Origin of the sequence: Brevundimonas sp. (assembly GCF_030656255.1) — a bacterium.
Lineage (GTDB): Bacteria > Pseudomonadota > Alphaproteobacteria > Caulobacterales > Caulobacteraceae > Brevundimonas.
The window spans coordinates 1-48284 of sequence record NZ_JAUSOE010000019.1 but is presented as its reverse complement, the minus strand read 5'-3'; the positions used below and the strand labels follow the sequence as shown (position 1 = coordinate 48284).

The 48284-nt window shown below is 68.0% G+C and carries 49 protein-coding genes, 1 tRNA gene and 1 pseudogene; 26 read left to right on the top strand and 25 right to left on the bottom strand.

The window, feature by feature from the left end:
• Positions 1-641 (bottom strand): malate dehydrogenase (locus Q7J26_RS01665; protein WP_304934775.1); only part of this gene is annotated, 641 nt, incomplete at its 3' end.
• Positions 642-747: 106 nt separating this feature from the next.
• Here Q7J26_RS01665 and Q7J26_RS01660 point away from each other — a divergent pair.
• A complete protein-coding gene (locus Q7J26_RS01660) occupies positions 748-1170 on the top strand; it encodes an HIT domain-containing protein (protein WP_304934774.1) in 423 nt (140 codons plus the stop codon).
• On the opposite strand, the gene Q7J26_RS01655 is transcribed toward Q7J26_RS01660, so the two are convergent.
• Positions 1163-1999 carry an aldo/keto reductase gene (locus tag Q7J26_RS01655; protein WP_304934773.1) on the bottom strand — a complete coding sequence of 279 codons (837 nt, stop codon included), beginning with the start codon at positions 1997-1999 and terminating at the stop codon, positions 1163-1165. The two genes, Q7J26_RS01660 and Q7J26_RS01655, sit on opposite strands and share 8 nt — an antisense overlap.
• A 60-nt stretch (positions 2000-2059) precedes the next feature.
• Here Q7J26_RS01655 and Q7J26_RS01650 point away from each other — a divergent pair, with 60 nt between their 5' ends.
• On the top strand, positions 2060-3034 hold the full coding sequence (locus Q7J26_RS01650; protein ID WP_304934772.1) for an alpha/beta fold hydrolase: 975 nt from the start codon (positions 2060-2062) through the stop codon (positions 3032-3034).
• A 9-nt stretch (positions 3035-3043) separates the two neighbouring features.
• Here the strand turns inward: Q7J26_RS01650 and Q7J26_RS01645 are convergent, their stop codons facing one another.
• Entirely contained in the window at positions 3044-4048 is a 1005-nt protein-coding gene (locus Q7J26_RS01645; RefSeq protein ID WP_304934771.1) for an LLM class flavin-dependent oxidoreductase, read from the bottom strand.
• A 100-nt stretch (positions 4049-4148) separates the two neighbouring features.
• On the opposite strand from Q7J26_RS01645, the gene Q7J26_RS01640 reads away from it, so the two are divergent.
• The 6 genes from Q7J26_RS01640 (at position 4149) to recA (ending at position 9986) form a co-directional block, all read left to right on the top strand.
• Positions 4149-4427, top strand: coding sequence for a ribonuclease (locus Q7J26_RS01640; protein WP_304934770.1), 279 nt, complete (start codon positions 4149-4151; stop codon positions 4425-4427).
• 75 nt (positions 4428-4502) lie between these two features.
• Positions 4503-5012 (top strand): hypothetical protein, encoded by a 510-nt coding sequence (locus Q7J26_RS01635; RefSeq protein WP_304934769.1) that lies wholly within the window; start codon positions 4503-4505, stop codon positions 5010-5012.
• A complete protein-coding gene (locus Q7J26_RS01630) occupies positions 5009-5827 on the top strand; it encodes a PA-phosphatase (RefSeq protein ID WP_304934768.1) in 819 nt (272 codons plus the stop codon). The genes Q7J26_RS01635 and Q7J26_RS01630 overlap by 4 nt, the downstream gene beginning before the upstream one ends.
• Before the next feature lies 1 nt (position 5828).
• Positions 5829-6785 (top strand): right-handed parallel beta-helix repeat-containing protein, encoded by a 957-nt coding sequence (locus tag Q7J26_RS01625; protein WP_304934767.1) that lies wholly within the window; start codon positions 5829-5831, stop codon positions 6783-6785.
• A 68-nt stretch (positions 6786-6853) separates the two neighbouring features.
• Positions 6854-8737 (top strand): M20/M25/M40 family metallo-hydrolase, encoded by a 1884-nt coding sequence (locus Q7J26_RS01620; protein WP_304934766.1) that lies wholly within the window; start codon positions 6854-6856, stop codon positions 8735-8737.
• A gap of 169 nt (positions 8738-8906) precedes the next feature.
• Positions 8907-9986 carry a recombinase RecA gene (gene recA / locus Q7J26_RS01615; RefSeq protein ID WP_304934765.1) on the top strand — a complete coding sequence of 360 codons (1080 nt, stop codon included), beginning with the start codon at positions 8907-8909 and terminating at the stop codon, positions 9984-9986.
• Positions 9987-10338: 352 nt separating this feature from the next.
• On the opposite strand, the gene Q7J26_RS01610 is transcribed toward recA, so the two are convergent.
• The 4 genes from Q7J26_RS01610 to Q7J26_RS01595 form a co-directional block, all read right to left on the bottom strand.
• Positions 10339-12531, bottom strand: coding sequence for a 3-hydroxyacyl-CoA dehydrogenase NAD-binding domain-containing protein (locus Q7J26_RS01610; RefSeq protein ID WP_304934777.1), 2193 nt, complete (start codon positions 12529-12531; stop codon positions 10339-10341).
• 16 nt (positions 12532-12547) lie between these two features.
• Positions 12548-13753, bottom strand: coding sequence for an acetyl-CoA C-acetyltransferase (locus Q7J26_RS01605; protein WP_304934764.1), 1206 nt, complete (start codon positions 13751-13753; stop codon positions 12548-12550).
• A gap of 259 nt (positions 13754-14012) precedes the next feature.
• The gene (locus Q7J26_RS01600) at positions 14013-14234 is read right to left on the bottom strand and encodes a hypothetical protein (protein ID WP_304934763.1); all 222 of its coding nucleotides are present in this window, start codon (positions 14232-14234) and stop codon (positions 14013-14015) included.
• Positions 14235-14294: 60 nt separating this feature from the next.
• On the bottom strand, positions 14295-15530 hold the full coding sequence (locus Q7J26_RS01595; protein WP_304934762.1) for a PQQ-dependent sugar dehydrogenase: 1236 nt from the start codon (positions 15528-15530) through the stop codon (positions 14295-14297).
• Positions 15531-15752: 222 nt separating this feature from the next.
• On the opposite strand from Q7J26_RS01595, the gene Q7J26_RS01590 reads away from it, so the two are divergent.
• Both Q7J26_RS01590 and Q7J26_RS01585 read left to right on the top strand, forming a co-directional pair.
• A tRNA-Met gene (locus tag Q7J26_RS01590) sits at positions 15753-15829 on the top strand.
• A gap of 1198 nt (positions 15830-17027) precedes the next feature.
• The gene (locus tag Q7J26_RS01585) at positions 17028-17336 is read left to right on the top strand and encodes a hypothetical protein (protein ID WP_304934761.1); all 309 of its coding nucleotides are present in this window, start codon (positions 17028-17030) and stop codon (positions 17334-17336) included.
• A 7-nt stretch (positions 17337-17343) separates the two neighbouring features.
• On the opposite strand, the gene Q7J26_RS01580 is transcribed toward Q7J26_RS01585, so the two are convergent.
• Positions 17344-18009 carry a TlpA family protein disulfide reductase gene (locus Q7J26_RS01580; protein ID WP_304934760.1) on the bottom strand — a complete coding sequence of 222 codons (666 nt, stop codon included), beginning with the start codon at positions 18007-18009 and terminating at the stop codon, positions 17344-17346.
• A gap of 70 nt (positions 18010-18079) precedes the next feature.
• On the opposite strand from Q7J26_RS01580, the gene argH reads away from it, so the two are divergent.
• The 5 genes from argH to Q7J26_RS01555 all read left to right on the top strand — a co-directional run bounded on the left by argH (position 18080) and on the right by Q7J26_RS01555 (position 22709).
• A complete protein-coding gene (gene argH / locus Q7J26_RS01575; protein WP_370651891.1) occupies positions 18080-19444 on the top strand; it encodes an argininosuccinate lyase in 1365 nt (454 codons plus the stop codon).
• On the top strand, positions 19441-19671 hold the full coding sequence (locus Q7J26_RS01570; RefSeq protein WP_304934758.1) for a hypothetical protein: 231 nt from the start codon (positions 19441-19443) through the stop codon (positions 19669-19671). Before argH ends, Q7J26_RS01570 begins: the two co-directional genes overlap by 4 nt.
• 6 nt (positions 19672-19677) lie before the next feature.
• Complete coding sequence (gene lysA, locus Q7J26_RS01565) at positions 19678-20952, top strand: diaminopimelate decarboxylase (protein WP_304934757.1); 1275 nt, start codon at positions 19678-19680, stop codon at positions 20950-20952.
• Between the two features lie 49 nt (positions 20953-21001).
• On the top strand, positions 21002-21658 hold the full coding sequence (locus tag Q7J26_RS01560; RefSeq protein ID WP_304934756.1) for a hypothetical protein: 657 nt from the start codon (positions 21002-21004) through the stop codon (positions 21656-21658).
• 79 nt (positions 21659-21737) lie between these two features.
• Entirely contained in the window at positions 21738-22709 is a 972-nt protein-coding gene (locus Q7J26_RS01555) for a cation diffusion facilitator family transporter (protein WP_304934755.1), read from the top strand.
• 34 nt (positions 22710-22743) lie between these two features.
• Here Q7J26_RS01555 and Q7J26_RS01550 read toward each other — a convergent pair whose 3' ends face one another.
• A complete protein-coding gene (locus tag Q7J26_RS01550; RefSeq protein WP_304934754.1) occupies positions 22744-23601 on the bottom strand; it encodes a glutamate racemase in 858 nt (285 codons plus the stop codon).
• A gap of 128 nt (positions 23602-23729) precedes the next feature.
• On the opposite strand from Q7J26_RS01550, the gene Q7J26_RS01545 reads away from it, so the two are divergent.
• On the top strand, positions 23730-25913 hold the full coding sequence (locus Q7J26_RS01545) for a M3 family metallopeptidase (RefSeq protein ID WP_304934753.1): 2184 nt from the start codon (positions 23730-23732) through the stop codon (positions 25911-25913).
• Positions 25914-25984: 71 nt separating this feature from the next.
• Here the strand turns inward: Q7J26_RS01545 and Q7J26_RS01540 are convergent, their stop codons facing one another.
• Entirely contained in the window at positions 25985-26386 is a 402-nt protein-coding gene (locus tag Q7J26_RS01540; RefSeq protein ID WP_304934752.1) for a UrcA family protein, read from the bottom strand.
• 127 nt (positions 26387-26513) lie between these two features.
• Between Q7J26_RS01540 and Q7J26_RS01535 the strand changes: the two genes are divergently transcribed.
• Positions 26514-27479 (top strand): magnesium and cobalt transport protein CorA, encoded by a 966-nt coding sequence (locus Q7J26_RS01535; protein WP_304934751.1) that lies wholly within the window; start codon positions 26514-26516, stop codon positions 27477-27479.
• Positions 27480-27527: 48 nt separating this feature from the next.
• Here Q7J26_RS01535 and Q7J26_RS01530 read toward each other — a convergent pair whose 3' ends face one another.
• Together Q7J26_RS01530 and ppc are read right to left on the bottom strand one after the other, a co-directional pair.
• Positions 27528-27866, bottom strand: coding sequence for a UrcA family protein (locus Q7J26_RS01530; protein WP_304934750.1), 339 nt, complete (start codon positions 27864-27866; stop codon positions 27528-27530).
• 139 nt (positions 27867-28005) lie between these two features.
• Complete coding sequence (gene ppc / locus Q7J26_RS01525; RefSeq protein WP_370651890.1) at positions 28006-30705, bottom strand: phosphoenolpyruvate carboxylase; 2700 nt, start codon at positions 30703-30705, stop codon at positions 28006-28008.
• 170 nt (positions 30706-30875) lie between these two features.
• Between ppc and Q7J26_RS01520 the strand changes: the two genes are divergently transcribed.
• Both Q7J26_RS01520 and Q7J26_RS01515 read left to right on the top strand, forming a co-directional pair.
• Positions 30876-32066, top strand: coding sequence for a divergent polysaccharide deacetylase family protein (locus Q7J26_RS01520; RefSeq protein WP_304934776.1), 1191 nt, complete (start codon positions 30876-30878; stop codon positions 32064-32066).
• Positions 32066-32542 carry an RNA pyrophosphohydrolase gene (locus tag Q7J26_RS01515; protein ID WP_304934748.1) on the top strand — a complete coding sequence of 159 codons (477 nt, stop codon included), beginning with the start codon at positions 32066-32068 and terminating at the stop codon, positions 32540-32542. The genes Q7J26_RS01520 and Q7J26_RS01515 overlap by 1 nt, the downstream gene beginning before the upstream one ends.
• A 45-nt stretch (positions 32543-32587) precedes the next feature.
• Here Q7J26_RS01515 and Q7J26_RS01510 read toward each other — a convergent pair whose 3' ends face one another.
• The gene (locus Q7J26_RS01510) at positions 32588-33055 is read right to left on the bottom strand and encodes an Hsp20 family protein (RefSeq protein ID WP_304934747.1); all 468 of its coding nucleotides are present in this window, start codon (positions 33053-33055) and stop codon (positions 32588-32590) included.
• A 256-nt stretch (positions 33056-33311) separates the two neighbouring features.
• Here Q7J26_RS01510 and Q7J26_RS01505 point away from each other — a divergent pair, with 256 nt between their 5' ends.
• The 4 genes from Q7J26_RS01505 to Q7J26_RS01490 all read left to right on the top strand — a co-directional run bounded on the left by Q7J26_RS01505 (position 33312) and on the right by Q7J26_RS01490 (position 37226).
• Positions 33312-34124 carry a class I SAM-dependent methyltransferase gene (locus Q7J26_RS01505; RefSeq protein WP_304934746.1) on the top strand — a complete coding sequence of 271 codons (813 nt, stop codon included), beginning with the start codon at positions 33312-33314 and terminating at the stop codon, positions 34122-34124.
• A gap of 89 nt (positions 34125-34213) precedes the next feature.
• Positions 34214-35125, top strand: a complete 912-nt coding sequence (locus tag Q7J26_RS01500) for a class I SAM-dependent methyltransferase (RefSeq protein ID WP_304934745.1) — start codon at positions 34214-34216, stop codon at positions 35123-35125.
• Positions 35122-36174: an alpha/beta fold hydrolase gene (locus Q7J26_RS01495; protein WP_304934744.1), complete on the top strand. Its 1053-nt coding sequence runs from the start codon at positions 35122-35124 to the stop codon at positions 36172-36174. Before Q7J26_RS01500 ends, Q7J26_RS01495 begins: the two co-directional genes overlap by 4 nt.
• Positions 36175-36296: 122 nt before the next feature.
• Positions 36297-37226, top strand: coding sequence for a hypothetical protein (locus Q7J26_RS01490; protein ID WP_304934743.1), 930 nt, complete (start codon positions 36297-36299; stop codon positions 37224-37226).
• 66 nt (positions 37227-37292) lie between these two features.
• On the opposite strand, the gene hisN is transcribed toward Q7J26_RS01490, so the two are convergent.
• Entirely contained in the window at positions 37293-38078 is a 786-nt protein-coding gene (gene hisN / locus Q7J26_RS01485) for a histidinol-phosphatase (RefSeq protein WP_304934742.1), read from the bottom strand.
• Positions 38079-38144: 66 nt separating this feature from the next.
• Positions 38145-38525 carry a helix-turn-helix domain-containing protein gene (locus Q7J26_RS01480; protein WP_304934741.1) on the bottom strand — a complete coding sequence of 127 codons (381 nt, stop codon included), beginning with the start codon at positions 38523-38525 and terminating at the stop codon, positions 38145-38147.
• Between the two features lie 191 nt (positions 38526-38716).
• On the opposite strand from Q7J26_RS01480, the gene Q7J26_RS01475 reads away from it, so the two are divergent.
• Positions 38717-38959 (top strand): GlsB/YeaQ/YmgE family stress response membrane protein, encoded by a 243-nt coding sequence (locus Q7J26_RS01475; protein ID WP_008258823.1) that lies wholly within the window; start codon positions 38717-38719, stop codon positions 38957-38959.
• 221 nt (positions 38960-39180) lie between these two features.
• Here Q7J26_RS01475 and Q7J26_RS01470 read toward each other — a convergent pair whose 3' ends face one another.
• The 7 genes from Q7J26_RS01470 to Q7J26_RS01440 all read right to left on the bottom strand — a co-directional run bounded on the left by Q7J26_RS01470 (position 39181) and on the right by Q7J26_RS01440 (position 45008).
• Positions 39181-40551, bottom strand: a complete 1371-nt coding sequence (locus Q7J26_RS01470; RefSeq protein WP_304934740.1) for a S41 family peptidase — start codon at positions 40549-40551, stop codon at positions 39181-39183.
• A 205-nt stretch (positions 40552-40756) separates the two neighbouring features.
• Positions 40757-41836 carry a murein hydrolase activator EnvC gene (locus Q7J26_RS01465; RefSeq protein WP_304934739.1) on the bottom strand — a complete coding sequence of 360 codons (1080 nt, stop codon included), beginning with the start codon at positions 41834-41836 and terminating at the stop codon, positions 40757-40759.
• Position 41837: 1 nt separating this feature from the next.
• A complete protein-coding gene (rlmH, locus tag Q7J26_RS01460) occupies positions 41838-42302 on the bottom strand; it encodes a 23S rRNA (pseudouridine(1915)-N(3))-methyltransferase RlmH (RefSeq protein ID WP_135194509.1) in 465 nt (154 codons plus the stop codon).
• 4 nt (positions 42303-42306) lie between these two features.
• Positions 42307-42741 (bottom strand): ribosome silencing factor, encoded by a 435-nt coding sequence (gene rsfS / locus Q7J26_RS01455; protein WP_304934738.1) that lies wholly within the window; start codon positions 42739-42741, stop codon positions 42307-42309.
• 133 nt (positions 42742-42874) lie between these two features.
• Entirely contained in the window at positions 42875-43483 is a 609-nt protein-coding gene (locus Q7J26_RS01450; protein WP_268865004.1) for a nicotinate-nucleotide adenylyltransferase, read from the bottom strand.
• 137 nt (positions 43484-43620) lie between these two features.
• Positions 43621-44496, bottom strand: a complete 876-nt coding sequence (locus Q7J26_RS01445) for an alpha/beta fold hydrolase (protein WP_304934737.1) — start codon at positions 44494-44496, stop codon at positions 43621-43623.
• Positions 44497-44513: 17 nt separating this feature from the next.
• The gene (locus Q7J26_RS01440) at positions 44514-45008 is read right to left on the bottom strand and encodes a Fur family transcriptional regulator (protein ID WP_304934736.1); all 495 of its coding nucleotides are present in this window, start codon (positions 45006-45008) and stop codon (positions 44514-44516) included.
• Between the two features lie 130 nt (positions 45009-45138).
• Between Q7J26_RS01440 and Q7J26_RS01435 the strand changes: the two genes are divergently transcribed.
• A complete protein-coding gene (locus Q7J26_RS01435; RefSeq protein WP_304934735.1) occupies positions 45139-45915 on the top strand; it encodes a SapC family protein in 777 nt (258 codons plus the stop codon).
• A 60-nt stretch (positions 45916-45975) separates the two neighbouring features.
• Here the strand turns inward: Q7J26_RS01435 and Q7J26_RS01430 are convergent, their stop codons facing one another.
• Positions 45976-46383 (bottom strand): acyl dehydratase, encoded by a 408-nt coding sequence (locus tag Q7J26_RS01430; RefSeq protein ID WP_304934734.1) that lies wholly within the window; start codon positions 46381-46383, stop codon positions 45976-45978.
• A gap of 8 nt (positions 46384-46391) precedes the next feature.
• On the bottom strand, positions 46392-47420 hold the full coding sequence (locus Q7J26_RS01425) for an NADP-dependent oxidoreductase (protein WP_304934733.1): 1029 nt from the start codon (positions 47418-47420) through the stop codon (positions 46392-46394).
• Between the two features lie 339 nt (positions 47421-47759).
• On the opposite strand from Q7J26_RS01425, the gene Q7J26_RS01420 reads away from it, so the two are divergent.
• Complete coding sequence (locus Q7J26_RS01420) at positions 47760-48110, top strand: hypothetical protein (RefSeq protein WP_304934732.1); 351 nt, start codon at positions 47760-47762, stop codon at positions 48108-48110.
• A gap of 66 nt (positions 48111-48176) precedes the next feature.
• Here Q7J26_RS01420 and Q7J26_RS01415 read toward each other — a convergent pair.
• Positions 48177-48284, bottom strand: a pseudogene (locus tag Q7J26_RS01415) (response regulator); the annotation flags it as partial.

The window sequence follows — 48284 nt, the reverse complement described above, 5'->3', positions numbered from 1 at the left end:
CGCGTGACGATCTCGTCGATGCGGGCCTGCGTCGACCAGCCCATCTTGACCAGATCGGGCACCGGAATGCCGGCCACCGCCGAGTAACGGGTCAGCGGCACCATGGTGTCGCCGTGGCCGCCGAGCACAAAGGCGGTGACGTCTTCGACCGAGACATTGAATTCGTCGGCGAGGAAGTAGCGGAAGCGCGCCGAGTCGAGCACGCCGGCCATGCCGACGACCTTCTCCCTGGGCAGGCCCGAGAACTGCTGCAGGGCCCAGACCATGGCGTCGAGCGGGTTGGTGATGCAGATGACGAAGGCGTCGGGAGCGTGCGCCTTGATGCCCTCGCCGACGGCCTTCATGACCTTCAGGTTGATGCCGATCAGGTCGTCGCGGCTCATGCCCGGCTTGCGCGGCACGCCGGCGGTGACGATGCAGACGTCGGCGCCCGCGATGTCGGCGTACTCGTTCGCGCCCTTCAGGGCCACGTCCGAGCCGAAGACGGCGGTGGCCTCGGCGATGTCCAGCGCCTTGCCCTGGGGGGTGCCTTCAGCGATGTCGAACAGGATGACGTCGCCCAGCGCTTCGCGCGCGGCCACGTGGGCCAGGGTGCCGCCGATCATGCCGGCGCCGATGAGGGCGATCTTCGCGCGAGCCATGGATGTCTCCGTTTATTGCGTGTGCGAATGGGGATTAATCGTGCGGGCGGTCTAGACCCGCATCGGCCGCGCTGCAAGGCTGGCGGGGCTTTGTCGAGGAGCCGCAATGACCGACTTTCGTCCAGACCCCGCCTTCGAAGCCGGCTCCGTCGCCGCCGCCGAATGGCCGCTGTGCCAGGTGCGGCTTCAGGACGACGCCCGCTTCCCCTGGGTGATCCTGATCCCGCGCGTCGCGGGGGCGGTGGAGCTTGAGGACTTGAGCGTCGAACAGCGGGCCGTGCTGATCGAGGAGACGGTGCGGGCCGGGGCCTTGGTGCGGCGGCTGGGAACGGTCGAAAAGCTGAACGTGGGGGCCATCGGCAATGTGACGGCCCAGCTGCACGTCCATGTGGTCGGCCGCCGTCGCGACGACGGCCTGTGGCCCGATCCGGTCTGGGGGCGGGGGGCGGCGGTTCCCTATGCGGATGATGAGCGGGCGCGGCTTTTGGAGTTGATCGCGGGCGATGAGCCGCCGCGCGCCCTCAAATAATATCCAGCGGCGTCTCGCGCGTGGGCGGGGGGAAGGCTTCGTCGAGGCGTTCGATGTCCTCGAGGTCGAACTGGATCTCCAGGGCGTCGGCGTTGGCCTCGACGTGTTCGACCGAACTGGCCTTGGGAATGGCGATGACCCCGTCGTGGCGCAGGATGGCGGCGAGCGCCACCTGAGCCGGGTCGGCGCTGTGGCGGTTGGCGATGTCGCGGATCAGCGGCTGTTCCAGCAATTCGCCGCGCCCCAGGGGCGAATAGGCCATCATCGGCATGTCGCGGGCCTGCATCCAGGGCAGCAGGTCGAACTCCACCCCGCGCGAGCCCAGATTATAGAGCAGCTGGTTGACGGCGCAGTCCTCGGCCCCCTCGATCTCCATCAGCCGCTCCATGGTGCGCATATCCAGATTGGACACGCCCCAGCGGGCGATCATGCCCTCGTCGACCAGTTCGCGGAACGCCTCGACCGTCTCCTCCAGCGGCACATTGCCTTCCCAGTGCAGCAGGTAGAGGTCCAGCCGGTCGGTCCCCAGCCGTTCCAGCGACTTCTCGCAGGCCAGCATCATCTTCATTTCCGAGGCATTGTCGGGCCGGACCTTGGACACCAGAAAGACCTCGTCGCGGCGTCCGGCGATGACCTCGCCCACCAGGCGTTCGGAGCGGCCGTCGCCATAGAGCTCGGCCGTGTCGATTAGGGTCAGGCCCAGGTCAATGCCGCGCGCCAGGGCCTGCTGCTCCTCGTCGCGCCAGGCGGGGTCGTCGCCCATCTCCCAGGTGCCTTGGCCCAGGGCGGGAACGGTCGTACCGTCTGCAAAGGTGACGAGGCGGGTCATGTCCGTCCTGTTCGATGAGCGGCGGGAAACGCCGCCTTGGCAAGGGAGGGGGAGGTTGGAATGCGCACCCGGCTTATCAAGACCGACGGCCTTGTCCAACAGGTGCTGGAGGCGGGCTTCGAAGACCCCAACGCGCCATTGGTCCTGCTGATCCATGGTTTCCCCGAACTGGGGATCAGCTGGCGAGCCCAGGTCGAGGCCCTATCGGCGGCAGGATACCACGTCGCGGCCCCGGACATGCGCGGATACGGCGGTACGGACAAGCCCGAGGGCGTTGACGCCTGTTCGATCCTGCATCTGGTCGGGGACATGGTCGATCTGGTGCGGGCGCTGGGCAAGTCGAGCGTCGTCGTTGTGGGCCACGACTGGGGCGCGCCGGTCGCCTGGCACTGCGCCCTGCTGCGTCCCGATCTGTTCACGGCGGTGGCCGGCCTGTCCGTGCCCTTCCAGCCGCGTCGGCCCCAGGGCCCGCCGACGACCGTTATGGCCATCCTGTCCGAGCGTGCGGGGATGGGCGATCTCTATATCAGCCGGTTCCAGGCGGCGGACGCCCATCTGGCGCTGGAGGCCGATCCGGTCACGACGCTGAGGAAGCTGTTCTGGGCCTATGACGGCGCCACCCCGGCCTTGAAACGGGCCACCGGCTTCATGGCGCGGGGCGTCGGCCTGCTGGACAGCATCGATGACGGCGCGGACCTGCCGCCGTGGATGACCCCCGCCCATTTCGCCGAATATGTCGAAGCCTTCACGGCCGGCGGCTTCGACGCGCCGCTGAACTGGTACCGGGCCATCGACCTGAACTGGTCGCTGACGGCCTTCGTCCAGGATCAGCAGATCCTCCAGCCGGCCCTGTTCATCGTCGGCGAGGACGACCCGGTGCGGCATTACGCCGGCTCGGCCGAGGCGGGGCTGAAGGACTGGGTCCCGAACCTGACGCATTCGGTGGTCCTGCCCGGCGCCGGCCACTGGATCCAGCAGGAGCGGCCGGACGAGGTGAACGCGCTGTTGCTGGCGTTTCTGACCGGACGGGGCTGAATCGGCTCGTCAGGCCGCTTCCGCCGTCTCCATCCGTTCGCGAGCCTCCGCCACGATCTCCAGGCTGCGGATACGGGCGGCGTTGTCGAAGGCCATGCCGGTGACCATCAGTTCATCGACGCCGGTCAGGGCGATGAAGTCGGTCAGCTGTTTGCGCACCGTCTCCGGCCCGCCGACGGCGGAATAGAGCAGGCGGCCGCGCGCGCTTTCGATCTGTTGCGGGGTCAGGACCGAGGCGATGTCGTCGACGGGGGGCGGCAGCTTGCCGGGCTTGCCGGTCGACAGACGCGCGAAACTCTGTTGCATCGAGGTGGATAGTCGCACGCCCTCCGCGTCCGTCTCGGCGGCGAAGACGTTTATCGCGGCCATGGCGTAGGGTTGGGCCAGTCTGTCGGAGGGGGTGAAGCTGCGGCGATAAAGCGCCAGGGCCTCCAACAGCAGTTCGGGGGCGAAATGGCTGGCGAAGGCGTAGGGCAGGCCCAGCTGACCGGCCAACTGGGCGCTGAACAGGCTGGACCCCAGAAGCCAGATCGGCACGCGCAGGCCGGCGCCGGGGACGGCGCGGACGGGCTGGTTGTCCGAGGCGGGCTCGAACCACTGGATCAGTTCGACCACGTCGCGCGGGAATTGCTCGGCGCCCTCGAAATAGCGGCGCAGGGCGCGAACGGTGGCGCCGTCGCTGCCGGGCGCTCGGCCCAGGCCCAGGTCGATGCGGCCGGGGTGAAGGGTCTCCAGGGTGCCGAACTGTTCGGCCACCACCAGGGGGGCGTGGTTGGGCAGCATGACCCCGCCCGAGCCGACGCGGATCCGCTGCGTCCCCGCCGCCACATGGCCAATGACGAGGGCGGTCGCGGCGCTCGCGATGCCGGGCATGTTGTGGTGCTCGGCCAGCCAGAACCGCTCATAGCCAAGCCGGTCGGCGGCCTGGGCCAGGGCCAGGGTTTCATCCAGGGCGCGGCGGGCGTCGCCGCCTTCGACGATGGGGGAGAGGTCGAGAACTGAGAACGGGATCATGACGCCTAGATCGGGGCTGCGGCCCGGTGTTCAAGGGCAGGGGCCGGGAACCGCAACCGGGTCGGGCGCTTTACCTCCGGTGAAGCCGGAGACATGAGCCATGACGGACGTTGACGCCGAAAAGACCGAAGCCGAGTGCGAGGATGCGCGCGAAGCCGCCGATATGGGCGAAAAACCGGACCTGGGACACAAGGCCGACGCCTTGATCGAGGCGTTGGACGGCAGCGACTCGGGATCGGACACTCGCGCCGGCTCGCTGCGCGGCGGGTCGGCCAGCGGGTCGGACGATGACCCTGACTCGCTTGAAATCAACGAGACCTTGGCCGAAGAAGGACGGGCCTCGGCTGACGCCAAGAGCCGCACCGAACACGACGATTGACGCCGACGCCTTGCTGCGGCCGCATCCATGCGCCACGGTGGCGTCTTGACCATGGGTCCAAGGGACGATTCCCCGATGATACGCCGTCTGGCGGCCTCGGCCGCCTTAGTCTTGTTTTGCCTTGCGGGTTGCGACGACCGGTCCAAGATCGAAGACGCGCCGGCCCAGGCGGCCACCGCCGCGACTGAGGAAAAGACCGCCCCGGCTTCGCCGCCGGAGGGCGAGATTGCGCCTGCGCCCGAGGCGGTGACGGCCGCCGTTCCGGCCGCGCCCGGCGCGCCCGCCTATGCGGCCCTTTATCCCGGCGCCGCCCTGGATCAACCGGCGACCACCGCCGCCGGGCCGGACGGCGAGGGCGGTCTGGTGACCTTCACCACCGCCGCCACGCCCGACGAGGTGGTGGCCTTTTATCGCACCCGCGCCGAGGAGGCGGGTCTGACCTCGGTCATGGGCATGAACCAGGGCGACGCCCGCGCCTATGGCGCCGCAGGCGGCCAGGCTGGGGCGACCAATCTTCAGGTGGTGGCGGCGCCCGGCGACGGCGGCGAGACTTCGGTGCAACTGAGCTGGAGCGCGGGTCTGTGAGACCGGTCGCCGCCCTGATCGCGGCGACGGTGATCCTGCCTTCGCTGCCCCTGGCGGCCTGCGCCCCGGCCGAGCGGCCGTCGCCCCGTCCGATCTTCAGCACGACCGACGACGGCTATCTGTCGCCCGGCGTCGTCGCGCGCCTGGCCGAGGCCGTGCCGCCCGCGCCCGTGGCGGGGTCGGCCCAGGATGCGGCCGACCGGGCGGCGTCGGCGCGGTTTAAGGCCTTGGAGGATACGGATCGCTGGCTGATGGCGACCGCCCATGCCGAACTGCGGCCGCCGCTGGCGCTTCAACATTTCGACTGCGCCTTGGGGGTTCGGCTGGGCTCGGCCGAGACCCCGGCGCTGGACCGTATGATGGCCAAGGTCTTTCATGACGCCCAGGCGGCGGTTGTGATGGCCCAGGCGAAAGGCGTGCGCGCCCGGCCGGTCGCCGAGGATCCCGCGCGCCGGGCCTGCCAGACCCTGACGCCGGCGCTGCGGCGCAGCCCGTCCGCCCCATCGGCCGGCGCGGCGGTGGGAACCGCCTATGCCGAGGTCCTGGCCCTGATCGCGCCGGACCGGGCGGCGGAGGTGCGGCGCATCGGCCATGAGATCGCCCTCAGTCGCCAGATCTGCGCCATGGACTATCCCAGCGACGGAACGGCGGGCGAGGCCCTGGGGCGGGCCGTTACAGCCGAGATCGCCGCCACGCCGGACTTCCAAGTCCAGGTCGCAGCGGCGCGCGACGAACTGGCGGCGGCGCGGGCGACGGGGCGAACCAATCCCGGCTGTGCGGCCGAGCGTGCGGCCCTGGCCCTTCCCCTGCCCTGATATGTTGAGCGGCCTGATCCTGCTGGCGGTAGTTCAGGCGGGCGAGCCATCCGGCGCGCGCGCCTGCAATTCGGCCGAGGTGCGCGACCTGGCCACGCCGTCCGACCAGCCCTATCGCCTGCTGTGCCGCGCCGACCTGTCGGGCGTCGCCGTGCGGCGGCCGGTTCTGATCGAGGGGGCCGAAGCCTCCGGCGCCGGGATCGACTGCGGCGGCGGGGTGATCCGACCGGCGGCCGTGGCGACGTCTCAGGCGCCGACTGTGGCGATCTGGTCGCGGCGTCAGGGCGACGGCTGGAGCCGTCCGGTCCGGACCTATGTGCGCAACTGCACCGTCGTCGGCAATGTGCGGATCTGGGGCATGGGGGCGGGCGGATCGATGCGCGACCTGCTGGCCTCGTCACGGACGCCCGATCACACGACGGCGGCCCAGAGCGCGGCGCCCCTGGGCACAATGCTGGAGCGGGTGCGGTTCGAGGGCGTGGGGACCATCCCCCTGTATGTCGGGCCGGGGGTGACGCAGACCGTGGTGACGCGCTCGCGCTTTTCGGGCCGGTCGGTCTCGACCGCGGTCTATCTGGACGCCGAGAGCGCCGGGACGGTGATCCAGGACAATGACTTCGCCATCCGCACCGGGCGCGAACAGATCGCCGTGGACGGATCGGGCGCCAATCGCATCATCGGCAACCGTTTCGCCCTGGGCGGTCGGGGCGGCGTCTTCCTGTACCGCAACTGCGGCGAGGACGGGGTGATCCGGCACCAGACGCCGTCCTATAATCAGATCACGGACAATGTCTTTTCCGGCGCGGGCTGGCTGCGGCCCCGGAGGGTGGTGGTGGGCGCGCGCGAAGGGAACCGGTCCTATTGCGGCGAGGACGCCGGCTATCCGTTCGGGTCCAGCGCCGACGACGGCGACCGGGCGACCGGCAACCGGGTCGAGCGGAACCGCACGCGACCTTAAGACCCGCACTTGCGAAATGGCGCGCGCTCGGCCCTATTGGCGCGATGACGCCTCGGGGGATGCATCTAATGCGGCTGGTCTTGTTGTTGACGGCCCTGGCGGCGGCGCTGGGGTTGGCCGTGGTCACGACCCAGACTCCCCGGCCCGCGCCCGCCGGCGCCGCCGCGACCGTATTTTCGGCGGAACGCGCCATGGCGGACGTGCGGGTCATGGCGCGTTCGCCCCGTCCCGTCGGATCGACCGATCACGCCTTGGTTCAGGCCTATCTGTACGGCCGAATGGCGCAACTGGGCCTGTCGCCGACGCTTCAGGCCGGCGCCTTGTCGCCCGCCGCCGTGCGCCGGATCGAGGACCGGGGCGAGTCGATCGAAGGCCTGTCGGTGGTCAATCTGGTGGGCGTCCTGCCCGGCCGGAACCCCAGTCTGCCCCTCTTGGTGCTGATGGCCCATTACGACAGCGTGCCGGGTTCGCCGGGCGCCGCCGACGACGCCAGCGGCGTGGCGGCGGTGCTGGAGGCCGTGCGAGCGATCAAGGCGCGGGGACCGGCGGACCGGGGGCTGGTGGTGCTGCTGACCGACGGAGAGGAGCTGAACCTGGACGGGGCGCGGGCCTTCTTCAGCGAACATCCGCTGCGGGACCGGGTCGGGGCGGTGGTGAACCTGGAGGCGCGCGGCGGCGGCGGTCGGGCCATGATGTTCGAGACCGGCCCCGGCAACGCCCAGACCATCGACCTTTATGCGCGGGCGACCCGCCGCGCTCAGGGCGGGCCGTCCAGCAACGCCCTGGCCATCTTCGTCTATCGGCTGATGCCCAACGGCACCGACTTCACCCTGGCCGCCGACCGGGGTCTGGCGGGGATCAATCTGGCCTTCATAGGCCGCCCGGCCCAGTATCATTCTCCCAGTTCGACGCCGGACGCCCTGGACCAGGGCAGTCTGCAACATATCGGGTCCCAGGCGCTGGAAATGACCGACGCCCTGGTGCGGGCCCCGGTCCTGCCGAAGGCGACGCAGAACGCCGTCTATGCCGATATCTTCGGCCTGGGGGTGTTGCGGCACGGGCCGGGGACGGGATGGGGGCTGCTGGGGCTGGCCTTCCTGTTGACCGGGTTCGCCGCCTGGGGCGCGCGCCACGCCGCCGGCCTGACCCTGCGGCAGTTCGGCAAGGGGGTGAGCGGGAGCGTCTGGCTGCTGACCGCCGGGATCGTCGTGGCCCAGGCGGTGCGGGTTCTGGCCGGGCCGGTCGGCGGTCGGATCGATTCGGCCGAGACCTATTATGTCCTGCTGCGCCGCCTGCCGTGGATGGAGGCGGGCGTGGGTCTGGCCGTGCTGGGGGTGATGTTCGCCCTGCTGGCGGGGCGGGCCCTGGTCGGGCGTCGGCTGCTGGCGGGGGTGATCGCGGCGGCGGCGGTCCTGGCCATGGGTCTGGGCGGGTTCAATCCTGTGGTGCTGGGCGCGGCCGTGGTGGCCGTGGTCCTGAGCCTGTGGCCCGACGGCGAGGACGAGACGGTCTGGGGCGGCTGGCTGGGGGCCGTCGTCCTGGTTCTGATCCTGGGCGTCGGGGTTCAGGCCGCAGCGCCCGAGGCGGCCTTGCTGTTCGTCTGGACCGGACTGGCGGCGGCGGTCGCAGCGGCCCTGGCGGCGGGGATCGGGGCGCGGCTGGAGCCGTGGGCGGCCCTGGCGCCCGCGGCGGTCGCCACTGTGGTCGTCGGCGGCTGGCTGGCCGGGCTGGGCCATTTCGTCTTCCTGGGCGTGGGGATGGATCAGCCGGGGGCGCTGGGCCTGATCGCAGTGCTGATCGTCGCTCTGGCCCGGCCCTTGGCGCCGACCGGAAGCGCGGCGCGCCACACCCTGGCCGGGCTGGCGGCGGCCGCGCTGATCCTCGGATGCGGCCTGTCGCTGGCGGCACGCCATGCCGAGCCGGCGGCTGAGGCGCCGGTCGCCGTTCCGTGATGCGTCAAAAACGGACGTAGGGTTCGAATGTTCTCATCTGTTCTCGATGAGAACATCTTGTGAACTAGAACAAACCGTGCACATAGTCGGCCTCACAAAAACGGGGGCGGGTCCATGGCGGGTCTCTCCCAAGCTTCTGACGGGAATCATGGCAAGGGAGACGAAGGCAATGGCACAGGCGGCTTTGAAACTGGTGGGCAAGGAAGACGGCGACAAGCAACGGGCCCTGGAGGCGGCGATCGCTCAGATCGATCGCGCCTTCGGCAAGGGTTCGGTGATGAAACTGGGCAAGGGCGGGGTCGCCGACGTGATCCCTTCGGTGTCCACCGGATCCCTGGGCCTGGATATGGCCCTGGGCATCGGCGGCCTGCCGCGCGGGCGGGTGATCGAGGTGTTCGGCCCTGAATCCTCGGGCAAGACGACCCTGGCCCTGCATACGGTGGCCGAGGTTCAGAAGGCCGGCGGCACCGCCGCCTTCGTCGACGCCGAACACGCGCTGGACCCCGGCTATGCTCAGAAGCTGGGCGTCAATCTGGACGACCTGCTGGTGTCCCAGCCGGACACCGGCGAACAGGCGCTCGAGATCGTCGACACCCTGGTGCGCTCCGGCGCCGTGGACATCGTGGTGATCGACTCCGTCGCTGCGCTTACGCCGCGCGCCGAGATCGAGGGCGAGATGGGCGACAGCCTGCCGGGCCTTCAGGCGCGTCTGATGAGCCAGGCGCTGCGCAAGCTGACCGCCTCCATCTCCAAGTCGAACTGCATCGTCCTGTTCATCAACCAGATCCGCCACAAGATCGGCGTCATGTACGGCAGCCCCGAGACGACGACGGGCGGCAATGCGCTGAAGTTCTACGCCTCGGTGCGCCTGGACATCCGCCGCACCGGCGCGATCAAGAACCGCGACGAGGTGGTCGGCAACACCACCCGGGTCAAGGTGGTCAAGAACAAGGTCGCTCCGCCGTTCCGCGAGGTCATCTTCGACATCATGTACGGCGAGGGCATCTCCAAACTGGGCGAGATCATCGACCTGGGCGTCAAGGCCGGGGTGATCGAGAAGTCGGGCAGCTGGTTCAGCTATGACTCCACCCGGATCGGTCAGGGCCGCGAGAATGTGCGCGAATTCCTGAAACAGAACCCCGACATCGCCATCTCGATCGAGAAGGCGGTGCGCGCCTCGACCAGCAAGATCGCCGACGAACTACTGGGCACGCCCGAGCCGGACGAAGGCCAGGATCTCGAAGGCTGACGACCGTCTCGCCTTCCTAGACACTCCGTCGCCCCAAGCGACCCGCCACCGACCCCGCGAGGGGCGGCGGAGCGACCCGCCCGACCTCGTGTCGGGCGGGTCTTTTTTGCTTTCGTCATTCCGGGCGCAGCGCAGCGCAGACCCGGAACCCAGCGGCGCCGAAGGCGAAATCTATCCGCCCCATCCCTGTTGGACACTGGTCCGCGACAGGTTCGCGCTCTCGCGCGCCGCTGGGTTCCGGGTCTGCGGGCCAAGGGGCCCTTCGCCCGGAATGACGAAAGATGAGGCGGCCAAACCAAAACGGGCGACCCGAAGGCCGCCCGTTCCGTCGTTCAACCCTGTCCGCAACCGATCAGGCGGCAGCCTTCTCCGGGGCGAACTTGCCGTAGAAGGTCTCGTTCTTGGCGGCCATGTCGCGCAGCAACTGCGGGACCTTGAACCGGTCGCCGTAGGTCGCGGCCAGACGGTCGGCGGTTTCCACGAACTGGGCCAGGCCGATGCCGTCGATCATGCTGATCGGGCCGCCGGTCCAGGGCGCGAAGCCCCAGCCCAGGATGGCGCCCAGGTCGGCCTCGCGCGGGTCGTCGATGACGCCCTCTTCCCAGCAACGAGCGACCTCGACGGCCTGGCGATAAAGCAGGCGGGTCTTCAGTTCGTCGATCTGGGCGAAGGCGGTCGCCTCTTCGGGCTTGTCGATGCCCTTGGTGGTCGGCGCCAGGTCGCTCAGCCCCTTCCAGATCGTCTTGGGCTTCTGGTCATAGTCGTAGAAGCCCTTGCCGTTCTTGCGGCCGAAGCGTCCGTCCTCGACCATCTTGGCGACGATGTCGGCGCCTTCCGACGGGACGTATTTGTCGCCCAGGTCCAGCGCCGTCTGTTTGGCGATCTTGTAGGACAGGTCCAGGGCGACGTCGTCGTGCATCTCCAGCGGGCCGCGCGGCATGCCGGTCATACGCCCGACATTGTCGATCAGGGCCGGGCCGTAACCCTCCTCCAGCATCGCCATGCCTTCCATCAGGAAGGTGGAGAAGCAGCGCGAGGTGTAGAAGCCGCGGCTGTCGTTGACGACGATCGGCGTCTTCTTGATCTTCAGCACATAGTCCAGCGCCTTGGCGATGGCGGCCTGACCCGTCTTCTCGCCCAGGATGATCTCGACCAGCATCATCTTGTCGACGGGCGAGAAGAAGTGGATGCCGATGAAGTCCTCGGGACGAACCGAGGCCTCGGCCAGGCCGGTGATCGGCAGGGTCGAGGTGTTGGAGCCGAACACGGCGCCCTCGGCTAGTTGGGCTTCGGCGCGCTTGGTGACGTCGGCCTTGATCTCGCGGCTTTCGAACACGGCCTCGACCACCAGGTCCGAACCCTTGATGTGGTCATAGTCGGTCGTCGCCGTGACCAGGGCCAGGGTGGCGTCATACTTGTCTTGCGTCATCTGACCGCGCGACAGACGCTTCTTAAGCAGTTCCTCGACATGGGCCTTGCCCTTGTCGGCGGCTTCCTGGGTCTGGTCGATCAGCACCGTCTCGATGCCGGCCATGACCTGCACATAGGCGATGCCGGCGCCCATCATGCCGGCGCCCAGGACCGAGACCTTCTTCGGATCGGACTTGGGCACGCCGGCCGGACGCACGGCGCCCTTGTCCAGCTCCTGCTTGGACAGGAACAGGCTGCGGATCATGGCCTGGGCCTGAGGCGTCATCAGGGTCTTGATGAAATAGCGGGTCTCGATCCGCAGGGCCGCGTCCATCGGAACCTGGGTCCCTTCGTAGACGGCCTTCATCAGGTTCAGCACGGCCGGATAGTTGCCGTAGGACTGTTTGCGCAGCATGGCGTTGCCGACCATGAAGTTCTGGATGCCGGCCGGGTGGTAAGGACCGCCGCCGGGCAGTTTGAACGACTTGTCGTCCCACGGCTGGACAGCTTTTCCGCCGTTCTTGATCCAGGTCTTGGCGGCCTCGACCGACTGGCCCTTCTCGACCACCTCATGGACGATGCCGGCGCCCTTGGCGTCGTTGGGACGGAAGGACTTGCCCTCGCTCATGGCCATCATGGCGTTCTGCACGCCGACCAGGCGCGTCAGGCGCTGGGTGCCGCCGCCGCCGGGGAAGAGGCCGACCTTGATCTCGGGCAGGCCCAACTGGATCTTGTTGTCGTTCTCGACCACGCGATAGTGGCAGGCCAGGGTGAACTCCAGCCCGCCGCCCAGGGCCAGGCCGTTGATTGCCGCCGCCACCGGCTTGCCGCAGGTTTCCAGCGCGCGGAAGGCGCCGTTCAGCTTCCAGGCGGAGTCGAACGCCTTCTGCAGGTCGCCGCCGCCCGACAGGACGCCGCCGGCCATGTCGCCCAGGTCTGCGCCGGCGCAGAAGCCGGAAGGCTTGCCCGAGGTGATGACCGCGCCTTTGATGGCGTCGTCGGTCTTGATCCGTTCGACCAGTTCCGGGATCTCGGCCATGACCGCGCTGGTCAGGGTGTTCATCGAACGGCCGGGGACGTCGAAGGCGATGACGGCGATACCGTCGGCGTCGATGTCGATCTTGAAGTTTTCCATAGTCATTCGCTCCGGATCAGACGCGTTCGATGACGGTGGCGGTGCCCATGCCGCCGCCGATGCACAGGGTGATCAGGGCCGTCGACTTGTTCGAGCGTTCCAGCTCGTCCAGGGCGATGCCGGTGATCATGGCGCCGGTGGCGCCCAGGGGGTGGCCCATCGAGATGCCGCCGCCGTTCACATTCATCTTGGCGTGGTCGATGTTCAGGGCCTGCATGTAGCGCAGGACGACGGCGGCGAAGGCCTCGTTCAGCTCCCACACGTCGATGTCGTCGGGCGTCATGCCCAGCTTGCCCAGCAGTTTGCGGGTCACATATTCCGGGCCGGTCAGCATGATCGACGGCTCGGAGCCGATCGAGGCGCCGCCCAGGATCTTGGCGCGCGGCTTCAGGCCCAGGGCCTGGCCGGCTTCCAGCGAACCGATCAGCACGCCGGCCGAACCGTCGACGATGCCGGACGAGTTGCCGGGGGTGTGGACGTGGTTGACGCGCTCGACCTCGGGGTAGCGCTGGTTGATCACGCTGTCGAAGGCCATCTCGCCCATCATGGCGAAGGAGGGGTTCAGGCCGCCCAGGGTCTGCATGTCCGTGTTCGGACGAATGGTCTCGTCACGGTCCAGGATGGTCAGGCCCAGCTGGTCCTTGACCGCCAGAACCGAGTTCTTGAAGCGGCCCTCGGCCCAGGCCTGGGCGGCGCGCTTGTGGCTTTCGACCGAATAGGCGTCCACGTCGTCGCGGCTGAAGCCGTATTTGGTGGCGATCATGTCCGCCGACACGCCTTGCGGCACGAAATAGGTGGGGAAGGCCGACGACGGGTCGGTGGGCCAGGCGCCCATGTCCGAACCCATGGGCACGCGGCTCATGGCCTCGACTCCGCCGCCGACGGCGAAGTCGGCCTCGCCAGACTTCACCTTGGCGGAGGCCATGTTCACGGCTTCCAGGCCCGAGGCGCAGAAGCGGTTGACCTGAACGCCCGCCGTATATTGCGACCAGCCGGCCGAGAGCACCGCCGTACGAGCGATGTCGGCGCCGAGTTCGCCCACGGGGGTGACGCAGCCCAGGATGACGTCGTCGACCTTGGACGTGTCCAGGTCGTTGCGGTCGCGCAGGGCCTCCAGAACCTGGGTGGCCAGGCTGAGGCCGGTGATCTCGTGCAGCGAGCCGTCCTTCTTGCCCTTGCCGCGCGGGGTGCGGACGGCGTCGTAGATATAGGCGTCAGCCATGGGAGTGAGTCTCCATTTTTGGCCCCTGCGCTCGGCGCCCATGAGAAATGGGCGTCTCGCGACGGTCGGGGAAGGACGGGTCTAAGCTCGAACGCCAAGAACCCTACGTTTACGTCAACGTCAAGTAATAAGCCGCGTGAACGGCTGCAGCCACGGGGCCGCACAAATCCAGATGGGGACAGGTCGGGGATCGCGCCAGCCATAAAGGCGCGCAAGACGCCGGCCCGACCGTCACGGTCGGGCCGGCTCGGGTCGTGCGTCAGCGCGGCGGAATGCGGCTGGCGCCGCCCGCGATGCGGCAGGCGTATTCGGTCTCGGGCCGGCCGCTTTGTAGACCGGTCGGGGTCAGAATACCCTGACGCTCGGTGCATGTGGCCTCAAGCCGCTTGAGGTCTTCCTGATAGGTGTTCGTCTGGCCCGTCGAGGCGCAGGCGGTGAGCAGCGGTGCAGTCAGCAGGATGGCGACGAAGAGGGTGCGCATGGTGTCTCCTGTTTTCCGAAACGCGTCGGCGTTTCGGCCCTGCCCCCCGGCGCAGCCAGATTACTGCGCGACCGCCAGCCTGACCAGCTTGCCGTCGTCCTCGTCGGTGATGGCCCAAACTGCGCCGTCCGGCCCCACGGCCACGTCGCGGATCCGTTCGCCCAGGTCGGTCAGCAACCGCTCCTCGCCCACGACCCTGTCATTCTCGATCACCAGCCGGGCGATGTGCTTGTCCTTCAGTCCGGCCACCAGCAGGTCGCCGTCCCAGGCGGGGAACATGGCGCCTTGATAGAAGGTCGCCCCGCCCGGTGCGATGACCGGGTCCCAATAATAGACCGGCTGTTCTGTACCCGGCGCCTGGGTTGCGCCGCTGTTTATCTGACCGCCGGCGTATTCCACGCCGTAAGCCGCGTCGGGCCAGCCGTAGTTCAGGCCCGGCTTGTCCAGATTGACCTCGTCGCCGCCCCGCGTGCCGTGTTCGATGGTCCAGATCGCGCCCGTGCCGGGCTGGACAGCGATCCCCTGGGCGTTGCGGTGGCCCAGGCTCCAGATCTCGGGCAGGGCGCCGGCGCGGCCGACGAAGGGATTGTCCTGGGGCACGGTGCCGTCGGCGTTGATGCGGATGGTCTTGCCCATGTGCGAGCCGAGATCCTGAGCCTGAGGCCGCATCGGCCGGTCGGAGCGTTCGCCCAGGGTGATGAACAGGGTGCCGTCCGGCGCAAACGCTAGGGCCGAGCCGAAATGCTTGTCGCCGTCATAGACGGGCAGGGCCCGGAAGATGACCTGGACGTTCTCCACCCGTGCGCCGTCGTCGGACAGGCGGCCCCGCGCGACCGAGGTGGCGTTGCCGCCCTCACGGGGCTCCGAATAGCTCCAGTAGATCAGGCGGTCCTGGCCGAAGCCGGGGCTGACGACCACATCCAGCAGGCCGCCCTGACCGCGCGCGTCGACGGGCGGAAGGCCCTGGACCGGTTCGCTGATCTGACCCTGGGCGGTGATGGTGCGCAGCCGTCCGGGCTTTTCCGTCACCAGCCAGCGGCCGTCGGGCATCAGGGCCAGGCCCCACGGATGCGTCAGGCCCGAGGCGACGACGCTGTGGCTCAGGGCGACGTCGGTCTTCACGCCCGGCGCCCGGGTCTGACCGGGGAAGGCGGGCTGCTGATCCGGGTTGTTGGCCGGGCGGGTTTCCAGCGGGGCGCCCGCCTGGCCCGAGGCCGGAGCGCTTTCGCCATTGGCGCCGCAGGCGGCGGCGAGAACGAGCAGGGAGGTGGAGGCGGCGAGGACGATCAGGCGCATGGCGACGGATGCTCCGGTGAGGTCTTTAGGGGATCTGGGGCGGACTGGGGGACTGACATCGGCAACGACCCCTTCAGCGTTACCGTTCCCGCATCAGCCTGTCGTGCGCTCTATCGCCGCACGATCTACGTCGAGACGACTTGAACCGCGCGCCCGACGGCGATATAGGCACGCCTCTTTCGCGCTGGCCCTCGGCCTCGCGGACGCCCGGAGACGGGATGCGACTGGGTAGCTCAGATGGTTAGAGCGGTGGATTCATAACCCACAGGTCGGCGGTTCGATCCCGCCTCCAGTCACCACCTCCTCCTTAGTTTAGTCGCAAGCACAGGCCGCCTCCGCCCCGGCGACGAGTCGCGCCCGAACTCCGAAAGATGACGGTCTCTATAGCGCCCCTCAGTTAGGCGAAGGGATGCCGACGATTGCCCGGTCGTTCTGGATATTGTTGGCGCCAGCGATCTCTTCCGCCTCTCTTCGCTTTGCCGCAACGAGAGCGGCGTGCTGTTCCGGCGTGTAGCAGGTGCGTTGTTCCAGTCTGCGGCCGGTCGGGGCGCGCGTTTCGCAGATACGGCGCGCTCGGGCAGGTTCAGGTTGCTGGGCGGCTGCTGTGGGCGGGGCTGCCGCCGGACTGTTCGCGGGGGGTGGCGTCTGAGCTGACGCCTGAACGGCTAGAGCGGCGGCAACGATGAGTGGCGCTGAAAACATGATGATCCCTCTCTTTAAGCGATCAAGGTCTCACGAAGCCTCCGTCTTCGCAATCGAAACGCGAGCTGACACAGGCGCGAAGATATGGCGAAAAGCCAATTCCGTTAAATGAGGCGGGTTGAGAACAGGGCCGAGGCGGACGCTTAACGGCCCTGATTTTGCGGACGTGGGTGAACTGAAAGGCGTGAAGACCGCCCTTGCTCGACTCTGCATCTGCGGCTGCGCCGTCCGAACCTGTCCCACGCGGCGTCCCGACGCGGGCGGCCCTGGCAACCGGTTTGGCCTTGCCGCATTCTGCGGCCGACAACCTTGACCGGAGAAGACCATGGTGTGGATTCATAGCCCAAAGGTCGGCGGTTCGATCCCGCCTCCAGTAAGCATCTTCTTGAAATTAGAGCCTTCGTACCTCGACTGAACAGAGGGTTGCCCAACATCGCGGTGCGTCTGAGGTTGCGGAGGTTCGCGTATAGGGGGCATCATCAGTTTCGATGAGCCGCGCCATAGGGTTGTGCGCATCCTGCAGGGACGAAATGATGAAACCTGTAAAGCTGAGCGTCGCTGCCAATATCGTGGGCATGGCATGCCTCTGCGTGTCTCTGTTGTTGCGACACACTCTGGATTTGGATGGGGCGAGCGCGTTGATGTTGGCGGTTGCCATGCCGCTTCTGCTCGCCGGTGTCGTCTTGGCGACCAACGGCCGGTGACAGTTTCCGCAGGGAGGTATCAATGGTCGCGCAACCGGCCGCTGGCCGCCGCGTTCTTTGCCCAAATACCGAACTCGACCGGAGAGACCTCATGACCATTCGTACGAAGGCCCTGCTGGCCGCCGCCGCCGTTCTGTGCCTGGGCGCCGCCGCCTGCACCGAGGCCGAGCAGGAAAAGACCGAAGCCAACGCCGAGGCGGCTGCGGATCGCACCGGCGAAGTTGCCGCCCAGGCGGGCGAAGTCATCGAGTCCGGCGCCATGAAGGCCGCGCGCGCAGTTGAGACCGGCGCGGGCAATGTCGCCGATGAGCTGGAGGAAAATCAGGCCAAGGCCGCCGCGCAGGGCAAGCCGGGCGCGGTTGATCCGGCCACCAACCAGCGCGTGCCTGCCGAAAACTGACGGCCGATCAGGCGCCCGGCGTCGCCCCGGCGGCGGGCGCGCCTTCCGCCAGCAGGGCGTCGATCAGGGCGTGGGCCTCGGGGCTGTTCCAGTCGGCTTCGCCCGAGAAGGTGGCGCGGATGCGGCCTTCGCGATCCAGGAAGATGGTCTGGGGCATCTTGCCCTTGCCCGGGAATTCGAACGGCAGCTGGAACTTGATGTCGCTGTACAGCGGCAGGGGTTCGTGGACGTCGATGAAGCTCTTGGCGTCGGCCAGGGCGTCGGCCGAGGCGTCGACATTGATCGGCAGGACGATCAGGTCCTCGTTGGTCTGATAATGCCGGGCCAAGGCCGCCAGGGTCGGCATTTCCGTGCGGCACGGGGCGCACCACATGGCCCACAGATTGACCACCACCACCTTGCCCTCGAAGGTCGAGAACCGCACGGCCGTGCCGTTGCGGTCGCGGAACATGTATTCCGGCGCGGTCTTCAGATCGGTCGGCGTCTCCAGCGCCGCTAGCGGCCCGACCGCGAACCGAGCCAGATCGCTTTTCGCCACGGGCGTCGTCTGGGGTTGCGCCTTCTGCCTATGATTGGCGTATAGCGACATCGCCAAGCCGCCGGCGCCGGCGAGCGTGCTGAACAGCACGAGCGCGCCGACGACCGCCCAGATCGCCTTTCTCGAGCCACTCATGACAGACGCCGCCTCCGATACCGCCCAAGCCAATGTTTCTAAGGCCCCGGCAAAGCCCGCAGGTCAAGACATGTGGGGCGGCCGCTTTTCGTCGCGCCCCGCCGAGATCATGCAGGCGATCAACGTCTCCATCGGCGTGGACCAGCGTCTGTGGCGTCAGGATCTGGCCGGTTCGCGCGCCCATTGCCGGATGCTGGCCAAACAGGGCGTTATCCAGCCGGCCGACGCCGAAGCCATCCTGGGCGGGCTGGACGCCATCGAGGCCGAGATCGTCGGCGGGACCTTCCCCTTCCGCGACCAGTTCGAGGACATCCACATGAATGTGGAGGCCCGGCTGTCGGAACTGATCGGCGAACCCTCGGGCCGGCTGCACACCGCCCGCAGCCGTAACGACCAAGTCGCGGTCGATTTCCGCCTGTGGGTTCGCGACGCCGCCGACCGCACCATCGCCCAACTCAAGGCCTTGCAGGCCGCCCTGCTGGACCGGGCCGAACAGCACGCCGGCGACCTGATGCCGGGCTTCACCCATCTGCAGACGGCCCAGCCGGTGACCCTGGGGCACCATCTGATGGCCTATGTCGAGATGTTCGGCCGCGACGCCGGTCGGTTCGCCGACGCCCGGACGCGGATGAACGAGAGCCCGCTGGGCGCTGCCGCCCTGGCCGGTTCGCCCTTCCCGATCGACCGCCACATGACAGCGACGGAACTGGGCTTCGACCGGCCGATGGCCAACTCGCTGGACGCAGTGTCGGACCGTGACTTCGCCCTGGAAAGCCTGGCCGCCGCCTCGATCACGGCGGGACACCTGTCGCGCCTGGCTGAGGAGATCGTGGTCTGGATGACGCCGATGTTCGGTTTCGCCAGCCTGCCCGACGACCTGACCACCGGGTCCTCGATCATGCCGCAGAAGCGCAATCCCGACGCGGCCGAACTGGTTCGGGCCAAGACCGGCCGGATCCTGGGTTCGCTGGTCGCCCTGTCGACCGTGATGAAGGGGCTGCCGCTCGCCTATTCCAAGGACATGCAGGAGGACAAACCGCCGGTGTTCGAGGCCTTCGACGCCCTGGACCTGGCCCTGGTCGCCATGACCGCCATGGTCTCGGCTCTGCGTCCGAACACCGAACGGATGGCGGCGGCGGCCGGCGCCGGCTTTTCGACCGCGACCGACCTGGCCGACTGGCTGGTGCGCGAACTGAACCTGCCCTTCCGCAAGGCGCACCATGTGACGGGGGCGGCGGTGAAACAGGCCGAGGCGATGGGCGTGGACCTGTCGCAACTGCCGCTGACGGAAATGCAGAAACTCGAGCCGGGGATCACGGAAGCGGTTTACAAGGTGCTGACCGCCGAGGCTTCGTGCCAAAGCCGTCAGAGCTATGGCGGCACAGCGCCGGAACAGGTCCGTGCGCGCATCGCCGACTGGAGAGCCCGCCTATGAAGAAGACCTTGATCCTCGCGGGCCTGCTCGCCCTGTCGGCCGCCGGCTGCGGCCGTATGGCCGACCTGGAATCGCCGGCGCGCGAGACCGAGCGTGCGCCGCGCAGCAGCCGCGCCCCCGGCCTGCCCGAACCGGCCACCATCAACCGCCCGTCCAGCAGCGTGCCGATCGACGGCGGTCCCTCCAATCCCATCGGCGCTGGCGCCGCCCAGAACGACCCCCGCTAGGCCGCCTTGCATCATTTCGACCTGAAGGACGGCGCCCTGTATGCCGAGGGCGTGCCGCTGGAAATCATCGCCGACGAGGTGGGCACGCCCGTCTATGTCTATTCCACCGCGACGCTGAAGCGGCACTACGGCCTGTTGCGCGCGGCCGCAGATGCGCACCGTGAAGCCCTGGGCGAGGCCCTGATCGCCTTTGCGGTCAAGGCCAACTCCAACCTGTCGGTGCTGGCGACCTTGGCCAAACTGGGCTCGGGCGCCGACACGGTGTCCGAGGGCGAGATCCGCCGGGCCCTGGCGGCGGGCGTGCCGGCTGACCGGATCATCTTCTCCGGCGTCGGCAAGACCGATGTGGAGATGGTCTTCGCCATTAGCGTCGGCGTGCGCCAGATCAATATCGAATCCGGCGCCGAGCTGGATCGGCTGATCGCGGTCGCGGCCCTGATGCAGGCGTCGCCGGCCGTGGCCGTTCGGGTCAATCCCAATGTGGGGGCCGGCGGCCACGCCAAGATCACCACCGGCGGCAAGGGCGACAAGTTCGGCGTGCCGGTCGAGGAGGCCATGGCCCTCTACGCCCGCGCCTCGGCCTCACCCCATGTGACGCCGGTCGGTCTGGCCTGCCATATCGGCAGCCAGATCACCGACCTGGCCCCGCTGCAGGCCGCCTTCACCGTGTTGGCCCAGATGACGCGAGACCTGCGGGCCCAGGGGCATGCGGTGACGCGGCTGGACCTCGGCGGCGGACTGGGCGTGCCCTATTCGGGCGGGGTCGAGCCGCCGTCGCCGGCCGACTATGTGGCCATGGCCGCGCGGGTTCTGGCGGGACTGGACGTCGAGGCGGCGTTCGAGCCCGGCCGTCTGCTGGCCGCCAACGCCGGAGTGCTGCTCAGCCAGGTGATCCAGGTCAATGAACGCTCGGACGGGCGCCGGTTCCTGGTGCTGGATGCGGCGATGAACGATCTGATGCGCCCGGCCCTGTACGACGCCTTCCATGACATCAAGCCGGTCAATCCGCGCGACGGCGGCGCGCGCCCTTATGACGTCGTAGGGCCGGTCTGCGAGACGGGCGACACCTTCGCCCGCGACCGCAGCCTGCCGCCTCTGGAGGCCGAGGATCTGGTCGTCTTCACCGGCGCCGGCGCCTATGGGGCGGTGATGTCCAGCGAGTACAACAGCCGCCCCCTGGTGCCCGAGGTTCTGGTGGACGGCGATCAATGGGCCGTCATCCGGCCGCGCCCGACCTATGAAGACATGCTGGACCGGGAGCCCTTCGCCGATTGGCTTTAGGTCTGAATTGGTCTCGACTGTTATAAAGTAACGAGCTATAGGGCCGCCCATGTCGCCCGCCGCCGAACCCTCCGTGCTGCTGTCCCTGCTTGGGGGCGGCTTCGTCGCGGCCTTCCTGCACGCGGCCCTGCCGACCCACTGGCTGCCCTTCACCCTGGTGGGCCGGGCCCAGGGCTGGCGGGCGTCGCGGGTGCTGCTGGCGGTGACTGTGGCGGGGCTGGCCCATATCGCATCGACGGCGGTGGTCGGCGGCCTGATCGTGGCGGCGGGCCTGGCGCTGGACCAGTGGGTCGAGGGGCTTCTGCCCCATCTCGCGGCGGTGCTGCTGTTCCTGTTCGGCGCCTTCTACCTGGCGCGGGCGACCCTGTTGCGTCCGGCGACGGCCGGCGGTCCGCAGATGGACGCCGCCCCGCCCGCCGTCTCCGACAAGGCGGCCTTCCTGGGCCTGGTCGCCATGATGGCGGTGTCGCCGGGCGAGGTCCTGCTGCCCATCTATCTGTCCTCGGCCTCGGAAGGCTTCGCCGCCCTGGCCCTGCTGACCCTGGTCTTTGCGGTCGGCACCATCGCCGGCATGGCGGTGTTCACGGCCCTGGCCAGCGCGGGGGCCTCGATCCTGCGGCTGGAGCGCTGGGCGCGCTACGAGGGCGCCGTGCTGGGCGTGGCCCTGATCGCCCTCGGTCTGATGGTCGCCCTGCATCAGCATTGACGAGGCATTACATGATAACATTCAACGCGTTATCATGTAGCAGCTTGGCCGTTTGCGGAAATGGCGTATAGGCGGACACATGAGCGCCTCGCACGGACACGACCACGCCGATCATGACCATGACCACGGGCATGACCACGCGCATGGACACGGGCATCACCACGCGCATGGGCACGCCCACGGTCCGGTAGACACCGGCGACTGGCGCTACGCCGTCGGCCTGGTGGTCAATCTGGCCTTCGTCGTCTGCGAGTTCGGCGCGGGCCTGATCGCGGATTCCACCGCCCTGATGGCCGACGCCGGGCATAATCTGTCGGATGTGCTTGGCCTGGCCATGGCGGGCGGGGCGGCCTGGCTGGCGCGGCGCGGCGCGCATGGGGCGGCGGGCGGCCGACGCACCTACGGTTTCGGCAAGGCGACGGTTCTGGCGGCCCTGGCCAACGCCCTGCTGCTGATCTTCGCCTGCGGGGCCATCGCTTTCGAGGCGGTGCGCCGCTTCGCCGAGCCGGCGCCGGTCGGCTCGGGCGTGATCATGACGGTGGCGGCCATCGGCTTCGTCATCAATCTGGGCACGGCGCTTCTGTTCATGAAGTCGCAGCACGACCTGAACGCCCGGGGCGCCTATCTGCACATGATGGCCGACGCCGGGGTGTCGCTGGGCGTCGTGGCGGCCGGCGGGCTGATCATGCTGACCGGCTGGTCCCTGGTCGATCCGTTGGTCAGCCTGGTCATCGTCGCCGTGATCCTGTGGTCGACCTGGGGTCTGCTGAAGGATTCGGTCAATCTGGCCATGGACGGCGCGCCGGGCGACGTGGATGTGGCCAGGCTGGAAAAGGCGCTGATGGGGCTGGCGGGCGTGCGTGCGGTCCACGACCTGCACGTCTGGGGCCTGTCCACCACCGAGACCGCCTTGACGGCCCATCTGGTCCACGACCGCAAGGACGGCGACGCACTGCTGATGGAGGCCCAGGCGCTGGCGAAACGCCATTCGATCCGGCACACGACGCTTCAGCTGGAAAGCGAGGCCCTGCCGGATTGTCCGGGGTGCTGACGAGGTCGCTGAGCGCGTCGGCGGCGGACCGCCCCTACGCCTGAGCGAACGCCAGCGGCGCGCCCCAGAACTGCGACACCATCTCCGACTGCGGACCGGCCTGGCCCGTCGTCAGGAAGTCGCGGCGGCCGCTGTCGCCTAGTTCGAATTCGGGATGCCGCGCGAAATACCGCTCCAGCGCATCGGCCACGGCCGTCGGCTGATTGATCAGCACCGTCCCCGCGGGCAGGGCCGAGGCGAACAGTTCGGCGATGATCTCGTAATGGGTGCAGCCCAGTATGGCCTTGTCCGGATGGCGGCCGATGCGGCGACGCAGGGCGTCGACATGGTCGTCCACCACCACCTTCAGCTCCTCGGGCGGCGCGCCCAGTTCGATCAGGCCCGCCAGGCCGGGGCAGGGCTCGGAAAAGACGGCGATATCCTCGCGCCGCTTGTCGATCTCGATCTCGAACACGCGGCTGATGGCGGTGGCGGCGGTGCAGAAGACGCCGGTGATGTCGATGGCCTGGACCTTTTCGCCCTCTTGGGGCCGTTCGGCCTCGAAGCTCCAGGGCTTGCCGGTCGCGGCCTCGATGGTCGGCACGATGATGCCCAGCACATTGACCGGCCGGCCCAGCCGTTCGCGCAGGCCGGGGATCCAGGTCTGTTGCAGGCGGCGCAGGGCGATGGCGCTGGCGGTGTTGCAGGCCAGGACCACGACCGAGGCGCCGGCGTCGAACAGCCGCTCGCACCCTGCCTTGGTCAGTTCGACGATGTCTTCGCCGCCGCGCCCGCCATAGGGGGCGTGGGCCTGGTCGGCCAGATAGACGAAGTCCCGCTGGGGAAAGCGCCGGGTGAGTTCGCGATGGACGGTCAGGCCGCCCACGCCGGAGTCGAAAACGCCAATAGCCATGCCGGGGCTTTAGAACAGTGCGACGATCCATCCAACAAGATTACGGGCCTTTAACGGGTCGGGCAGGTGACGATCCGCCTTGGCGCGCCTAAGTGTAGCCCCGACATGATTTTCCCACGGAGCATTCCATGCACAGACGCCAGCTTCTCATCGCGGGCGGCAGCCTGATGGCCCTCTCGGCCTGCGCCTCGACCGGAGCCGGCTCTGCCTCCGGCGCAACTGCGCCGACCGCCATGGATCTGGCCGAAGAGGCCCGCATCGCCCGCGCCGTCCTGCCGGCCGCGACGCCCCGGGCCGAGCTGCTGCAGCCCTGGACCGGCTCATATGACGGTCTGCCGCCGTTCGACAAGGTGACCCCGGCCAAGCTGCGCGAGGCCATGCTGGAAGGCATCGAGCTGCAACGCGCCGACATCGCCGCCATCGCCAATAATCCCGAGGCGCCGACCTTCGCCAACACCATGACGGCGCTGGAACTGGCCGCCGAGCCGCTGGATCGGGCGTCCAACATCTATGGCGTCATGACCTCGAACATCGGCGGCGAGGCCTATGACGCCCTCGACACCGAACTGTCGCCCATCCTGTCGGCGGCCTCGGACGAGATCACCTTCAACGCCGCCCTGTTCCAGCGCGTCAAGACCATCGCCGACAACGCCGACGCCATGGGCCTGAGCGCCCAGCAGAAGCGTCTGGCCGAACGCCGCCGCGACGCCTTCATCCGTTCGGGCGCCAATCTGGACGCGGCCGGCAAGGCCGAGCTGGGTCGGATCAACACCGCCCTGTCCAACGCCTTCACCCGCTTCGGTCAAAAGGTCGTCGCCGACGAGAACGCCTGGACCCTGATCCCGAACGAAGCCGGCCTGGCGGGTCTGCCCGCCTCGAACAAGGCCGCCGCCGCTTCGGCCGCGCGCAGCCGCAATCTGCAGGGCTGGGCCATCCTGAACACCCGTTCGTCGGTGGACCCCTTCCTGACCTTCGCCGACGACCGGGCCCTGCGCGAGCAGGTCTGGAAGAAGTTCGTCAATCGCGGCGACAACGGCGACGCCAATGACACGAACGCGACCATCGCCGAGATCGTGAAGCTGCGCGATCAGCGGGCCAAGCTGCTGGGCTATCGCAACCATGCCGAACTGCGCATGCAGGACACCATGGCCAAGACCCCGGCCAATGCGCAGAACCTGATGGATCGCGTCTGGGCCCCGGCCAAGGCCCGCGTCGCCGAGGAGGTCGCCGACATGAAGGCGATCGCCGGTTTCGACATCGAGCCCTGGGACTATCTGTACTTTGCCGAGAAGGTCCGTAAGGCCAAGTACGACCTGGATCAGAACCAGCTGAAGCCGTATTTCGAGCTGAACGCGGTGCGCACCGGCTCCTTCGCCATGGCCGAACGCCTGTACGGCTTCAAGTTCACGCAACTGCCCAAGGGTTCGGTCCCGACCTTCGAGCCGGACGTCGAGGTCTATGAGCTGCACGACAAGGCCACCGGCAAGCTGATCGGCCTGTATTACACCGACGACTACGCCCGTCCGGGCAAGCGTTCGGGCGCCTGGATGACCACCTACCGGTCCTTCTCGACCCTGGACGGGTCGAAGGTGATCCTGGGCTCGAACAACAACAACTTCACCAAGCCCGAGCCCGGCGAGCCGGTGCTGATCTCGCTGGACGACGCCGAGACCCTGTTCCACGAGTTCGGCCACACCCTGCATTATTTCTCGTCGAACGTGACCTATCCGTCGTTCGGCAATACGCCGCGCGACTTCGTGGAATATCCGTCGCAGGTGCATGAGCACTGGGTGCTGAGCCGGCCGATCCTGGACGGTTATCTGAAACACTATCAGACGGGCGAACCCATGCCCCAGGCCCTGGTCGACAAGATCCAGGCCTCGTCGACCTTCAACCAGGGCTATGCGACCGTCAGCTATCTGTCCTCGGCCATCGTCGACATGGACCTGCACACGCAAGCCACGCCGCCGACCGACATCGACGCCTTCGAGAAGGCCAGCCTGGCGCGGATCGGCATGCCCAAGGAGATCGTGATGCGGCACCGCCTGCCGCAGTTCAATCACCTGTTCACGTCCGACGGCTATTCGGCCGGCTACTACAGCTACTTGTGGTCCGAGACGATGGACGCCGACACCTGGGCCTATTTCGAGGAGTCGGGCGACGTGTTCAATCCGGACATCGCCGGCCGGTTCAAGTCGATCATGCTGGCGCCGGGCAACACCACCGACCGCGCCGAGGCCTATCGCGCCTTCCGCGGTCGCGATCCGGACGTCGCAGCCCTGCTGAAGGTCCGGGGCTTCCCGGTTTCCTGATCGGGCAGGCTTGGGACGAAAGCCTATAACGGGGACGCCGTCGGACGATCGGTCCGGCGGCGTCCTGCGTTTCAGGCTTCAAAGGAGCGGCTGCCCCGGGCGTATTCGGTCCGGGCTTGCGGCGGCAGGTTCGACAGGGCTTCGTTGCGCACGCCTGCGCGGCAGGTGGTGCTTTCGAGGGGGGTGCGATTTGCGCACAGCTTGTTGGCCGCTTTACGAATGCGGGTGTCCAGCCGCGCCGCGCCTTCGCGGGTGGCGAGGTCCAGATCTCCATAGGAGATGCGAAGGTCGGAAGCGGAGGCGGCGCTTGCGACCATGACGGCGGCGGCCGTTAGAGAGACAATCCTGAACATGATCCTGTTTCCTTTTTCCCGCCCCTCTATCGGCTGGGGCAGGGAAGGGTGGCGCAGAACCGCATCCAAACGGCGAAGCTTCCGCGGCGGAAACACGGCTGATTCATAATTCGGCGTCATGACATTTCGGACAGGCGAACGTCCCCGCTGAAGCCGTCGATGCGAGGGGGCTCGCGCGTTGAGCGCATTTCGTCACGCGCCGTCCTGCACTAAGGCGTTAGCAGCGCATCCATTTTCGGGAGATTCCATGTCCGTCGTCGCCTCCTATGTGTATCGAGACGGACAGCGCGTGCGGGCGGCGCCCCTGACGGAAAAAGGGCTGACGCTGAAACCCGGCGAATTCGTCTGGATCGGTCTGCACGAGCCGACCGACGCCGAGTTCGATGTCCTGGTGAAGCGGTTCCACCTGCACCCCCTGGCGGTGGAGGACGCCCTGTCGGCCCACCAGATGCCCAAGGTCGAGGTCTATGGCCACGAACTGTTCGTCGTCGCCCGCACCGCCGAAAAGGTGGATGACGTCATCAGCTATGGCGAGACCCACGTCTTCGTCGGCACGGACCACGTCATCAGCATCCGTCACGGCTCGGCCCGGTCGCATACGGCCTTGCGCGCCCAGCTGGAGGCCTCGCCCGAGCAACTTCAGGCCGGGCCGGACTTCGTCCTGCACGGAGTGTTGGACTTCATCGCCGACGCCTATGTGCCCATCGTCGATGGGGCCGAGGACAGTGTGTTGGAGCTGGAACAGCGGGCGCTGGACGCCTTCCTGTCGCGGGGCGAGATCCGCCGCCTGTTCACCCTGCGTCGCGAACTGCTGAAGTTCCGGCGCATTTTGGGGCCGATGGAGGAGGTGGCGGGGCGGCTTCAGTCGCTGGACCTACCCTGTATCGACCCGGACATCCGCCCCTATTTCCGCGACATCGCCGACCATGTGCGTCGGGTGAACAGCCGGTTGAACGGGCTGACGGACATTCTGGCCTCGGTGTTCGAGGTCGCCAATCTGCTGGAACAGCAGCGGCAGGGCGTCATCACGCGCAAGCTGGCGTCATGGGCGGCGCTGCTGGCCGTGCCCACCGCCATCGCCGGCATCTACGGGATGAACTTCGAGTTCATGCCGGAACTGCACTGGCGTTACGGTTACGCCTTGGTGATGGGCCTGATCGTCGCGGTCTGCGTCGGCCTTTACATCACCTTCAAACGCACGAAGTGGCTGTAGGCCGGCCGATGCGGCGAAGGGCGACGGCGCCCTTCGCCGGTTTGGGTATCAGCTGTTGGCGAACAGGCCGACGACCTGGGCGACCTGACGGGCGTCGCGCGGGGCGCGGGCGTAGTCGACCTGGCGCGAACGCGGCAGTTGGCGCATCGCCTCGGCGCGAACGGCCGAGCGGCAGGCCTCGCTGCGAACGATCCGGCTGCCCGGAACCGTGAAGTTGCGGCACAGGTCGGCCGCGGCCCGGTCGATGCGGCCGTCGAAGGCGGCGGCGCCGGCGGCCGAGGACAGGTCCAGATCGCGGAAGGCGATCCGCGCGTCATCGCTTTGGGCCAGGGCGGGGGACACGGACAGGACGGCGACGGCGAAGAGAACGGGGGAGAGAACCTTCATCGCTTTGCTCCTAAAGAGAAAGATAATCGCTCGAAACGGCGACGAAGGCGCAATACGCGTGTTGTGTAACAGCTCAATGAGGGTTCAGCCGCCGATCCAAGACAGGCGGGTTAAATCGGCGTCATGGTTGCGGCCGTAATCAGCCGCTGTTGCGCAGCCCCGCCGCCACCCCGTTGATGGCCAGCAATATGCCCTCGCGAACACGGGGGTTCTCGTCGCCGGCGCGACGGCGGCGGATCAGTTCGATCTGCACATGGTTCAGCGGCTCGACATAGGGCATCCGCAGCCGGATCAGCCGATCCAGTTCGGGTTGGCCGCCCAACAGCTTGTCATGACCGGTGATGGCCAGGACGGCGTCATGGGTTCTCTGCCATTCGTCGCGGATCTCGCCATAGATGCGCGCCGCCAGCGACGGGTCGGGCACCAGGGTGGCGTAGCGGCGGGCCACGGTCATGTCCGACTTGGCCATGACCATTTCCATGTTCTGGACCAGGGTGCGGAAGAAGGGCCAGACCTCGGCCATGGCCTTCAGTTCCGCCATGTCCTGCCCCTGGACGGCCGAGCCGAAGCCGAACCAGCCGGGCAGCATGACCCGGCTCTGCGACCAGCTGAACACCCAGGGAATGGCGCGCAGATCCTCGATCCGGGTCGAGGCGGTGCGCGACGACGGGCGCGAGCCGATCTTCAGGTCGGCGATCTCGGCGATGGGGGTGGCGGCGCGGTAATAGTCGACGAAGCCGTCGGTCTCGTAGACCAGCTTGCGATAGGCGGCCATCGACCGGGCGGACAGGTCCGACAGGGTGGCCCCATGGTCGGCGGTGAAGACGTGATCCTTGCCCTGGCCCAGCGAGGCCAGGACCGCGCCGCAGGTCAGGGCGTCCAGATTGCGCAGGGCGATCTCGGGTTCGCCGTACTTGTTGGCGATGACCTCGCCCTGTTCGGTGGTGCGAATCCGGCCCTGGACCGTGCCTTCCGGCTGGGCCAGCACCCCGGCGAAGGACGAGCCCCCGCCGCGCCCGACCGTGCCGCCGCGTCCATGGAACAGCTGCAGCTTCAGGCCGGCGGCTTGCGTCACCTCGACCAGGGCGCGCGAGGCCTCGTGCAACTCCCAGCCTGAGGTCAGATAGGATCCGTCCTTGTTGGAGTCCGAATAGCCGATCATCACCTCCTGCACGCCGCGCGCCTTGGCCACGGCCAGGGCGGACGGTTCTTTCAGCAGGCGTTCCAGGGTCGGACGCGAGGCGCGCAGATCCTCGATGGTCTCGAACAGGGGGGCGGCCTGGATCGGGCAGGCGGCGGGATCTTCGGGTCGGTAGAGACCGACTTCCTTCAGCAGCAGATAGACCTCCAGCAGGTCCGAGGCCGCGTCGGTCTTGGACACGATATGGGTGCGAATGGCCTGGGGACCGAAGGCGGCCAGGGCCTCAGCGGCCGCCTGGAGAATGCCGCGCTCCTTCAGGGTTTCGTCGGCATACTCGGCATAGGGGCTGAACAACAGGCGCGGCGAGGCCAATTCTGCGGCCAGCACCGCCAGCCGCCCCTCTTCGTCCAGACCGCTATAGTCGGCGCAGACCCCCGCCACCTTCAGCAGGTCGGCGACGACCCGTTCGTGGACGTCCGAGTTCTGGCGCAGGTCCAGCGTCGCCATGTGGAAGCCGAAAATCTCGACCGCCGTGACCAGGTCGCTGAGCCGGTCGTCGGCGAAGACCGCGCCGTTGTGCGCCACCAGGCTGTCGCGCATGATCTTCAGATCGGCTTCGAAGGCGTCGGGGCCGGGATAGGGTTCGGCGACGACGACGGCGCGGCGCGGCGGCGGGGTTCCGCCCCGCGCCTCATAGGTGGCGGCCAACCGGCCATAGACGCCGGTCAGGGCGCGTCGATAGGGCTCGTCGGCGCGGTGGGGCGACGGGTCGTGGGCGGCGTCGGCCAGAACCGCCAGTTCCGGCGACACCTGGGCCAGTTCGGCCGCCAGGCTGAGTTCGGCGCCCAGGGCGTGAACCTCGTCCAGATAATAGCCCAGCACGGCGCGCGACTGGGTGCGGAAGGCGGCGGCCAGCACCGTCCCGTCAACGTTCGGATTGCCGTCCCTGTCCCCCCCGACCCAGGTGCCGACCCGCATGAAGGGCTGGAGACCCGGCGCGTCCAGCAGGCGCCGCCAGGCCGACAGCTGTTTCGGCGCGACCCGCAGGAAGATGCGGTCCAGGAAGGAGACGACGGTGTCGATCTCGTCCTGCACCACCAGTCCCTGGGTGCGGACCAGGCGGGTGGCCCACAGGATGACGATCTGGCGGCGCAGGGGCGCATTGATCTGGGCCGGCGAACAGGCGTCGCCCGCGCGGTCACAGTGGTCCAGGATTTCGGAAATGGCGGCGATCCGGTCGATCACGCTTTTGCGCCGCACCTCGGACGGGTGGGCGGTCAGGACCGGCGAGACCAGGGCCTCCTCCAGCAGGGCGCGCACCGCCGCCTTGTCCACATTCTGTTCGGCCAGGCGTTGCAGGGCGCCCTCGGGCGTGTCGGCGCGGGCGCCGGCCACGACCTGAGTCTGGGCGCGACGACGGGTGGCGCGGTCCTCGGCGATATTGGCCAGAAGCGAGAACAGGGCGAAACCGTGGGCCAGACCGGCGGCCTGATCCACGGTCATGGCGGTCAGCAGCTTCTCCAGCCGCTTGGCCGGATGCGAGGCCGGGTCGCGGTGATAGGCGACCGAGGCCTGACGCACCGCCTCGACATGGTCGAACAGATCCTGGCCGCCCTCCTGACGAATGACCTCGCCTAGGATGCCGCCCAGCAGTCGGACTTCTTCACGCAGGGCGTCGTCGGCGGCGGGCGTCATCATCGGCATATCCTAGGCGCTAGTAGGGAGATCGGCATGTGAAAGGGCCAAAACGCCGCCGTCAACGCACGATCCATGACAACGGCGGATAGGCGCGTTCATGGTGAACGGCCGTTAGGCTTTCTTAACCGGCGTGATGCGAGGATGGGTTTGAAGGATTCCGCCCCGTGTCCATGTTCGCCAAACGCCAGTCCGCTCTCGCCGCCGCCGCTGGGTCTCCGCCCGCAGCGCGTGGAAAGCCGAGCCTGAAGCCCGTCGTCGCCGCGCTGAAGAAGCCGCCGGTGATCGCCGGCCTGGCCGGCCTGTTCCTGCTGTCCACCGGCGCCCTGTTCCTGACCGTCCTGGGCGATCCCCATGCGGGCACGCCCTCGGCCCGGGTCGCCCTGCACCGCGAAGAGGCGGCGCCCGCCCCGGCCCCGACCGGGTTCGAGGCCTTCTCCATGGGGGCCATGGGCCTGTATCAGGATTTGACCGGAACCGGCGATCCCTCCGGCGCTGCAGGCGGCGAAGCCGTGATCACCCTGCCGGACGGCGCCACGGTTGCGGGCGGAGCCAGCTACACCGCCCCCGTCCAGGCGGCGTCTCCGCTGCCCAAGGCCCCGATCGCCGGCCTGTCGCAACCCGGCCCCAGCGGCCCCCTGCCGATGATCGCGCCCGACGGCCGCGTCCCGGCCCAGGCCTATGCTCGGCCCTTCCGCTCGAACGGCAAGCCGCGTGTGGCCCTGATCGTCGGCGGCCTGGGTCTGAACGCCGTGACCACCCGCGCGGCCATCGAACGCCTGCCGCCCGAGGTGACGCTCAGCTTCGTCCCCTATGCCGACAATCTTCAGTCCTGGATCGACCAGGCCCGCGCCCAGGGCCACGAGGTCATGCTGGAAATGCCGATGGAGCCGACCGGCTATCCCGACAACGACCCCGGCCCCTACACCCTGCTGGCCAGCGGAACCCCGGACGACGTCCAGGCCAAGATGGACTGGCTGCTGGGCCGCGCTGTCGGCTATTTCGGCGTGACCAACTATCTGGGCGACCGGTTCGCGACTTCGGACACGGGGATGAACGCCTTCCTCTCGACCCTGCGTCAGCGCGGCGTCGCCTTCCTGGACGACGGCTCGTTCCAGCGTCGTCCCGGCGCCTGGGCCCGCGCCAGCGCCGACAAGGTGATCGACCAGACCCAGTCGCCCGCCGCCATCATCGCCGCCCTGAACAGTCTGGAAGCCCAGGCCAAGCTGCGCGGCTCGGCCCTGGGGACCGGCTTCTCCTATCCGGTGACGGTCGAGGCCGCCGCCCGCTGGACCGCCGGTCTGGAACAGCGCGGCCTGCAACTGGCGCCCGCCTCGGCCATGACCCTGCGGCCCGGCCGGTAATGACCGACCTCAGTCTGTACCGCCCCAATGTCGGGGTCGTGCTGTTCAACGCTCAGGGTCAGGTCTGGTACGGCCGCCGCCACGCCACGCCCGGCCCGCATAACTGGCAGTTTCCGCAAGGCGGCGTGGACGACGGCGAGGATCTTATGGCCGCCGCCCTGCGCGAACTGCGCGAGGAGACCGGGGTCGTCTCGGTCGAGTTCCTGGCGCGGACCGACGACTGGATTCTGTACGACTTCCCGCCCGAGGCGATGAACAACCCCAAGGCCTGGCGCGGCTTCGTCGGCCAGCGCCAGCAGTGGTTCGCCTTCCGCTTTACGGGCGAGGAGACCGAGATCGACCTGGCGGCCGACGACGAGATCGAGTTCGACGCCTGGCGCTGGGGCCCCCTGTCCGAGGCCTGCGACCTGATCGTGCCGTTCAAACGCCCGGCCTATGAACAGGTGGTCGCCGCCTTCGCGCACTTGGCGGCATAAAAAAGGGCGGCGCGAACGCCGCCCTTTCCAGTTCAAAGAGACCGATCAGGCCGCCTTGTCGGTCTTACCTTCGATGAGGGGCTGGGCGCCGCCGATCTCGATGCGGCGGGGCTTCAGCGCCTCGGGCAGTTCGCGCTTCAGCGAAATCGACAGCAGGCCGTTGACCAGATTGGCCTCGCTCACGACCACATAGTCGGCCAGCTGGAAGCGGCGCTCGAAATCGCGCTCGGCGAGGCCGCGGTGCAGATAGGTCTTCTGCGCCTCGGCGTCGTCGTTGGCGGTCTTGCGCCCGGTGACGGTCAGCAGGTTTTCCTTCACTTCGATATTCAGCTCGTCGGGAGAAAATCCGGCGACGGCGATCTCGATGCGATAGGCGTTCTCGCCCGTGGTCTCGATATTATAGGGCGGATAGCCGCCGTCCTGGCTGGTCCGCGCGGCGGTTTCCAGCAGGTTGGCCAGACGGTCGAAACCGACGGCCGAACGGTACAGCGGGGTGAAATCATAGGTACGCATCAGCATCCTCCTGAGGATCAGCAAGGTTGAGCCGCCCGGCGGTTTGCCCGGACGGTTGGGGTTCAGCCCGGCGACCCGAAATCGGCGCCGTCGGTCTGGAGAGCCCGGAACCGGCGCTCTCGAGAGATGAAATGGGATGCAGCGAACCGGCGTCAAGGGGGCGGCCATGCGCGACCAATCCCCGCGTCTCATGATCGTCATTTGCGCCGGCCGCTGCGCCCCGTAATGAAGATCACCCCTGATGAAGGAACACCCCATGCGTCTCGCCGCCTTCGGCCTCGCCGCCCTGCTGTCGACCGTCGCCGTGACGACGGCGACCGCCCAATCCCAGCCGTCACCCCAAACGGACGGCGCCTGGACGCCGCCGCGCTCGGCCCTGTCCAGCGCAATGCCGACCTTCGAGGAGGACACGGCCCTGAAGGCCGCCGTCGCCGCCGAGACCCGTCCGGCCGCCGACCGCGCCCGCGACGCCGCCCGTCACCCCTATGAGGCCCTGACCTTCTGGGGCCTGACGCCGGGCATGACCGTGGTCGAGATCGAACCGGGCGGCGCCAGCTGGTGGCGGCATATTCTGGAGCCCTATGCCGCGGCGACCGGCGGCCGTTATGTCGGCGTCAACCGTCCGCTGGAGAGCATGGGGGTCGAGGCCGGCTCGGCTGACTTCATCCTGGTGGCCCGCGCCTTCCACAACTGGTCACGCGACGGCCGCACCCAGCCCTATCTGAAGGCCTTCTACGCCGCCCTGAAGCCTGGCGGGGTCCTGGCCGTGGAGCAGCACCGCAGCGCCGAGGGGCTGAACGTCGCCGACGTCGCCTCGACCGGCTATGTGCCTGAAAGCTATGTGATCCACGAGGCCCAGAACGCCGGCTTCGTGCTTGAGGCGCGCAGCGAACTGAACGCCAATTCCAAGGACGACCACGACCACCCGTTCGGCGTCTGGACCCTGCCCCCGGTGCGCCAGTCCCAGGCCCGCGACGGCTCGGGCGCCCTGACCCCGGACCAGCGCGCGGCCTTCGATGCAATCGGCGAGAGTGACCGCATGACCCTGCGGTTCCGCAAGCCCGAATAGTCCCTTTTGACCCGCGCCGCGAACGTGAGTAAGCCCGTTCGACCAAGGTTTGCCGGACGCGGGGCCCGGCGTTCCGAGGGGGTGTTTTGATGGCTGATCTTTCTGCGATTTCCGGCGCTCTGTCGCGACGGTGGCTGTTGTCCGGCGCCGCCGGGCTGGCCCTGACCGCCTTGGCCGCCTGTGGACGCAAGAAGGAAGCCGCCCCCGAGGCGCCGCCTGCGCCCGCCGGTCCGCCCGAAGGGTCGCTGGAATGGGCCGTCGCCGGCCCCTGGCGCGCCCAGGACCGTCCCCGCGACGCCTTCCGTCACCCGATGGAGACCCTGCGGTTCCTGGGGCTGCAGCCGCGCATGACCGTGGTGGAATTCTGGCCCGGCAGCGGCTGGTACACGGAAATCCTGGCCCCCTATCTGGCGCGGGGCGAGGGCGTCTATATCGCCGCCCTTTTCCCGCAGGGACCCACCGCCGACCCGGCTCAGGCCGCCCTGAACGCCGCCTTCCAGACCCGGTTCAGCGCCGACAAGAAACTGTATGGCGAACCCCAGTTCACCTTCTTCGGCGCGGGCTCCGGCCCGGTGGCCCCCGCGGGCACGGCCGACCTGTGCCTGTTCATGCGCACCCTGCACGGCTGGATGGCCGCCGGGATCGCCGAAAAGGCCTTCTCCGACGCCTTCGCCGCCCTGAAGCCCGGCGGCGTCCTGGGCGTGGAGCAACACCGTCTGGCGCCGGAAGAGGACCAGGATCCGGTGGCCGCCAACGGCTATGTCCAGGAGGCCTTCGTGCGTCAGCTGGCGGCAGAGGCCGGCTTCGTCTTCGTCGCCGCCTCCGAGGTCAACGCCAACGAGAAGGACACCAAGGACCATCCGTTCGGCGTCGACACCCTGCCGCCGACCCGCCTGACCGCCCCTCGCGGCGAACCCGCCGACCCCGCCTTTGATCGATCCAAGTACGAAGAGATCGGCGAGAGCGACCGCATGACCTTGAAATTCAGGAAGCCCGAGTGAACCGCGCCCAAGCCTTCGCCGCCAACGCCCCCCTGATGGGGGTTCCGGGCGCATCCTCGCCGCCGGGCGGCAAGGGCGACTGGTACCGTGGGGCCGGCGGCATGCGGCTGCGCGCCGCCCTGTGGACGCCGTCGCACCTGACGGCCGAAAAGCCGCGCGGCACGGTGGTGCTCAGCCCCGGCCGCACCGAACCCATCGAGAAATATTTCGAGGTCATCGGCAATTTCCTGGCGCGCGGCTGGTGCGTCCTGGCCCACGACTGGCGCGGCCAGGGCTTGTCGGCCCGCCTCCTGCCCGACCGTCTCAAGGGCCACGCCCGCGCGGTGGAAGAGTTTCTGGACGATTACGGCCGCCTGCTGGACGCCTTCGAGGACCAGTGCCCCAAGCCCTGGATCATGGTCGGCCATTCGATGGGCGCCTGCCTGAACCTGTTGTCGCTGGAAGCCGGCGAGAGCCGGTTCTCGGGCGCGGTCCTGTCCAGCCCCATGCTGCGCATCAAGACCGGCAAACGCTCGATGTGGTCGGTCAAGCTGGCGGTGCGCTGGAACATCCGTCACGGCCACGCGGGCGACTATATCCTGGGCGACCCGGACGATCCGTTCGACCACACCTTCGCCGAAGACGCCCTGACCTCGGACGAGACCCGTTACGAGATGTGGCGCCAGCAGCTGTACGCCTGCCCCCACCTGGCCATCGGCGGCCCCACCTACGGCTGGCTGGCCTTCGCCCTGGACGCCGGCGAGCGGGCGCTGAAGCCCAAGGCCCTGAAGATGGTCAAGATCCCGGTCGCCGTCGTCCAGGCCGACAATGACGACGTGGTGTGGAAACAGACCAACCGCTGGGCCGCCAAACGCCTAGGCCGCGGCCGCTATGTCGAGGTCCCCGGCGCCCTGCACGAAGTCATCATGGAAGCCGACGACAAGCGCGCCGTCTTCCTGGACGAATTCGACGCCATGGCCGACTACGTCTCGCCGATCCAGGACCTGTCGGCCGTCGATCCGTCGGCCAGGATCGAGGACGTGACGGAACAGACGCCGTCGGTGGCCTAGCGGTAGGAAGGGGCTTCGGGCAGATGTCGCGCTTCATCATTGAAGCATTTCGCGAACCCATCCATCGTGGATAGCTCGAACTTTGTCTCTCGGGTGGAGATATTACCACGTTGGAACCGGTGATGACTGACCAATACCGCGTCGTCCGGCACACCCTCAGTAGTCGCGCTAGATTGGAGATTACCGCACGCGAGTTTCACGAGGTCGTTCGTGCCGTAGATGGTCTTGGACGCGTGATCGACATTGAGGAGGCATATGACATCCTCATTAGCAACTACATGGAATACGAACGGGCCGTTGCGGGCATACTTATCGAGGAGGAAGTGAGGCGGCGTATCTCCTCAGAAGCCTTCAACCAAGACCGGCGACATATGAGCCGGGTCACGGCCAATCTACTAAGCAGCGCTCGCCTTTTCCGCGATATCGCAGACAATGTCGTCCCAAAGCTCTTAGGCAGGAAGGCGCTCAAGGAGTTTCGTGATGAAAAGGCTAAGGTCGCGGAGCAATCCTTCCCCTATCGCTTTATGGAGGAGTTGCGAAATCATAGCCAACATGAACATTTCCCAGTCACGGGGATCAGTTACGGAGCCAATTGGCTGGGGCACAATGACGAGGTCAAGGCCACGCGTGTGCACACCTTTAAGCCAAGTGTGAAGCCTCATTTGTTGAAGGCGTTTCCTCGCTTTCGTAACTTGGCTGCCGAGTACGAGGAGATGCGGGAGGTTGATCCTGCCCTACCCGAGGGCATCGATCTCACCCTTTTTGTGCGCCATTACGTCATGTGCATGGGAGACATCCTCGTTGTCCTACGGCAGATGCTCCAAAGGAGCGGCCTTATAGAAGCGCTGAACTTGACGGTCGAAAGCATGGTTCAGCCGTTCATTGACCTCGACGGCAACGCCACGCTCATGGGCATTGAAGCTGAACACCTTCGAAATGGTGAAGTGGTCGATCGGCGCCACTTAGGCTCGGAACTGGGCAGCGTTGTTGCCCATCTGCAGAAAGAGAACCGGAAACTGGTAAACCTGCACCGCATCCAGTTTAGGCTTTGACACGACGCTGGAAACGTCAGCAGTTCCGACTGCCGGGCTGGTAAATTAGCCTTTGGCGGGCCTAAATTATCCCGCCGCCCGCTTCAACGTCACCAGCGCCTGATCGATCAGCCGTTCGTCCCCCACCGCCAAGATCTGCCCGCTGCCGTCCGGCGCCTCCCCGCGCCAGTTGACCACCCGGCCGCCGGCGGCCTCGATCACCGGGACCAGGGCGGACCAGTCCCAGGATTTCAGGCTGGCCTCGGCCACCAGGTCCATCTGGCCCGCCGCCACCATGGCGTAGGCGTAGGCGTCGCAGCCCAGGCGGGCCAGGCGGGCGGCGGCGCGGACCTGGGTCCAGGCGCCACGTTCCGCGCCGTTGAAGATGTCGGGGTCGGTGGTCGAGATGACCGCGTCCGTCAGGTGTTCGCAGGCTCGCACGGCCAGGGGCCGCTCGGCCGCGCCGCGCAACAGGCGGGCGCCGGACGGGCCGCCGAGAAAGATTTCGTCCAGATAGGGCTGGGCGATGACGCCGACGGTCGGCTTGCCGCCCGTGCGCAAGGCGATCAGGGTGGTCCACAGCGGCAGGCCCGAGATGAAGGCCCGCGTGCCGTCGATGGGATCCAGCACCCAGACGTGTTCGGCCTCGGGCCGGTCCTCGCCGTACTCCTCGCCGATGACGCCGTGGTCGGGATAGCGGGCGGAAATCAGGCGGCGGATGGCGGCCTCGGCCTGTTTGTCGGCCTCGGTCACGGGGTCGAAACCCGCCGCCCCGCCCTTGTCCTCATGCCCGATGTCCGAGCGGAAGAAGGGCAGGGTGACACGCGCGGCTTCGTGCGCCAGCTCTACCGCGAAGGATTCGAATTCGGTCATGGGCGCTCTTAGCGCGGATCGCCCCGTTCCGAGAACCCCGGCCGCGACGCCTGCGCCGCGATAAGTTCAGGCGACCGCGTCGTTGACGTCGTGCAGGGACTTGGCCAGGTCCAGCAGGCGTCGGCGCGGACGTTCGCCGAGCTGATAATAGGCCTGGATCAGATCCAGGGTCTCCTTGCGGGAGAACATTTCGCCGGCCGGCGCCGCGGCGTCCTTACGCTCCAGCGCCTCGGTCACGCCATCGTAGAAATAGCTGACGGGCGTCTCCAGCGCTTCAGCCAGTTGCCATAGACGGGCGGCCGAGATGCGGTTGGCGCCGCATTCGTATTTCTGGATCTGCTGGAAGCGGATGCCGACCTGAACGGCCAATTGCTGCTGCGTCAGGCCCAGCAGGCGGCGACGGCGACGCAGGCGGCGGCCCAGGTGGAGATCGATGTCGGTGGCCATGACCCTCAATGCCTCATCTGAAGACCTGTCCCGACACGGGACGGTTCGCCCGCCACGCCGCAATCCGCGTGCCGCAGGTCGCGTCAGGGGCGAGTTTTGCGGTTCTTCGAACTCCGAACGTCCTGATCGCAACCCAATCCGGTCGGGTGCATTTACTCCCCAGCTTGGCTTCACAGGAAGGAACCTACACCATGGGCATTATCGCCTGGATCATCATCGGCATCGTCGCGGGCTGGCTCGCGGAACAGATCATGGGTCGTAACCACGGCCTGATCACCAATCTGATCGTCGGCGTCATCGGCGCCCTGATCGGCGGCTTCGTCGCCAATGCACTGGGCTTCGCCTGGGGCGGTTGGATCGGTTCGACCATCGTCGCCACCATCGGCGCCATCATCCTTCTGTTCCTTCTGGGTCTGGTCAAGCGTCGCGCTTGATCGGTCCTCTGGACTGAGAACGAACGAAAGGGCGGCTCGCGAGAGCCGCCCTTTTTGTATGTTTCAATCAGATCTGTGCGATGCGGAGGGCTGGCGCCAGTCGCCTTGCGCGGCGATCAGGACGCCGCCCGCTAATCAACGAAATCGACACGACAATCTCCCTACGCGCGGACCGCCGTAGCGACCCTTGCGGGAGGGGATTGCAGCCTATGTGCCGAAGTTCAGTCCTCGGGCGTCTCGGCCGGGGTTTCTTCCGCCTTCGGCTCGGAGCCCGGCTCCGTGACGACGATATTCTCGGGCGGGGCGGACAGTTTCGACAGGTCGCCGCCGGCGCGCAGGACGTCCAGGGCGCGTTGCAGCTGGTAGTCCTTTTCCTTGTCGAAGCCTTCGCCCGGGGCTTCGCGCGGCGTGTGCGGGCCCTTGCGTTCGGCGCCGATGGAGGAGTCCAGAGCGGTGGCGTAGGCGGCTTCGGAATAGATGAAGCTGGAACGCGAGACGATGCGGGCCTCGGCCTCGGATCGGGCGACCTCCAGATCCGGCTCGATGCCGATCTTCTGGATCGAGGCGCCGGACGGGGTGTAGTAGCGGGCCGTGGTGATCGACAGGGCGCCGTCCTGGCCCTGGCGCAGCGGGATCACGGTCTGGACCGACCCCTTGCCGAAGCTGGTCAGGCCGACGACGGTGGCGCGCTGGTGATCCTTCAGGGCGCCGGCGACGATCTCTGACGCCGAGGCCGAGCCGTAGTTTACCAGGACCACCACCGGCAGGCCGCCGGTCAGGTCGCCCGGCTTGGCCGAATAGCGCTGGATCTGCTCGGGTTGGCGGCCGCGCTGGCTGACGATCTCGCCGCGCTCCAGGAAGGCGTCGGCCCCGTCGATGGCGGCGTTCAGCAGGCCGCCGCCGTTGTTGCGCAGGTCCAGGACATAGCCCTTCACGCCGGGCTTCTCGGCCTTGATCTTGGCGATGGCCTCGGTCAGTTCGCGGCCGGTGTTTTCGTTGAAGGTCGAGACGCGCAGATAGCCGAAATCGCCCTCGACCCGGCCCGTGACCGACTGAACCTTGATGATCTCGCGGGTCAGGACGACCTCGAGCGGGTCCTCGCCGTCACGCAGGAAGGTGACGCGCACGCTGGTGCCGACCGATCCGCGCAGTTTCTCGGACACCTGGCTGACCGTCAGGCCGGAAGCGTTCTGGCCCTCGATCGAGCTGATCACGTCGCCGGCCTGGACGCCGGCCTTGGCGGCGGGGCTTTCGTCCATCGGCGAGATGACCTTCACCAGGCCGCCCTCGGAGGTGATGGTCAGGCCGACGCCCGAGTACTGGCCCTCGGTCCGTTCGCGCAGCTCGTCATAGTTGGACGGCGGCAGATAGTTGGAATGCGGATCCAGCGCCGTCATCATGCCGGCCAGGGCCGCCTCGATCAGCTTCTTGTTGTCGACGGGGACGACATAGGCCTGCTCGACGATGCCGACCACGTCGCCGAACAGCTCCAGCATGCGGAAGGTTTCGTTGCGGGGCGTCTGGCTGGTGGCGACGGCGGCCGAGCCGCCGAGAACCAGGGCGGCGCAGCCGACGAGGAGCAGTTTACGCATTCGGTCTCTTTCGGTCGGGCCGATCATCAAAGGCGCCCGTTGCAAGGGTAAGGCCCCGCAGACACGACGAAATCGTGGCGGCGCGGCGTCACGCCGATAAAATCAGCGTCAGGTTGGAAAGCAAGGCCTTATCGCATCTCAGCCATTTCACCGCCTCCCAACTCGCCGTCAGAGACAAGAGGTCGAAAATGACGCCTGTCGGGGTCTATTTCAGCCAGGGGCCGGGATCGATGGGCCGTTCCTCGCGCCGCAGTTCGAAATAGACGTCGCCGTCGGGGCCGCTGCGTCCCAGGGCCTGGCCGTCGGAAACGCGGGCGTCGGCCGCCACGTCCACGCTCTCCAGACCGGCGATGACGGCGCGCCAGCCGGGGCCGAGGTCCAGGATCACCACCTGGCCCCAGCCGGTCAGGGGACCGGCATAGGCCACCTTGGCGTCGGCGGGGGCGGTCACGTCCGCGCGGTCGGCTCGCCAGCGCCACCCCGAGGTCCCTGCCCCCCAGGTCTGGCTGGGCGCGCCCTGGACGGGCGAACTGAGGCGGTTGCGGCCGGCGGGCAGGCGCGCTGGGGCCGCCTCGGCCGTAGCGGCGGCGGGGACGTCGCCGCCCAGTTCGCGGATACGGTTCTCCAGCACGCGGGCCGCGCGCTCGGCGGTGCGGGCCTCGGCGTTCAGGACGGCGGTCAGGGCGGTCTTGCGCGCCGTCAGCCCCTCGATCTCGGCGCGGCGGTCGCCCTGGGCGCTTTCGGTGGTCAGCAGCCGCTCGGACGACAGGACCGCCAGACGGCGGATTCGCATGATCTCGGCCTGGCGGTCGCCCAGGGCCGCGGCGCGTTTTTCCAGGTCGGGCGTCATGGCCCGCAGCAGGATGGAGGCGCGCACCGTGTCCACCGCCTTGTCCGCCGGGATCAGCAGGGGCGGCGGCGGGCGGCGGCTCATCATCTGCAGGGCGCTGAGCAGCCGGCCCTGGGCCCCGCGCTCCCGGGCCAGGTCCGTGACCAGTTCAGCCTCGCGTTCGCTGAGCTGGCGCAGGCGGGCGCGCTGGTCGTCGATCTGGCGGTCGTCGGTCCGTTCGTCGACGCGCAAGGCCGCCAGACGACGCTCAAGCTGAGCCAGTTCGGACTTGGCCGCGTCGGCGTCGGCGCGGAGACGGCGCGCCCGCACGGCCTCGTCGCGGTATTCGGCCTGGGTGCGGGCCAGCTCGCTTTCCGGCGCCTGCCGGCCCACGGCGGGCGCGGCGAGCACGAGACCCGTCAGCAGAGCGAGAGAGAGTGTGGTGGCGCGACCCATGTCAGTCGCGATGATAGGGTGATCCGGCCAGGATGGTCACGGCCCGATACAGTTGTTCGGCCAGCATGGCGCGGGCCAGGGCGTGGGGCCAGGTCTGGGGCCCGAAGGCCAGGGTCGATGACGCGGCCGCGCGCACGCTCTCGTCCAGCCCGTCCGCCCCGCCGATGGCGAAGACCAGGCGGCGTTCGCCCTGGTCGCGCAGCTTGGCGATATGGTCGGCGAAGGCGCGCGAGGAATAGGTCCTTCCCCGTTCGTCGCAGGCGATCAGGTGCGACCCTTCCGCGGCGGCCAGGATCAGCTCGGCCTCCGGCGCCTTGCCCGGCTTGCGGGCTTCCAGATCGATCAGTTCGAGGGGGCCGAGGCCAAGCGCGCGTCCCGACAGGGTGGCGCGCTTGGCGTAATCGTCGGCGAGCGTCGCCTCAGGCCCCCGGCCCGGTCGGCCGATGGCGACGATACTCAGCTTCATGGTCTCAGTCGCGGACCATGCGGTGGGCGGAATCGACGGCCCAGATCTTCTCGATATTGTAGAAGGTGCGCACTTCCGGGCGGAACAGGTGGACGATCACGTCGCCGGCGTCGATCAGGACCCAGTCGCAATGCGGCAGGCCCTCGACCTTGGCCTTGCCCAGACCGTTTTCCTTCAGCGTGCGCAGCAGGTGGTCGGCGATGGCGCCGACGTGGCGGTGCGAACGGCCGGACGCCACGATCATGGTGTCGGCCATGGCGCTTTTGCCCTTGAGGTCGATCAGGACCATCTCCTGGGCCTTGTCCTCGTCGAGGCGGCTCAGAATGGCTTCTTCAAGCGGGGTCGAGCCGATCGGGCGCGGCGCAGAATCGCCGAAGGCGCTGGGCGCGCCGTCGGATTCAAAGCCGTCTTCGGAATGCAGAGGTTCTATGGCATCCATCTCGTGCGCCGTGTTCGAAACGGCGGCGTCTTGCGTATCATACGCGGGCGAGGGGGTCAGCGGAGGGCTCCAGGAGCATTGACTAAAGCAGCCCTCTAGCACGGATGGGCCCGTCCGTGAACCGGCGCCCCGATCACGAGGCCGCGCGTCGTCCGGTCCCGGTGCGGATCGCGGTCGAGGACAGGGGGTTCAGCGGCGCCGTCAGATAGGTCCAGGCGGGCGCCGACAGGGTCGGCAACAGGCCCGCCTGCTCGGCCGGAACGCGGAAGGTCGCGAACCGCGCGGCCGCCGGGGCGGTGCGGCTGTCCAGCAGGGATCCGGGCCGGGCGATCACCGCAACCGGCATCAGCCGCATGATGTCGGTCCAGCCCCGCCAGCGATGGAAGCTGGCCAGATTGTCCGACCCCATCAGCCAGACGAAATGTACGCCGGGATGCCGCGCGACCAGCAGGCGCAAGGTGTCGACGGTCCAGGCCACGCCGGTGCGGGTCTCGAAATCCGAAATGATCATCGACGGACCGCGGGCGTGTTCGCGCGCCGAGGCCATGCGTTCGGCCAGGGGCGCGCTGTGGCGGGCGTCCTTCAGCGGGTTCTGCGGCGAGACCAGCCAGACGACCCGATCCAGGCCCAGGCGGCGCATCGCCGTCTCGGCCACATGGGCGTGACCGTCATGGGCCGGATTGAAGGAGCCGCCGAACAGCCCGACCTTCATGCCCGGCGTCAGGATCAAACCGTCACGCAACCCCCCGGATCGGGGGCCGGCGCCTTTGGGCGCGGGACCGGCGTGAAAGAAGGACAAGCGGGGCGTCTCGGGGAGTTATGCTCAGCGGCGCCCTTATCATGGGGCTCGGCGCCTGTCCCCCGATTAATCGTCCGCCCTCAGACCGCCGCCTCGAACAGGGCGTCGCGGGCGACGTCGGCATGGGTCATGGGAAACAGGTGGCCGCCGCCGTGAACCACCTCGACCGTCACGTTGGGCAGGCCGCGCGGCGCGATCGGCACATGGGTCAGGGCGCCGTGTTCGGCCTTCAGAATATGGACCGGCCCCGGATAGCGGCGCAGGGCCCGCCAGGGATCATGCGCCTGGGCGGCGTAGTTGGCGGCCTCCCAGGCCGGGGTGGCGGTCAGCGTCAGGCCTTCTGCGGTCTCGATCAGGCCTTCGGACAGATAATCGGCCAGCACCCGGTCGGGCCACCCCTTGAAGGCGCCGCGTCCGCGATAGGCGGCCATGGCCTGTTCGCGGCTGTCGAACACCGGGCGCCGGCGGCGGGTGGCCTTGGCGATGGGGATGTCCTTCATCAGCCGATGGGCGAAGGGCAGGTTGAAGGCGAAGACCGCTGCGCGCCGCCAGATCACCGGATCGAACAGGACCAGGCTCGACACCCGATCCGGCCGTTCGGCCGCCGCCAGCAGCGAGGCGGTTCCCCCCATCGAATGGCCGGCCAGGACCACCGGCGGCCCGTCGATAGCCTCGACCAGGGCCAGGATATCGTCGCGGTGATCCAGCCAGCTGGCCTTGGGCCGGGCGAACACCGGCAGGTCCGACCCGCCGTGGCCGCGCAGGTCGGGCGCCCATATCCGCAGACTGGCCGACAGGGGCGACAACAGGCTGCGATAGGTGGCGGCGTTGAAGCCGTTGGCGTGGGAGAAGATCAGGTCCACGGGCCGCTTCGGATCGCCGAAGTCCATCACGGACATCTGGCCAGCGCCCCAATGGTTGTTGATCGGAACGCTGAGTCGGCGGGGCGGGGACATCAGCGCGGCGTCCATGATCATGCGGCCTGGCGGCAGGCGGCGCAGAGTCCGTGCGCCTCTATGGTGGTGCGGGCGATGACGTAGCCGGCGGCGGCGGCGGCGGCGTCCATGGCGCCCTTGTCCGGCCCGTTGATCTCGCGTGTCGCGCCGCAGCAGTCGCAGATCAGGAAGGCCGCCGCATGGGGGGCGGTGTCTCCTTCATGTCCGGCGCAGGCGACATAGGCGCTGATGGAGGCGATGCGGTGGGCCATGCCCTGGCGTTCCAGAAACTCCAGGGCGCGATAGACGGTCGGCGGCTTGGCGGCCTGGCCGTCCTCGCCGAAGCGGGCGATCAGGTCGTAGGCCTTCACCGGCTCGCCGGTCTCCAGCAGCAGGGACAGCACACGCCGACGCGGCGGGGTCATCCGCTCGCCCGCCGCCGTCATGCGCGATTCCGCCCCCTCCAGCGCCCGGATCAGGGCCGCGCCGTGCAGGCCCGCATGATCGTGATCGTGGTCGCAGGTGGAGGTCATGCGCCACAGCTAATGGCTGAGCGGCCTGGCCGCAACATGAGAGGCCGCCAAGCGTCGCCCCCGTTTGCCGCTGGGACGCGCTTGGGCTAGAAGGCCCGCCTCGTTTCCACTCCAGAGCGCCTGGCTTCTCATGACCGACACGACCAACTCGCCGCTCGAGGGCAATGTCCTCTTCTACAAGAACCCCGAGCCGCTGGATCCGGGCCTGCACGGCGCGCTGGGCGTCAATCCGGCGGACAAGCCCTACGCCTTCGTCGGCCAGACCAACGTCGTGCCGCTGACGGTGACCGAATTCGCCGCCGCCGCCCTGTCCTATCCGGTGATCTTCACCGGCGAGAACCGCCAGCCGGTCGTGGTCATGGGCCTGCGCCAGGGCGAGAACCTGTTCGTGGCGGCCGACGGCGAGTTCCGTCCCGACGCCTATATCCCGGCTTATGTGCGCCGCTATCCGTTCGTCTTCGCTGACGACAAGCAGAACCAGCGCCTGATCCTGTGCATCGACCGCGGCGCGGAGATCGTCACGGAAGGCGGCCAGAACCCGCTGTTCGTCAACGGCCAAGCCAGCGACTACACTAATATGGCGATGGAGTTCTGCAACAACTTCGAGCAGGAGCGTCAGCGCACCGAGGCCTTCGTCAAGCTGATCAACGACCTGGATCTGCTGGACGTGCGCGAAGCGGTCTTCACCCCGCGCAACCCGGACGGCACGCCGGGCGCGCCGCAGAAGCTGGCGGAATATTACGCCGTGTCGGAAGACAAGCTGAAGGCCCTGCCGGCCGAGAAGCTGGCCGAGCTGCGCGACAACGGCGCCCTGGGCCAGATCTACGCCCACCTGGTGTCGCTGCTGGGCTGGGACCGCCTGATCGCCCTGGCCTTCCTTCGCCAGGCCCCGGGCACGGTCAACTAAGACACGCCGTCTGATCGGAATGGAACGCCCCGCCGGTTCGCCGGCGGGGCGTTCTGCGTTTCAGCGGCGCGAAAAGACGGCGCGGGTCAGGCAGGAGAAGACCAGCCGTCCGCCCTCGTCCAGCAGATCGTGCGAGGCGATGACGATGCCCTTCTCGTCCCCGACCGGATCCTTGCCCATCACCGTCATGCGGCCGCGCAGCAGTTCGCCCGGCGGCGGATTACGCATATAGCGCAGGCCATCGACGGCCAGGACCTTGGTCTGGGCCCAGCCGCCCGCCTTCTCGGTCGCCAGCCGGCTCCACAGGGCGTAGACCATGGCGTCCGGCGCACCATAGGCGGCGTCCCAGCCGGGCGAGAACCGCTCGACGAAGACGTCCAGCGCGGCCGGATCGACCGCGCAGGCGCCCAGGGGCACGACCTGTCCCGTCTCAAGATCCTCGTAATGGACGAGCAGGGGGTCGCTCATGGATATCCTCAGGCCGGTTCTTCGGAGACGCGAACCAGCAGCTTGCCGTCGTGATCGCCGGTGAACAAGCGATTCAGCGATTCCACCGCCCCTTCCAGCCCGTCATCGACGTGGACCTTCCACTTCACCTTCCCTTCGGCCAGCCACGGCCCCATCTCGGCGACCATCTCGCGGGCGCGCGGGGCGTAGTCCAGCACCAGGAAGCCCTGGACGTTCAGACGATGGGTGATGATGCGGGCGAAGTTCGGCGACGGCGGCGCCTTGGTGGCGTTGTAGGACGACACCAGGCCGCACACCGCCATTCGGCCGTGCACCTTCAGCCGGTTGAAGACGGCGATCATGATATCGCCGCCCACATTCTCGAAGTTCAAATCGATCCCGTCCGGCGCCAGCCGATCCAGGGCCGCGCCGACATCCTCGTTCTTGTAATCGACGGCGGCGTCGAAGCCGAGTTCATCGGTCAGCCAGGCGCATTTCTCGGGTCCCCCGGCGATGCCGATGACCCGGCAGCCGCGCTGTTTGGCGATCTGGCCGGCGATGGAGCCCACGGCGCCGGCGGCAGCCGAGATCACGATCGTCTCGCCGGCCTTGGCCTTCAGCACGTCGGTGATCCCGAAATAGGCGGTCAGACCAGTCATGCCCAGGACCGACATGTTGGCCGTCAACGGCAGGCCCGCGGCGCGGTGGACCGGACGCAGACCGCCCTCGGGCACGACGGCGTAATCGGCCCAGCCGCCCGAGGCGGGCATGACCACGTCCCCGACCTTGAACCGGTCGGACCGGCTGTGTTCGACCACGCCCAGGGTCAGGCCGCGCATGACCTCGCCCAGACCCACGGGCGGCAGATAGCCCTCGGAATCGTTCATCCAGGTGCGATTGGTCGGGTCCAGCGACAGATAGACGGTGCGGACCAGCACCTCGCTCTCCTTCAGATCCGGGATCGGGCTTTCGACCAGTTCCAGGTCGCCCGCTTGAATCAGCCCCTTGGGCCGCTGGCGCAGCACCCACTGGCGGTTCGTCTTGCCGTTCATAGCCATGCGTCTCTCTCCAGGAATTGTCTTTTGCGCCCATCCTGACCCTGCCGCCCCCGGCGGTCGAGGCCCGAAAAGAAAAAGGCGGCCCCTGCGGGCCGCCTTCAAGTGGCATCATCGAGAATGAGGCGCGGAGGCGACAGATTGGCTTGCGCCAATCTCAAGTCGGGGGGGCGTCGCCGCCTCCGCAAGCCCATAACGGCAGGCGCCCAGACTGGTTCCCGTCGTTGCGCGCAATTTTTCATCCTCGCACGAACAAGGTTCGCTCGCCGCAGGCTTCCTCGGAACGTCGCCTCCGGCACGGCGTTGAGGCGCGACCAGAAAAACAAATAAGGGAGGCCGAGCATGAGCCACCAAGACCCGCAGACGAAGATCACAAACGCGGATCGACCCAGCCGACCGGTCGACGCCCAGTCCACCCGCCAGGGCCGGTCCGGCGTGCGCATCCTGTGGCTGCTGATCATCTCCGGCGGCGCAGCGGCCGTGCTGCTGCTGGCCATCTGGGCTTTCAGCCAGGGCGGCATGGCGAACACCAACGCCAACGACGGCGACCAAGCTGTGGACGCCGGCGCCTTCCAGGGCGACGCCCAGACCCCGCCGGCCGCCGACGCCTCCACCGGCCCCGCAGGCGAGGCCCAGCCCGCCCCGACAGGCGAGACGCCGAACGTCAACGCCCCGACCGCGCCGTCGAACTAGCGAACAGAAAAAGGCCCCGGCGCTTGAGCGACCGGGGCCTTGAAGGCGTTCAAGTCGAAAGAGCGGTTACGCCGCTTGCTTATGACGCGAGGGATGGAAGAACAGGGCCTGGCTGATCGCCGCCTTCACCGTTTCCGGCTGGAAGGGCTTGGTGATCAGGAAGGTCGGCTCGGG

Bases quoted from the DNA above. Each gene is read 5' to 3' on its own strand.
- Q7J26_RS01660 (WP_304934774.1), top strand. From the start codon at position 748: ATGACCGACTTTCGTCCAGACCCCGCCTTCGAAGCCGGCTCCGTCGCC.
- Q7J26_RS01655 (WP_304934773.1), bottom strand. From the start codon at position 1,999: ATGACCCGCCTCGTCACCTTTGCAGACGGTACGACCGTTCCCGCCCTG.
- Q7J26_RS01650 (WP_304934772.1), top strand. From the start codon at position 2,060: ATGCGCACCCGGCTTATCAAGACCGACGGCCTTGTCCAACAGGTGCTG.
- Q7J26_RS01645 (WP_304934771.1), bottom strand. From the start codon at position 4,048: ATGATCCCGTTCTCAGTTCTCGACCTCTCCCCCATCGTCGAAGGCGGC.
- Q7J26_RS01640 (WP_304934770.1), top strand. From the start codon at position 4,149: ATGACGGACGTTGACGCCGAAAAGACCGAAGCCGAGTGCGAGGATGCG.
- Q7J26_RS01635 (WP_304934769.1), top strand. From the start codon at position 4,503: ATGATACGCCGTCTGGCGGCCTCGGCCGCCTTAGTCTTGTTTTGCCTT.
- Q7J26_RS01625 (WP_304934767.1), top strand. From the start codon at position 5,829: ATGTTGAGCGGCCTGATCCTGCTGGCGGTAGTTCAGGCGGGCGAGCCA.
- Q7J26_RS01620 (WP_304934766.1), top strand. From the start codon at position 6,854: ATGCGGCTGGTCTTGTTGTTGACGGCCCTGGCGGCGGCGCTGGGGTTG.
- recA (WP_304934765.1), top strand. From the start codon at position 8,907: ATGGCACAGGCGGCTTTGAAACTGGTGGGCAAGGAAGACGGCGACAAG.
- Q7J26_RS01610 (WP_304934777.1), bottom strand. From the start codon at position 12,531: ATGGAAAACTTCAAGATCGACATCGACGCCGACGGTATCGCCGTCATC.
- Q7J26_RS01605 (WP_304934764.1), bottom strand. From the start codon at position 13,753: ATGGCTGACGCCTATATCTACGACGCCGTCCGCACCCCGCGCGGCAAG.
- Q7J26_RS01600 (WP_304934763.1), bottom strand. From the start codon at position 14,234: ATGCGCACCCTCTTCGTCGCCATCCTGCTGACTGCACCGCTGCTCACC.
- Q7J26_RS01595 (WP_304934762.1), bottom strand. From the start codon at position 15,530: ATGCGCCTGATCGTCCTCGCCGCCTCCACCTCCCTGCTCGTTCTCGCC.
- Q7J26_RS01585 (WP_304934761.1), top strand. From the start codon at position 17,028: ATGACCATTCGTACGAAGGCCCTGCTGGCCGCCGCCGCCGTTCTGTGC.
- Q7J26_RS01580 (WP_304934760.1), bottom strand. From the start codon at position 18,009: ATGAGTGGCTCGAGAAAGGCGATCTGGGCGGTCGTCGGCGCGCTCGTG.
- argH (WP_370651891.1), top strand. From the start codon at position 18,080: ATGTGGGGCGGCCGCTTTTCGTCGCGCCCCGCCGAGATCATGCAGGCG.
- Q7J26_RS01570 (WP_304934758.1), top strand. From the start codon at position 19,441: ATGAAGAAGACCTTGATCCTCGCGGGCCTGCTCGCCCTGTCGGCCGCC.
- Q7J26_RS01560 (WP_304934756.1), top strand. From the start codon at position 21,002: ATGTCGCCCGCCGCCGAACCCTCCGTGCTGCTGTCCCTGCTTGGGGGC.
- Q7J26_RS01555 (WP_304934755.1), top strand. From the start codon at position 21,738: ATGAGCGCCTCGCACGGACACGACCACGCCGATCATGACCATGACCAC.
- Q7J26_RS01550 (WP_304934754.1), bottom strand. From the start codon at position 23,601: ATGGCTATTGGCGTTTTCGACTCCGGCGTGGGCGGCCTGACCGTCCAT.
- Q7J26_RS01545 (WP_304934753.1), top strand. From the start codon at position 23,730: ATGCACAGACGCCAGCTTCTCATCGCGGGCGGCAGCCTGATGGCCCTC.
- Q7J26_RS01540 (WP_304934752.1), bottom strand. From the start codon at position 26,386: ATGACGCCGAATTATGAATCAGCCGTGTTTCCGCCGCGGAAGCTTCGC.
- Q7J26_RS01535 (WP_304934751.1), top strand. From the start codon at position 26,514: ATGTCCGTCGTCGCCTCCTATGTGTATCGAGACGGACAGCGCGTGCGG.
- Q7J26_RS01530 (WP_304934750.1), bottom strand. From the start codon at position 27,866: ATGAAGGTTCTCTCCCCCGTTCTCTTCGCCGTCGCCGTCCTGTCCGTG.
- ppc (WP_370651890.1), bottom strand. From the start codon at position 30,705: ATGATGACGCCCGCCGCCGACGACGCCCTGCGTGAAGAAGTCCGACTG.
- Q7J26_RS01520 (WP_304934776.1), top strand. From the start codon at position 30,876: ATGTTCGCCAAACGCCAGTCCGCTCTCGCCGCCGCCGCTGGGTCTCCG.
- Q7J26_RS01515 (WP_304934748.1), top strand. From the start codon at position 32,066: ATGACCGACCTCAGTCTGTACCGCCCCAATGTCGGGGTCGTGCTGTTC.
- Q7J26_RS01510 (WP_304934747.1), bottom strand. From the start codon at position 33,055: ATGCGTACCTATGATTTCACCCCGCTGTACCGTTCGGCCGTCGGTTTC.
- Q7J26_RS01505 (WP_304934746.1), top strand. From the start codon at position 33,312: ATGCGTCTCGCCGCCTTCGGCCTCGCCGCCCTGCTGTCGACCGTCGCC.
- Q7J26_RS01500 (WP_304934745.1), top strand. From the start codon at position 34,214: ATGGCTGATCTTTCTGCGATTTCCGGCGCTCTGTCGCGACGGTGGCTG.
- Q7J26_RS01490 (WP_304934743.1), top strand. From the start codon at position 36,297: ATGACTGACCAATACCGCGTCGTCCGGCACACCCTCAGTAGTCGCGCT.
- hisN (WP_304934742.1), bottom strand. From the start codon at position 38,078: ATGACCGAATTCGAATCCTTCGCGGTAGAGCTGGCGCACGAAGCCGCG.
- Q7J26_RS01480 (WP_304934741.1), bottom strand. From the start codon at position 38,525: ATGGCCACCGACATCGATCTCCACCTGGGCCGCCGCCTGCGTCGCCGT.
- Q7J26_RS01475 (WP_008258823.1), top strand. From the start codon at position 38,717: ATGGGCATTATCGCCTGGATCATCATCGGCATCGTCGCGGGCTGGCTC.
- Q7J26_RS01470 (WP_304934740.1), bottom strand. From the start codon at position 40,551: ATGCGTAAACTGCTCCTCGTCGGCTGCGCCGCCCTGGTTCTCGGCGGC.
- Q7J26_RS01465 (WP_304934739.1), bottom strand. From the start codon at position 41,836: ATGGGTCGCGCCACCACACTCTCTCTCGCTCTGCTGACGGGTCTCGTG.
- rlmH (WP_135194509.1), bottom strand. From the start codon at position 42,302: ATGAAGCTGAGTATCGTCGCCATCGGCCGACCGGGCCGGGGGCCTGAG.
- rsfS (WP_304934738.1), bottom strand. From the start codon at position 42,741: ATGGATGCCATAGAACCTCTGCATTCCGAAGACGGCTTTGAATCCGAC.
- Q7J26_RS01445 (WP_304934737.1), bottom strand. From the start codon at position 44,496: ATGTCCCCGCCCCGCCGACTCAGCGTTCCGATCAACAACCATTGGGGC.
- Q7J26_RS01440 (WP_304934736.1), bottom strand. From the start codon at position 45,008: ATGACCTCCACCTGCGACCACGATCACGATCATGCGGGCCTGCACGGC.
- Q7J26_RS01435 (WP_304934735.1), top strand. From the start codon at position 45,139: ATGACCGACACGACCAACTCGCCGCTCGAGGGCAATGTCCTCTTCTAC.
- Q7J26_RS01430 (WP_304934734.1), bottom strand. From the start codon at position 46,383: ATGAGCGACCCCCTGCTCGTCCATTACGAGGATCTTGAGACGGGACAG.
- Q7J26_RS01425 (WP_304934733.1), bottom strand. From the start codon at position 47,420: ATGGCTATGAACGGCAAGACGAACCGCCAGTGGGTGCTGCGCCAGCGG.
- Q7J26_RS01420 (WP_304934732.1), top strand. From the start codon at position 47,760: ATGAGCCACCAAGACCCGCAGACGAAGATCACAAACGCGGATCGACCC.